Origin of the sequence: Curtobacterium sp. MCLR17_034, from assembly GCF_003234485.1 — a bacterium.
GTDB lineage: Bacteria > Actinomycetota > Actinomycetes > Actinomycetales > Microbacteriaceae > Curtobacterium > Curtobacterium flaccumfaciens.
Map to the genome: position 1 here is coordinate 1 of NZ_QKTH01000018.1, position 53,881 is coordinate 53,881.

The following is a 53,881-nucleotide window of genomic DNA, read 5'->3' on the forward strand; positions in this document are numbered from 1 at the left end:
GGGTGGGGGTGGTGTATGAGGGGCGGGGGCCGGGGGCGGGGGTCTGGTCGACGCGGAACGACACTGTCGATGTCGTACGACGTCGACAGTGTCGTTCCGGGTCAGCGGGCGGTGCCGTTCCGGGTCAGCGGCCGGTGTCCTTCCGGGTCAGCTGAGCGTGCTGGTCCGGCTGGTCCGGCCCCGCGCCGCGAGCAGCGCCACGACGGCCACCACGGCGGCGGCGAGCATCACGATCGCCAGCGGCGCCGCGGTGTCCGAGCCGCCGATGCTGACGAGCGGGGACACGAGCGCCGCGAGCCCGAACTGCAGGGCACCGAGCACGGCCGAGGCGCTGCCGGCGGCCGAGGGCACGGCACCGAGGGCGAGTGCCGTGGCGTTGCCGAGCACCAGGCCGAGCGAGCCCACCGCGGTGAACAGCGGCACGGCGAGCCAGATGACCGGCGCCCCGGACACGACGAGCAGCGCGAACGCCACGGTCGACGCGAGCACCAGCACGATGCCGAGCGACAGCACGCCCGTGACCGAACGGGTCGCGGTGAGCTTGGCGGACAGGATGCTGACGCCCATCAGCGCCAGGGCGTTCAGCCCGAAGGCCAGGCCGTAGCCGACCGTGCCGAAGCCGATCATGTCCTGGTACAGGAACGGCGACGCGGAGATGTAGGCCATCATCACGGCGAACGCGAAGCCGAACACCGCGGTGTAGCCGAGGAACGTGCGGGAGCGCAGGGCACGCAGGGCCGAGCCCGAGCCACGGCGTTCCTCGCGCAGGGCGTCGCGGTGTTCCTTCAGGTGGGTCTCGCGGATCACGGCGAGGACCGCGATGAGCATGACGACCGACAGGCCGAGCACGATCGAGAGCAGGCCGCGCCAGCCGATCGGACCGGTGAGCAGGCCGCCGAGCAGCGGTGCGACGACCGGGGCGACCCCGCCGACGATCATCATGAGGGAGAACGCGCGGGCGGCGGACTTGCCGGTCGCCAGGTCGGAGATGACCGCACGGCTGATCACCATGCCGGCCGCACCGCCGAGGCCCTGCAGCAGGCGGGCAGCGATGAGCACGCCGATGTTCGGCGCGAGCACCGCGGCGATGCTGGCGAGCACGCACACCGCGGCGCCGGCGATGAGCGGCGGCACGCGGCCGAACCGGTCGGACAGCGGGCCGAACACGAGCTGGCCCGCGGTCACGCCCACCAGGAACGCGGTCAGGGTGAGCTGGACGGCGGTGGCGCTCGCCCCGAGCTCGGTGGTCATCTGCGGGAACGCCGGCAGGTACAGGTCGGTGGCGAAGGGGGCGACGGCACTGAGCAGGCCGAGCACCAGGAGCAGCGCGGTCGTGATGCCCTGCTGCTTGGTCGTGGGTGTCGCGATCGTCGCGCGGATGGTTCCGGTGTCCGTGGTCATTGTTATGAAAGCATAACTCATCGCCCGAGATCGGTACAGTACGGTCATGCACTCCGCCGTGTCCGACCACGTCCTCGCCGAGTTCGCGGACGTCCTGCTCCGGATCGCGCGTGACATCGACCCGCACGGCTCGGAGACCCTCGACATCGTGCCGCTGACCGGCACCGAGGCGCTCGTGATGCGCTGGATCAACCGCAACCCCGGCACCTCGCCCAGTGCCACCGCCGAGGCGACCGCCCTGCAGCGCAGCAACCTCAGCGTCGCACTCCGGTCGCTCGTGGCGAAGGGCATGGTCGAGCGGCGCCAGGACCCGGCGGACGCCCGGACCGTGCAGCTGCACTCGACCGCCCTGGCCCAGGAGAGCGTGGACCGGCTCTACCGGCACTGGTCCGGCAAGCTCCGCACGGCCCTCGGTGGCGACGAGCGGGGTGCGGTCGAGGCGCTGGAGCTGCTGCAGCGGATCGACGACGGACTGCGCGCGGGCTAGGCGACGGCGTCCTCGGCGTCGGCGGCGGCATCGTCGGCCCCCTCGTCCTGGATCGGCAGCAGGCGACGCGCACCGTGCCCCTCGTCGCCCAGGGCATCACCGGGGTTCACGACCGAGCAGGCCCCGAGCGAGACGCACCCGCAGCCGATGCACTGCGTCATCTCCTGCTGCAGGCGTTCGAGCTCGAGCTGGCGGGCCCGCAGCCGTGCGCGCCACCGTTCGTTCAACCGGTTCCAGTCGCGCAGCGAGGGCATGCGGTCGGCGGGCAGGGCCTCGAACTGCTCGGCGACCTCGCTGAGCGGGATGCCGAGGCGTTTGGCCACCTGGATGATCGCGATCCGCCGTTCGACGTGCCGCGGGTACATCCGTGTGCCGCCGTCGGTGCGCTCCGGGTGGATCAGGCCCTTGCGCTCGTAGAAGTGCAGGGCCGAGGCTGCGACGCCGGTGCGGCGGACGATCTCGCCGATGGGCAGCAGGTCGGTCGGCCGCGGCGCCGGGATCTCGACCATGGTGGAGATCCTACTGCTGGAACGACTCCCACAGCAGGAACCCGGTGAACAGCACGAACGGCGTGCAGGCGACCACGTTGAGCCAGCGGTGCTCGACGATCACCGCGGCGAACTCCCGCAGGAACGCACTCGGGACGTAGTACGCCGCCGTGCGCGCGCCGACGACCTGAGCGGGCAGGTCGAGGCGGCGGGCCAAGGTCGCCGCCCGCAGCACGTGGTAGTTGTTCGTGACCACGACCATCTGGCCGTCCCGGCCGGCGGCCGTCTGCACGTCCCGCGAGAACCGCAGGTTCTCGCGGGTGTTCCGCGACGCGGTCTCCGCGACGACGTCGCCCGCGTCGGCACCGTGCGCCACCAGGTACTCGGCCATCGCGGTGCCCTCGGGGCGGGGTTCGTCGTCGCCCTGTCCGCCGGACGGCACGAGGAGCGGATGGCGTCCGGCGGCTCGTTCGGCCCGGTAGACGTCGAGCGCCCGGTCGAGCCGGCTTTGCAGCAGGGGCGGGACCTCGCCGTGCACCAGCCCGGAGCCGAGGACCACGATCGTGTCGGGGACGATGCCGTGCCGCGTCCGCCCGTAGACCACCGAGTACAGGGCGAACGCGACCAGCGACAGCGCGAAGTACCCGCAGACGAACACCATCAGCACGGCGATCGCGATCTTCGTGCCGTCCCACAGTGTGAAGCCCTCGCCGCTGCCCGAGACGAGCAGGGCGATGGCGACCGCAGGCAGCACGAACACCGCCACCCCTGCGGCGAGCGACAGCAGGTTGCCGACGCTGCGCCCCTCGGCCCGGAGCATCTGCAGACCGTTCGCGACCAGGGCGACCCCGAGCACCACGACGGCGAGCGGCACGAGCAGCAGCACCACGGCGACGAGCAGGCTGAACCCGGGGACCACCCTGGTCAGCACGGCCACGACCGTCGCGAGCCCGAACAGCACGGCCGCCGTCAGGAACACCCCGTTGCGGAGCATCCGCGGGTCCCGTCGCCGCCCCAGGACGTACAGCACCAGGAACAGCAGGGCGAAGACGGGAGCGGCGCCCAGCCCGAGCACCGTCAGCCGACCGCGCGACGGATCAGGTCGGCCACCCGTGCCTCGTCGGCCTCGGAGAACTCGGGGCTGATCGCCCACGACGTCGGCCAGAACGTGCCGTCGTCGAGCGCGGCCGAGTCCTGGAACCCGAGTGTCGCGTAGCGGGCCTTGAACTTGGCGGCGTCCTGGAAGAAGAACACCGCCTTGCCGTCCCGGGCGTAGGCGGGCATGCCGTACCAGAGCTTCGGCGCGAGCTCGGGCGCGACCTCGAGCGCGATGCGGTGGATGCGCTCCGCCAGCCCGCGGTCCGGCTGGGGCATCTCGGCTATCTTCGCCTCGACCGCAGCGGCGTCGGCCGCTGCCTTCTCGGCCCTGGTGCCCTTCGTGCCGCGGGCGCGCTTGACCTCCGCGGCGTGCTCCTGCATCGCCGCGCGCTCCTCGTCGGTGAAGGTGGTCTCGGTCTTCGTCGTCCGTGCCATCGTCGTCTCCTCGTGGTCTCGTGCACCCATCATGGGTCCGCGAAGCGAAGCATGCGAGGTCAGGGCCCGATCGAGTGCCAGGCTCGTCCCATGACCTACATCGCCAGTGACGACCGCTACGACTCGATGACGTACCGCCGGACCGGCCGCTCGGGCCTCGACCTGCCGCTGCTCTCCCTGGGGTACTGGCACAACTTCGGGGACGACATGCCCTTCGAGAACCAGCGCGCCATCAGCCGCCGGGCGTTCGACCTCGGGATCACCCACCACGACCTCGCGAACAACTACGGCCCGCCGTACGGTGCCGCCGAGGTGAACTTCGGCCGCCTGATGCGCGAGGACTTCCGGCCCTACCGCGACGAGATGGTCATCTCGACGAAGGCCGGCTGGGACATGTGGCCGGGGCCGTACGGGCAGGGCGGTGGTTCGCGCAAGTACGTGCTCGCCTCGCTCGACCAGTCGCTGCAGCGCACGGGCCTGGACTACGTCGACGTCTTCTACTCGCACCGTCTCGACGCTTCGACCCCGCTCGAGGAGACGATGGGCGCCCTGCACACCGCGGTCCAGCAGGGCAAGGCGCTGTACGTCGGGATCTCGTCGTACGACGCCGAGCGCAGCCGGCAGGCAGCCGAGATCCTCCGCGACCTCGGCACGCCGCTCCTGATCCACCAGCCCTCGTACTCGATGCTCAACCGCTGGATCGAGACCGAGGGGCTGCTCGACGCCGCGGGCGAGCTCGGCTTCGGCGTCATCGGCTTCACCGCGCTGGCGCAGGGGCTGCTGACCGGCAAGTACCTGAACGGTGTGCCCGAGGACTCCCGCGCGGCAGCGGGCAAGTCCCTCGACGCGTCGAGCATCACGCCCGAGGTCGTCGAGCACCTCCGCGCCCTGAACGACGTCGCGGCCGCCCGCGGACAGTCCCTCGCGCAGCTCGCCCTCGCCTGGGCGCTCCGTGACGAGCGGGTGACCTCACTCGTGATCGGCGCCTCGCGGGTGTCGCAGCTCGAGGACAACGTCGCCGCGCTGTCGAACACCTCGTTCACCGACGAGGAGCTCCGCGTCATCGACGAGCACTCGGTCGGCATCACCGACGTCGACCTGTGGGCGGGAGCCCGCGCGGGCGAGGTCTCCTGACCCGAGCACCACGCCGCAGCAGTCGCTCGGCTGGTCGCATCTCGTTGCTCGGCGGATCCCGCCGGCCGGTCACGACACGTCGCGGGTCGCCCGCCGACCGGTCACGAACTGTCGGACAGCGGCGCCGCAGGCGACGGTCTGCGACCGCACGGCGCACGGCCGACGGGGGGTCGTGACCGCTGCGGTGCCCTGGGCGCGCGGCGCGGCGGCCGGGAGGCGCGGGGCACGCCGCCACGCGCCTCCCGTCCGTCGTCCGGTCGCGTCGCGTCGCGTGGCCGGTCCGCGGGGGCCGGTCACAACACGTCGCGGGTCGCCCGCCGACCGGTCACGAACTGTGGACTGGCGGCGCCGCAGGCGACGGTCTGCGACCGCGCCGCGGCTGACCGCCGGGACGGCGCCCGGAGCGAACTCCTCCGGGGCGCGGCGGCCGGTTGGTACCATCGACAGCGTTCGACAACACGCAGTGTGTATCTACCGGCCGCCGGCATCCCGGCGGACAACGGCGGCACCCGATGGGTCCGCCGCCACCGAACCGGGCGGGCCGAGAAGGCACAACCCCGATGCTCCAGACCCGCTCAACCGACGCCCCGCCCGCTCCGGACCGCTCACTCGTCTCCCTCGCCGGCCGCTGGTACTTCCCCGTGGCGTTCATCGCCCGGCTCCCGTTCGCGATGATGGTGGTCGGCGTCCTGACCCTCGTCGTCGCCGCCCGTGACTCCGTCGCCCTCGGCGGCATCAACTCCGCCGCCGTCGGCATCGGCTCCGCGATCTTCGGCCCGATGGTCGGTGCCGCGGCGGACCGTTACGGCCAGCGGGCGGTGCTCGTCCCCGTCGGCCTGGTGAACGCGGCGCTGCTCGGGTTCTTCCCATTCGTCGTCAGCGGTACCGCGCCCGACCTCGCCGTCCTCGCGGTCGCGTTCTGCATCGGCGCCTCTGCCCCGCAGGTCGCCCCGATGTCCCGCACCCGGCTCGTCGCGATCATCCGGCAGCGGATGGCCCCGGCGCGGCGCGAGAAGACCCTCAGCGGCACCATGGCCTACGAGTCCGCCGCCGACGAGACCGTCTTCATCATCGGCCCGTTCCTGGTCGGCATCCTCGCCAGCGCGATCGCCCCGTGGGTGGCCGTCGCCGGCGCCTCGGTCCTGACGTTCGTGTTCGTCACGGCGTTCGCGCTGCACCCGACCGGCAAGCTCGTGGTCGGCCAGCACGCGGAGTCGACGCAGGCACCCGCGCGGCAGCTCCTGCGTCCGCGGCTCGTCGTCGTGGTCGTCGGCATCCTCGGCATCGGCCTGTTCTTCGGCTCGACGCTCACCTCGCTGACGGCCTTCATGGAGACCCACGGCGAGGCCTCGCAGGCCGGCCTCCTCTACGGCCTGATGGGCATCGGGTCCGCCGGACTCGCGCTCGGGTCCGCAGCGTTCCCGCGGTCGTTCGGCCTCGGCTGGCGCTGGCTCGTGTTCGGCGTCGTGCTCCTCGGCGGTGCGATCGCGTTCGCCAGCGCCGACTCGGTCGTCGCCGCGGGCGTCGTCCTCGCGGTCATGGGCATCGGGATCGGCCCGACCCTGGTCGCCCAGTACAGCCTCGGTTCGGAGCGCTCACCGGTCGGCCGGTCCGCGACCACGATGACGATCCTCGGGTCGGCCGTCATCGTCGGGCAGTCGATCGCCTCCGCGATCACCGGGGACGTCGCCGAGCACCACGGCACCGCCGCAGCGATGCTGCTGCCGGCGGTCTCCGCCGCGATCGTCGTGATCGCCGCGGTCCTCAACCTGCTGCTCCCGCGTCGGGGCGCGACCGCCTGACCGCGAACGTGAGCGTCTGACGGAGCGGAGGCCCGTGGCGACGCCGCCACGGGCCTCCGGTCCGTCAGGTCGGTGGTCAAGAACCGGTCCCGCGGCGTGGTCGCCGCCGCACCTCGGGGATGACGAGTTCCGGTACGGCCCGCAGCATGAACTGGTCGAAGTCCGGCACAGTGAAGGCGGCGAACCCGTGTTCCGGTGTGTACAGGAGGCCCATGTCGATGAGTTCCGCGCGCGTCGGCCCGAGTTGGGTGGATTCTCGGTGCAGCACTCTTGCGACGTCGGAGGCCTTGTGGGCGTCCGGCCCGAGCTCAGCCATCGCGCGGAGGTACGCGGTCTGCAGCCCCGTGGCCCGGTCGAGTCGCACACGGAAGAACGACCGATCGAGCTTCGTGAGGTAGCCCTCGCGGGCTGCATCGATGTCGTCGAGGGTGATGACGGGGCCGGCCGCGATCTCCCAGGCCTGGTACCCGAGCTCCTGGATGAAGTAGGGGTAGCCCTTGGTGATCTCCAGTGCAAGATGGACCGCGTCCGGATCGTAGGACGCGTGCTCGAGCTCCGCGGGGCGGATGAGCGCCTCTCGTGCGTCGTCGTCGCCGAGCGAATCGATCTCGGGGAACCGGAAGAGCCGCTCTGCGTAGGACTTCGCATCCCCTGCGAGTTCTGCGATCTGGGGGAGCCCGGCCCCGACGAAGGTGATCGGGAGTTTCCGCTGCACGGTCTTGTGCAGGGCTTGGATCAGCGCTTCGAGCTGCGCGGACCGCAGGAACTGCACCTCGTCGACGAGGATCGCGACCCCGCGTCCGTGCTCCTGTGCGGCTTCGCCCAGCGCGACGAGCACGTCGGTCAGGTCCAAGGCGAGATCGCCGTGGTCAGCGAGCCCTTCGGCTGGCTCGACGTCCCAGGTCATGGACCAGGTGCCGTCCGGGGCGACGGACATCCCGAACGCGGTGAGGACCTCGGCTGCTCGACGTGCACGGTCCGTCCACCGTTTCCGCGGAGAGATCTGGAGCAGGGCTGATCGGAGCAGTGAGGCGATCGTCTGCCGGAACTGGCCGTCGTCGTGTTTGCTTGCTTCCAGTTCCACGACCTCCCACTTCGCGGTCCGAGCAAGGTCGGCGAACTCGTTGAGGAGCACCGTCTTGCCGACCCCGCGGAGCCCGGTCATGATGAGCGACTGCTCGGTGCGTCCTCGGGAGAGACGTTGCAGGAGTACCTCGAAGGCCCGCGTGTGCTCGACGCGGCCGGCCACGATCTCCGGAGTAGCGCCGGCATTGGGCGTGTAGGGATTCCTGACGCTGTCCACGGCGAGAGCTTATCGATTTTACACCGCTTTAGTCATCGCACATAAAATGAGATAACGCTTGTAAACGATCAGGACTCGGTGTCGTCGACGAGCAGGTCCTCGTGCCGGTAGTCGTCGGCGCGCAGGCCGGCGCGGGCGATCATGTGCGTCGACACCGGCACCAGGAACAGCTGGAACACCATGATCGGCAGCACGACCCAGAACGCCGTCCACGTCCACACCGCGACGACGATGGCGGCCAGCGCGAGTGCGAGCCCGAGCACCTGCGGCTTCGCCATCGCGTGCAGGCGGACGAGCGGGTCCGGGAACCGGACGATGCCGACCCCGGCGCCGAGCGACAGCAGCGACCCGACGAGCAGCAGCCCGATGGCGATCCAGGCCCGGATGCCGGCGTCGTCGACGAACGACTCGATGATCTCGATCACGACTGGTCCTCCTCGGCGCGCTCGGGGGTGGTGACGGTCAGTCCCTCGTCGGACGGGTCGGCCGAGGGGGTGACGGCCCGGGCCACGGCGACCGTGGCGAAGACGCTCGTCGCCGAGATCACCACGAGCACGGGGATGCCGGTCAGGTCCTGGCGGATGACCATCGCGGCGGCGATCACCACGAGCACGGTGGTCAGCACCATGTCGGAGCCGATCATGCGGTCGAGGATGGTCGGACCGCGCACGATGCGGAACACCGCGAGGGCGAACGTCGCCCCGAGGAGCGCGAGCACGAGCGCGACTGCGATGCCCATCACGACGACGGCGGGGCTCATCGGGTCACCTCTGGCAGGGGCTCGGACAGCTCGGAGACGTCCTGCTTGGATCCGAGTGCGCGGATGACCATGGCCTCGATCCGGAGTGCGACGCGGCGTTCGTCGTCGACCTGCTCGAGGCGCTCGGTGTCGAGCACGTGGAGCAGCAGGCGACGGCGCCGCAGGTCCACGTCGGCGACGTACGAGCCGGGCACGAGCGAGATCGCGAGGGTGGCCAGGGTGAAGGTCATCTCTGACGTGGAGTGCAGCTGCACGAGCGTGATCGAGCTCCGCCGCACACCGCGGGGACGGAACGCGACCCAGGCGACCCGGAAGGACGCCACGACGACGAGCCCGGACCAGACCGCCAGGAACCGCAGCACGTGCACGATCGAGAACCGTGCGGACAGGGGGACCGGCGGGAGCGGCAGCGCCTGGGTGACGATGAGCGCCACGACGATGCCGCACAGCAGCGTCAGCGGGGTCCACGACCCCCAGAGCAGCGCCCACAGCACGGTGAGTCCCGCGACCAAGGGCACGTCGTAGCGCCACGCCAGCGCGATCCGCCTGGCGTTCGAGATGCGGCGGACGTCGGTCATCGCTCACCTCCGAGCACGGCCTGGACGTAGCGGTCGGGCGACTCCAGCGACTCCGCTGCGCGGGTCGCGTAGCCGTAGAGCGGGCCGGCGACGACCGTCAGGGCGACGGACCCGAGCACCGCGACGGTCGTCACGCCGACGAGCATGCGCGGCAGGCGCACCTTCTCGGGAGCCTCGCCGACCGCCTCGGTCGCGCCGGTGGTCGGACTGGAGGCGGTGGCCGCGTGCGGTGCGTCGGTGACCGTCACCGAGCCTCCCGGGTGGTACGCCTCACCCGTCTCCTCGGAGACGGTGAGCGGCGCCGGTTCCGGCGACCGCAGGTGGGCGTGCGGTTCGGCACTCGTCGCGTGCGGGGCGGCGGCCTCGGCCGCCGGCTTCGGCCGCCAGAAGGCGGCGTCCCAGACCCGCATGAGCGCGTACAGGGTGAGCAGCGAGGTGACGACGCCGGCCCCGATGGTGACGTACGCCATCGGGGAGCCGTCCTCGGCGGCGGCGCGGAACAGGCCGAGCTTGCCGATGAAGCCGGAGAACGGCGGGATCCCGCCCAGGTTGAACGCGGGGATCAGGTACAGGGCGGCCAGCAGCGGCGCGGCCTTCAGCAGTCCGCCGAGCGACCGGGTTGAGGTCGTCCCGCCGACGCGCTCCATCAGACCGGACACCAGGAACAGCGTGGTCTGCACGACGATGTGGTGCACCGTGTAGAACACCGCCGCCGCCGTCCCCGCGACGGTGCCGAGTCCGACGCCCATCACCATGAAGCCGATGTGGCTGATCAGCGTGAAGGACAGCAGCCGCTTCACGTCGGTCTGCGACACCGCGCCGAGCACCCCGACCACCATCGTCAGTGCGGCGACGACGAGCAGCACCTCGTTGAGTTGTGGTCGCGGGAAGATCACCGTCTCGAGCCGGATGATCGCGTAGATGCCGACCTTGGTCAGCAGGCCCGCGAAGACCGCGGTGACCGGCGCCGGGGCCGTCGGGTACGAGTCCGGCAGCCAGAACGCCAGCGGGAACACGGCCGCCTTGATGCCGAACCCGATCAGCAGCATCGTGTGCAGGAGCAGCTGGACGTGTTCCGGCAGGTCGGCGACGCGCTCGCTGATCTGGGCGATGTTCACCGTGCCGGTGGCGCCGTAGACCAGCCCGATGGCGGCGAGGAAGATCGCCGACGCGATCAGGCTCGTGACGATGTACGTCGTGCCGGCCCGGACGCGCTGTTCGCTGCCGCCCAGCGTGATGAGCACGTAGCTCGCCACCAGCAGCATCTCGAACGCGACGTACAGGTTGAACAGGTCACCGGCGATGAACGAGTCGAGCACACCGGCCGCGAGCACCAGGTACGTCGGGTAGAAGATCGTGACCGGGGCGTCCTCGTCGTCGGCGGCCAGGCCCTGTCCGATCGAGAAGAGCAGGACGAGCAGCAGGACGCTCGCACTGACGGTGAGCAGCAGTGCGCTGAGCCGGTCGACGACGAGCGAGATGCCGTAGGGGGCGTCCCAGCCGCCGACCTGCACCACGATCGTGCCGTGCCGGTCGACCAGGACCATGAGCGTGGCGGCGACGGCCAGGGCCACGACGAGCACCACGACGGTGATCGCGCGCTGGAGCTTCTGGTGGCGGAGGAGTCCGAGCGCGACCGCGGCACCGAGCAGCGGGACGAGGACGAGGAGCGGGACGAGCCAGGTCATCGGGTCGCCTCCTGTTCTGCGTCGGTGGTGGTCTCCGGGTCCTCGTCGGCCGCCTCGTCGCGGTCGCGGCCGATGGCGGCGTCGGCTTCGTCGACCTCGACCTCGTCGGCGCGGGACAGCTGCCACGACCGGTGGATCAGGGCCAGCAGGAACGCGCTGACGGCGAAGGTGATCACGATCGCGGTCAGGGCGAACGCCTGGGGGAGCGGGTCGGTGATGCCCTCGGCGCTCTTGCCGATCGGCGGGTCGCCCGCGGCCCCGGACATCACCAGCAACAGCAGGTTGAGCGAGTTGCCGAGCAGCAGGAAGCCGAGGAGCATCCGGGTCAGGGAACGTTCGAGCAGCAGGTAGACGCCGCACGAGAACAGCACCGCCATGGCGATCACGAGGACGAGGGTGACGGTCACGTGGCGCTCCCTTCCGGGGTGGGGGCATCGAGGGTGTCGCTGACGGACCCCTCGGTGGTGTCGCGGGTCGGGGTCGAGGCGTCCTCGAGGCGCTGCCGGTCGACCTCGGCACCGAGACTGCGGAGGACGTCGAGCACCAGGCCGACGACGACCAGGTAGACGCCGATGTCGAAGAACGTGGCGGTGACGAACTCAACGTGCCCGAGGATCGGGACGGTGGCCTCGAAGAACTCGGAGTACAGGGCTTCACGGCCGAAGAACAGCGGCACGATCGCCGTGATGGCTGCCGTCGCGACACCGAGCCCGAGCAGTCGACCAGCACGCACCGGGGCCGCGGCGCCCAGTTCGGCCGGGCCGCCGGCCAGGTAGCGGGCCGCGAGCGCGATGCCGGCGACCAGGCCACCGGCGAACCCGCCACCGGCCGAGTTGTGCCCGGCGAACAGCAGGTAGAGCGACAGCACGATGAGGCCGTGGAACAGCAGGCGGACGACCACGTCGAGCAGGGCGGAGCGGCCGGTCGGGATCGCGGCGCTCGTCGGCAGCCAGGCGCGGGGCTCGCCGTCGGTGCGCTCGCCGTTCGCGGTCAGGGTCTCCGGCAGGTCCCGCAGCCGGGGCAGGGTGTCCTCGCGTGAGTTCACGAAGATCAGGCTCGCGACGCCGGTGGCCGCGGCGACCACGACCGTGAGCTCACCGAGGGTGTCCCAGCCGCGCAGGTCGACGAGGGCGACGTTCACGACGTTCAGACCGTGCCCGAACGAGCTCGTCAGCGCGGGCAGGTCGGGCCACAGGGGGCGTGCCGTTCGGGCCGAGGCAGCAACGACGACGACGATCGCCAGCGTCAGCCCCGCCAGCCCGGCGAAGAGCGCCCGCACGACCCGGAACCGCGACGGGTTGGTCGTGGCGATGCGCGGGGGCAGCCGTCGGAGCACCAGGACGAAGGCGATCAGGGTGACCGTCTCGACCACGAGCTGCGTCAGGGCGAGGTCGACGGCGCCGTGCAGGACGAACAGCACCGAGAGGCCGTAGCCGGTGACGCCGACCAGGACCGCGGCGGCGAACCGGGTCTTCGCCGTGAGCACCGCGATGCCCGCGATCGACATCACGATCATCACCGGGATCTGGCCCCACGAGTCGGCGAACCGGACGTGGAACTCCCACGGCCCGCCGAGCACCAGGTTGGCGAGCGCCCCGGCGACGAAGACCGACAGGATCACCGTCAGGTAGTAGGGGAGCGAGCCGCGCTGCAGGCTCGCGGTGAGTCCGGTCGCTCCGCGGTCGAGCAGTCGCATGCCGTGGCGGTACGTGCCCGCAGCGCTCGGGAACCCCGCGAGCCGGTGCTGGAGCGCTTCGACCGGACGACGCAGGGCGAACAGCGCGAGGCCGCCGACCAGGGTGATCGCGGACAGGCCGAGCGCGGGTTCGAGGCCGTGCCAGAGCGCGAGGTGCGGGACCTCCTGTCCGCCGAGTGCGGCGGTCGTGGCAGCGGGCTCGATGCCGTGCGCGACCAACGGGGTGAGCAGGCCGAGTGCGAGCCCGGCCAGCGCGAGCACCGAGGGCACGACGGCGAGGCCGTGCAGGGCGTGCGGCTCCGTGGTCGCGACGCCGGGCTTGCGGGCGAAGGCGCCCCACAGGAACCGCAGCGAGTACGCCACGGTGAGCACCGATCCGACGGTCACGCCGATCAGGGCGAACCAGGCCCAGCCGGCGTCGGGGCCGTGCAGGGACTCGGTGAACCCGGTCAGCACGGCTTCCTTCGCGACGAACCCGATCGTCGGCGGGATCCCGGCCATCGACAGCAGCGCGAGCACCGCGACGACCGCCAGCCACGGGCGGGCACGGCCGAGCCCGCTGAGCCGACCGAGGTCACGCGTGCCGGTGACGTGGTCGATCGCGCCGACGACCAGGAAGAGCGTCGACTTGAAGGCGGCGTGTGCGACGAGCAGCGTGACCCCGCCCAGCGCGACCGCGGGGGCACCCCAGCCGGCGGCGAGCACGAGGAACCCGAGCTGGGCCACGGTGCCGTAGGCGAGCAGGAGCTTGAGGTCGGTCTGCCGCAGTGCCCGGTACCCGCCGACGAGCATCCCGGCGACGCCGAGCAGCGTGATCGTCTCGCGCCAGCCGTCGAGCAGCGCGAACGCGGGGGCGAGCCGGGCCACCAGGTAGATGCCGGCCTTCACCATCGCCGCGGCGTGCAGGTACGCGCTGACCGGTGTGGGTGCGGCCATGGCGGCGGGGAGCCAGAAGTGGAAGGGCACGATCGCCGACTTCGTGAGCGCCCCGAGCAGCACGAGGACCACCGACACCGAGACGACCGTGCCGCTCGGGGGATCGGCGACGATCGCGGACAGCGAGGTCGTGCCCGCCGTGACCGAGAGCATCACGAGGCCCGCGAGCATCGCCAGACCACCCGCGGTGGTGACCACGAGCGCCTGCATGGCGGCGGCGCGACTCGCACGCTTCGCGGCGTCGTGCCCGATGAGCAGGTAGGAGAAGACCGTCGTGGCCTCCCACAGGACGAACAGCACGATGACGTCGTCGGCGATCACGAGCCCGTACATCGAGCCGGCGAAGGCGGTCAGGACCCCGGCGAACCGACCGAGCCCGGGTTCGTCCCGCGCGAAGTACGAGGCGCAGTAGACCAGCACCAACGCGCCGACGATCGACACCACCAGTGCGAGCACCCACGACAGGGCGTCCATCCGCAGCGTGACGTCGAGGTCGAGCTGGGGGACCCACTGGTGCCGTTCGACGACGCTGCCGTGCAGGGCGGCGTCGGTCTGGGCGATCGTCAGCACCGCCGCCGCGGCGGGGGCGAGGGCCGCGACGTAGAACACGCGGCGGCCGAGGACGGGGGTCAGGGCGGGGACGATCAGGGCGACGATCGCGAACGCGACGAGGACGAGGACCATCGGGCACCTCCTCGGGGTCGGGCTGCAGTCCGGCTCACTGGGCTTTCACAGCCTACGGAGGAGGCCATGTGGAGAACCTGTGCGGCCGGACAGCAGTCCGCTCAGGTCCGGCCGTGTGCGCGAGCGGGGATCTGCGTCGCGAGCTTGCCCCCGGAGACGTCGAGCAGGGTGCCGGTGATGTAGCCCGAGGCGTCGCTCGCCACGAAGACGAGCAGGTCGGCGACGTCGTCCGGCGTCTCCCACCGGCGGAGCGACAGCGTGTCGAGCAGGCGGTCCTGGGCTTCGGTCGGCATCGTCGCGAAGCCGTTCATCGCCGTCGGCACCATGCCCGGTGCGTAGGCGTTCACGGTGATCCCCCACGGGCCGAGTTCCGACGCCAGGACCCGGGTGAACGAGACGACGGCGGCCTTCGACGCCGCGTAGGCCGCGCTCCCGACGCTGGGCACGATCGCCGCGAACGAGGCGGCGTTGATGATCCGACCGTGCCCGGCCGCCTGCATCACCGGAGCCACGGCCTGGCTCATCAGGAACGTGCCGCCGAGGTTGACGTCCATGCAGCGGCGCCAGGCGTCCCACTCCAGTTCGGCGACCGTGCCCGTGACGTTGATGCCGGCGTTGTTCACCAGCACGTCGATCGTGCCGTGCCGCCGGACGACCTCGTCCACGGCGTCGCGCACCGACCGCGGGTCGGCGACGTTGCACACGACGTGGTCGAGCGGGAAGTCCGGCTCGAAGGTCAGGTCGAGCGCGACGACGCGACACCCCTCGCTGACGAAGCGGTCGGCCAGTGTGCGGCCGATCCCGCGCGCTGCGCCGGTCACGACCACCACGCGGTCGGTCAGGTCGAGGTGCATCGTTGCTCCCGTCGTCGGTGCCTTGAATAGGCATACTATTCGAGCATGACGGATCAGCGTGTGCTCTGGGTCACGGGTGGGGGCAGCGGCATGGGGGCCGCGAGCGCCGAGGCAGCGGCGCGGGACGGTTGGACCGTGGTCCTCAGCGGGCGCCGTGCCGACCGGCTCGAGCAGGTCGCACGCACCATCCGCGGCGCCGGGGGAACCGCGGACGTCCTGCCCCTCGACGCGAACGACCCCGACGCCGTCGCAGCCGCGCGGGACACCGTGCTCGACCGGCACGGGCGGCTCGACGGGCTCGTGCTGGCGGCCGGGCTCAACGCCCCGAGGCGCCGGTGGGACGACCAGTCGCTGACCGACTTCCGCGCGATCGTGGACACGAACCTCACCGCCGTCGTCTCGCTGGTGGACGCCGCGCTGCCGGCACTCCGCGCGACCGGCGGCGTGGTCGTCGTCGTGTCGTCGTACGCCGGGTGGTCCTTCCAGCCGGGGGCGGGTGTCGCGTACTCGGCGAGCAAGTCCGCGCTGGCCTCGGTCGTCCGGACGCTCAATCAGCAGGAGGCCGAGCACGGCGTGCGTGCCACCCACCTGTGCCCGGGTGACGTCGCGACGGACTTCCTCGACCAACGGCCCGAGGTCCCCGACGCGGCCGCCCGGCAGCGCATGCTCCAACCGGAGGACATCGGGCGGACGGTCGCCTTCGTGCTCGGATCGCCGGCACACGTGCGCATCGACGAGCTCGTGCTGTCGCCGGTCTCGCAGCGGTGACGAGCACCTTCGAACGGGTCCTCGACCAGGTCGGTGCCGCCGTCGTCTCCGGCGCGGTCGCCGTGGGCAGCCGCCGGAGCGTCGACGACCTGGTGACCTGGACGGGCGCCAGTCGCAGCATCGTCCGCGAGGCCGTCCGCGTCCTCGTCGCGCTCGGCCTGCTCAGCGCACGTCGCCGGGTCGGCGTGACCGTCCTCGACGTGCGGGAGTGGGACGTCCTGGACCCGCGCGTGGTGCGGTGGCGCCTGCGGGGCCCCGACGGCGGGCGCGTGGCGGCCGAGCTCCGCGAGCTGCGCGCGGCGGTCGAACCCGCCGCCGCTGCCGCTGCCGCCCGGCGGGCAGCGCTCGACGAGTACGCGGACCGACGGGAGGCCCTCCGCACCACCGCGGACGAGCTCGCGGCCGCCGCGACCCGCGACGACCGCCTCGACTTCGTGGCCGCGGACGTGCGGTTCCACGCGCTCGTGCTCGACCTGTCCGGCAACGCCCTGTACCGACGACTGCACCAGGTGGTCGGCCAGGTGCTGCGCGAACGCGGGGGCATCCGCCCGGACCGGCGCGACGTCGGCCTCCACCTCGCACTCGCCGACGCCGTCCTCGACGGCCGCCCGGACGACGCGGCCGCGACGATGCGGGCGATCGTCGACCGCACGTGAGCGGAGCGCCCCGGACCTGCGAGGATGGACCCCGGTGTGCCCCTCGGCGCCCGTGGAGGGTGAGTCGTGGACGCAGCACAGGACCTGGTCGTCCAGCTCGTCGGTACCCCGTGGGCGTTCTTCGTGGTCGGCCTCGTGCTCGCCGTGGGCAGCGTCGCGGTCTTCCTGCCCAGCCAGGCACTCGTCGTCGCGATCGGCACGCTCCTGGTGGGCGGTGACGGCGGTCTCCTGCCGGTCCTCTTCCTCGTCGTCGCGGCGTCGATCGGGATGGTCCTCGGCGACCTCGGGCTCTACCACCTGGCGCGGTCGGTCGACCTCGGCTCGAGGTCGTGGTTCGCGCGTCCGAAGGTCCGCGCGGCCCGGGACGCCATCGACGGCCGCTACCGTGCCGCCCCCGGACGCATCGCGGTACTCGGACGCTTCATCCCGATGGGCCGGTTGACGACGAACCTGGTCGGCGCGGACAGTGGGCTCGACCTCCGGCGGTTCCTCCTCAGCTGTGTGCTCGCCGACGTCGTGTGGGCCGCGTACTGCGTCGGCATCGCCTCGGCCACCGGGCGCTGGAGCCGCGAGCAGCCCTTCCTCGTCACGACCCTCGCGGTCGTGGCGTCGATCCTGCTCGGCCTCGCGATCTCCGCGATCGAGAAGGCCGTCCGACGACGGAGCGAGGCTGCGGCCGCGGCCTGACGAACGTAGGCTGGGCAGCCCGTTCGAAGGAGAACCCGTGCTGCTCGACGACCTCGTACCGGACCCTGACGCGCTCGAGCGCATCGCCACCGGGAGCACCTGGGCCGAGGGGCCCTGCTGGGTCCCGTCGACGCGCACGCTGCGGTGGTCCGACATCCCCGGCGACCGGATCCTGCAGTGGCACGCCGACTCGGGGGAGACCTCGGTGTACGCGGACGGTGTCGAGTTCACCAACGGCCGCACGCTCGACCGGGACGGCAGCGTCGTGCAGTGCTCGCACGGGCTGCGTCGGGTCGAGCGTGACCGCGACGGCGTCGTCACGCCGATCGTCGACGTGTGGGACGGGGGCCGGTTCAACTCCCCGAACGACGTGGTGGTCGCGCGGGACGGCGGCGTCTGGTTCACCGACCCCGCCTACGGCATCACGCAGCCGCGTGAGGGACACCCGGGCGTGCGTGAGTACGGCGACCACTGGGTGTTCCGGTGCGGCCCGGCGGGTGAGGACCTGCGGCCCGTGGCGACCGACCTGGACGAGCCGAACGGCCTGGCGTTCGACCCGGACGAGCGGGTGCTGTACATCGCGAGCTCATCCGGTGACGAGCCGGTCATCCGCGCCTACGACCGTCGTGGCGACCTGCTGAAGAACGGTCGGGTGTTCGCGCGGCTCGAGCCCGGAGAGGGCGCGCCGGACGGCATCCGGGTCGACGTGCACGGCAACGTCTGGTCGTCCTCGCACCGCGGCGTCGTCGTGTTCGACCCGACGGGTGCCCGGATCGGTGCGGTCGCCGTGCCGGAGGTCACGTCGAACCTGTGCTTCGGCGGCGACGACGGCACGACGCTCTTCCTGACCGCGACGACGTCGGTGTACCGGATCGCCACGACGACGCGGGACGCTGCCGTATCCTGACTCGGCCATGCAGTGCGACTACTTCGACCGCGGGGTGTGCCGGTCGTGCACGCTCATGGGCCAGCCCTACACCGACCAGGTCCTCGACAAGGAACTCCGCACGCGTGAACTCCTGCACGCCGCGGTCGAGGCCGCCGGGGGCCCCGGAGCGGTCTCCTGGTCGCCCGCGATCACGAGCCCGGAGTCGGGGTACCGGAACAAGGCGAAGATGGTCGTGGGCGGGACCGTCCAGCACCCCACCGTCGGCATCCTCGACCACCGGCAGCGCGGGGTGGACCTGCGGCACTGCGGGATCTGCACGCCCGGCATCCGGCACGCGTTGCCCGTGCTGGCCGAGTTCGTCTCGACCGCCGGGCTGATCCCGTACGACGTCGCCGCGCGCCGGGGTGAGCTCAAGTACGTCCTGGTCACCGAGTCGCCCGACGGCGAGTTGATGATCCGGTTCGTGCTGCGTTCCGAGGGGCAGCTCCCGCGGCTCCGCCAGCACCTCGACGCCCTGCGTGCCGCACTGCCGAACGCGGTCGTGGTGACCGCCAACCTGCTGCCCGAGCACAAGGCCGTCACCGAGGGCGACCGCGAGATCGTGCTGACCGCGCAGGAGACCCTGCCGATGCGGCTCGGCGGGATCACGATGCACCTGCGGCCGCAGAGCTTCTTCCAGACGAACACCGGCGTCGCGACCGAGCTGTACGCGCAGGCGACGGCCTGGATCGACGAGCTCGACCCGGCGTCGATGTGGGACCTGTACTGCGGCGTCGGCGGGTTCGCGCTGCACGCTGCCCGTCCCGGCCGCGTGGTGACCGGCATCGAGACGAGCGCCGAGGCGATCCGCTCCGCCAAGCAGTCCGCTCGTGAGGCCGGCCTCGAGGGCCTCCGGTTCGCCGCCGACGACGCGACCGAGCACGCCCTCCGGGCCCGTCCGGACGCGGTGCCCGAGCTCGTCGTCGTGAACCCTCCGCGTCGCGGGATCGGGGAGCGGTTGTCGACCTGGCTCGAGGATTCGGACGTCCAGCACGTCGTCTACTCGAGCTGCAACCCGGTGACCCTGGCGAAGGACCTGGCGCGCATGCCGTCGTTCCGGCTGCGTCGGGCCAGGGTGCTCGACATGTTCCCGCAGACCGGTCACCTCGAGGCCGTGACCCTGCTCACGCGGGCCTGATCCCGACCACCGATCGGCATTGCCAGGGAATTGCCAAGGACACGTACCCGGGTACGCCTCGATCACCATGGCCATGGGCATCGAGCCGTTCAGGTTCTGGGGCGGGGTACATAGCATGCACAGGTAGAACCGTTTGTCTCGGTTTGATAACGGTCAAGAGTTTCCTATGGTTGCCGACCGAGGTGCCGCCGGCCCGATGACCACTGCCCCCGGTGGCGCACCCCCACAACTGACCGCGATCGGTCGGGGTGGGCAGTGGATCCCGCAACAGATGCGGCTCGTGACCCCGGTGGAGCAATCACATGAAGAAGCTTTCCCGTACCCGCACCATCGTCGGTGGCCTGGCGTTCGCCGGCATCGCCGCGACCGGTGTCGGCCTCGCGGCAGCCCCCGCGAACGCAGCGTCCGGTTCGACCTGGGACGCCCTCGCGCAGTGCGAGTCCGGCGGCAACTGGGCCATCAACACCGGCAACGGCTACTACGGCGGCCTGCAGTTCAACCTCGGTACCTGGCAGGCGAACGGTGGCGCGGGCAACCCCGCCTCCGCCAGCCGCGAAGCCCAGATCGCCGTCGCCGAGCGTGTCCTCGCCTCGCAGGGCTGGGGTGCGTGGCCCGCCTGCTCCGCCCAGCTCGGGCTGAGCGGCACCAGCGGTGCAGCGCCCGCCGCGGCGGCTCCGGCCCCCGCACCGGCTCCGGCTCCCGCACAGCAGGCCGCCCCGCAGCCCGCTGCACCGGCACCGGCTCCCGCCGAGCAGGCCGCCCCGCAGCCGGCCTCGCCGAGCGCGACCGAGTCCACGCCCGCCCCGGCAGCGACGACGCCGAGCAAGCCGGCCCCGGTCAAGACGAGCGGCAAGACGTACACGATCGCCTCGGGTGACACCCTCGACACGATCGCGACGAAGCTCGGGATCGACGGCGGCTGGAAGCAGCTCTGGGCCGCGAACACGTCGACCATCGACGACGCGAACCTGATCTACGCCGGCCAGGAGCTCCAGCTCCCCGCCTGATCTCTCCGCAGACCGAACACGACGACGCCCCACGACCTCGAGTCGTGGGGCGTCGTCGTGCGTGCGGTGCCGGGCTACTGCGGGTTGTCGCTGAGCCAGCCGGCGACGTCGTCGGACCGGAGCGCCTGGGACAGGGACCCGACCTCGAGCTGGTTCAGCGTCACGATCGACTGTCCGTCCGGTGACGTCCCGGAGCCCGCCGTCGGCACCGTGAAGGTCACCAGGTCGTCGGCCCGGACCGCGCGGAGCGACCACCCGAGTTCCGCCATCCGAGCGAACGTGAATCCCGCGTCGACCGACAGGTGCTCACTGGTCGCGGCGACGAAGTCCTGGATGCGCCCGGGGTTGGTGACCGTGCCGCGGGACAGCAGTCCCTCCACGACGCCGCGCATGAACGCCTGCTGGTTGCGGACCCGGGTGTGGTCGGCGTCGGCGAAGGCGTGACGCTCCCGCACGAAGGCGAGTGCGTCGGCGCCGTCGAGGCGGTTCGTCCCCGCCACGAAGTCGTGGTGGGCGGTCGAGAAGGCCTGCGGGGAGGACACGGTCACGCCGCCGAGGGCATCGGTCATGTCCTCGAACCCGGTGAAGTCGATCTCGGCGACGTGGTCGACCCGGACGTCCAGGAGATGCTCGACGGTCTGCACGGTCAGGGGTACCCCGCCCCAGGCGTACGCGGCGTTCATCTTGGCGCGCCCGTGCCCGGGGACCTCGACCCAGGAGTCCCGCATGATCGACATCAGGTAGACGTGCTGACGATCGGCGGGCACGTGCGCCAGCATCAGGGTGTCCGAACGCCCGCCGGACGTCGAAGGGCCACCATCGGGGGTGCCCTGCGCCCGGGAGTCGGAACCGATGAGCAGGACGTTCTCGCCGGTTGTCGGAGTCGGTCGGGTGCCGCTCGGGAACGGGTTCGTGATGGTCTCGCGCCCGGCGTCGAAGCTCCGAGCGAGACCGCCGACGAACGCACTCGCGACGACGGCGACGACCAGGGCGACGCCGACGAGCGAGCCGAGCGTCGTGATCAGCGCGACGAGGAACGGCCGCCGCCGCCGTCTGCTGCTGGCGGCGTGGTGAGCGTGTGCAACGGCCGCGCGGGCGGCTCGGCGTTCGGACATGCGGGGCTCCTGTGGTCAGATCGGCACGCACCGACCACAGGATCTTATCGCATGTGGTATTTCATGAACAGTGTTTCACTCGGACTGCGGCTTGCCGAGCAGTTCGCCCAGTGCCGATCGGAGCGCCGGGTCCTCCGGCAGGACCTCGCGCTCGATGTGCCGCGCGGTCTCCCAGGCGGACCGGCCGGCGTACGTCACGCTCACCACGCGGCGCCGGCGATCGGCAGGGTGCGGGGTGCGCTCGACCAGGCCGTCCCGCTCCATCCGCTCGAGCGTGCGGGACATCGTCTGCGGCTGGACCCGTGCGGTGCGGGCGATGGTGTCCGCGCCGGTCGGACCGGTCCGGATGAGGATGTCGATCGCGACGACCGCGGCGTGCGAGAGCCCGATGGCGCGGAGTCGTTCGTCCCAGTCCCGCTCGACGGACCGTGCAGCCGCGGACAGCAGGCGCCCGAGGGGCCACTGCTCGCTCGTGTCCTGCATGCCGTGATTCTATGGTCGTCAGCAGCGCTCGACGGTCAAGTAATCAGCATGCTGACGATCGGTGTACGCTCACCGACGTGTCCCGCTTCCTCCGCATCGTCCTCCCCGCGCTCGTCATCGTGGTCTGGCTCGGCATCGCCTCGGTCGGCGGTCCCTTCTTCGGCAAGATCTCCGAGGTCTCGACCAACGACCAGACCTCGTTCCTGCCCGCCTCGGCCGACGCCACGAAGGTGCAGGAGCGGTCCTCCGAGTTCCGCGACGAGTCCGGAGCGCCCGCGATCATCGTCCTCGAGCGCGACGGCGGCCTGACGTCGACCGACCTCGCCGACGCGAAGGCACTCACCACGACGCTGTCCGACCGCGCCGACGTCGATGCCGTCAGCCCGGTGATCCCGAGCGAGGACGGCGACGCGGTCGAGATCGTCGCCACGCTCACGCAGGACGCCGAGACCGGGGACGCGGTCGAGGCCATCCGGGCCGACGTCGACGACGCACTGCCGTCCGGGGTGAGCGGCTACGTCACCGGCCCGGCCGGGTTCACCGCGGACCTGACCGAGGCCTTCGCCGGCATCGACGGGCTGCTGCTCGGGGTGGCGCTCGCCGCGGTGTTCGTGATCCTGATCATCGTCTACCGATCACCCCTGCTGCCCGTGCTCGTGCTCGGGACCGCCACCTTCGCCCTGTGCGCCTCGATCCTCGTGGTCTGGTGGCTCGCCAAGGCCGACATCGTGACGGTCAACGGGCAGGTCCAGGGCATCCTGTCGATCCTGGTGATCGGCGCGGCGACGGACTACGCGCTCCTGTACACCTCGCGCTTCCGGGAGGCGCTGCGCGACCACCGCACCGGCTGGGACGCGACGAAGGCCGCCCTGCGGGGGAGCCTCGAGCCGATCCTGGCCTCGGGCGGCACCGTGATCGTCGGGGTGCTCTGCCTGCTGCTCTCCGACCTCAACTCGAACAAGGCGCTCGGCCCCGTCGCGGCCATCGGCATCGCGTTCAGCCTGCTCGCCGCCCTGACACTCCTGCCCGCGCTGCTGCTCGCGTTCCGCCGCGCGGCGTTCTGGCCGCTGCGTCCCGCGTTCGGCAGCGCCCACCCCGTGCTCACCGGTCCTGACGCCCGCGGCATCTGGGCGCGCGTCGGCCGGCTCGTCGCCCGTCGGTCCCGGGTGGTGTGGATCGTCTGCACGGTCGGCCTGCTCGCGATGGGTGCCGGCCTGTTCGGACTCAAGGCGGACGGGGTGCCGCAGAGCGACCTGATCATCGGGTCGTCGCAGGCCCGTGACGGCCAGGACGTGCTGGCCGACCACTTCCCGGGCGGCTCGGGCAGCCCCTCGCAGGTCATCGGCGCGGAGCGCGACCTCGACCAGCTCGTCGACGCGATCACCGCGGTGGACGGGGTCGACGGTGTCGTCGCCGCAGCGAAGGACAATCCCGCCGGGACCGTCCCGGTGACCGGGGACGCCGCCGGCAGCGGCACGCCGACCGTCTCCCGCGGTGACGTCCTGCTCGAGGCGACGCTGTCCGACGCCGCCGACTCGGACGCCGCCGAGCAGACCGTCCGCGACCTCCGCACCGCCGTCGAACGGGTCGACCCGGGAGCGATCGTCGGTGGCGTCACCGCGACGGCGGTCGACACGAACGACACCGGCATCCGTGACCGCACGCTGATCATCCCCGTGGTGCTCGTCGTGATCCTGCTGATCCTGATGCTCCTGCTCCGCAGCATCGTCGCGCCGCTCGTGCTGATCGGCAGCGTGATCGTGTCCTTCGCGGCGGCCCTCGGTGTCGGAGCGCTCGTCTTCGACCACGTGTTCCACTTCCCGGGCGCGGACCCGAGCGTGCCGCTGTACTCGTTCGTGTTCCTGGTGGCACTCGGCGTCGACTACAACATCTTCCTCATGACACGAGTGCGTGAGGAGGCGCTGCGGCACGGTCCACGCGAGGGTGTCCTGCGCGGACTCGGCGTGACCGGCGGGGTGATCACGTCGGCGGGCGTCGTGCTCGCCGCCACGTTCGCCGCCCTCGGCGTGATCCCGATCCTGTTCCTCGTGCAGATCGCGTTCGTCGTCGCGTTCGGTGTCCTGCTCGACACGATCGTGGTCCGTTCGCTGCTCGTGCCGGCGTTGGCCTACGACCTCGGGCACCGCGCCTGGTGGCCGTCGCGCCTCTCGCGCACGAACCCTGACATGTGACACGCTGGACCCATGCCAGTTCCCTCGACGCAGCCCGCTGCCGAGCGCAAGCTCCTCCGTGACACGGTGCAGGACAAGATCCGCGACGCCATCATGGACGGCACGCTCGAGCCCGGGGAACGGCTCAACGACGACGACCTGATCGCCTGGCTCGGGGTCTCCCGGACGCCGATCCGCGAAGCCCTCGCCGAACTCGCCCGGGCCGGCCTCATCGAGATGGCGCCGAACCGCTACACCCGGGTCGCGGCGCCGACGAAGGGGGAGCTCCTCGACGCGTACCGCACCCTCGGCGTGATCTACGGCGGCGTCGTGCGGCTCGCGGTGCCCCGGTTCACGGACGCGCAGCGCAAGAAGATCGTGAAGATGCTCGACGACGTGCACGCGCGGGTGAGCGCCGACGAGCAGGACCAGGTCGCGCGCGACGGAGCCGGCATCTACTCGATGTGGGCGGACGCGTGCGGCAACCCGTCGCTCGTGCAGCTCTGCAACTCGACCACGGACGGGCTCTCCTTCAAGCTCCGCGTGCCGGAGCTCGCCGAGCTCCTGCCGGCCGATGTGATCCTGCCCGAGCTGACGAAGCTCAAGGACGCCGTCGTCGCGAAGGACCCCATCGCTGCCGAACTCGCCATGGAGGCGATCCACCTGCTCCCGTCGCGCGACTAGCGCGACCAGGAGCCGGATTGGAGGCCCGTGGGACGCCGCCACGGGCCTCCAGCCCGTCACGGGGTGACGGCGAGTACGGGGTGACCTTCCAGGCGCATCCCATGTCCGTTCCCCGCGTGGCGGTTATGGTTTCCCGGTGAGCAACGAACCCGAGCAGACGACCGAGCCCGCACACCGCGGTGCTGCGACGCCGCGCCACGGGCGCCAGAAGCGACGCGCAGGCGTCGTGTTCCCGGCCGTCGCGGGGGTGCTCACGATGGCCCTGCTGCTGGGCGTCGGGTACGCCGGGTACGCGTACAACCAGCTGTCCGACGGTGTCACGATCGTCAACGCGATCACCGGCAAGAAGGACACGAAGGACGACGTCGACGGCAAGGCGCAGAACATCCTGCTCGTCGGGGACGACCACCGGCCGGAGAACGCCACCCCCGAGCAGATGGCGGAACTCAGCACGACGTCGGACGGTGGTGCGACGAACACCGACACGATGATCGTGCTGCACATCAACGCCGACGGCAGCCAGGCGACGATGATCTCGTTCCCCCGTGACTCGTACGTCGACATCCCGGACGTCGGCAAGGGCAAGCTCAACAGCGCCTTCTACTACGGCACGCTCAACGGCGGTGGCGACACCGGCGGTGCGAAGATGCTCATCAAGACGATCGAGAACCTGAGCGGCCTGCAGATCGACCACTACGTCCGCGTCTCGCTGCTCGGCTTCTACCAGGTCGTCAAGGAACTCGGCCCGGTGCAGGTCTGCCTCAACCAGGCGACCAGCGACCCGTACTCCGGCGTCGACCTGCCGGCGGGCAAGTCCTCGCTCAACGCGAAGGAGGCGCTGTCCTTCGTGCGACAGCGCCACGGCCTCCCGAACGGCGACCTCGACCGCAACGTCCGCCAGCAGTACTTCCTGTCGCAGGAGGCCCGGAAGGTCACGTCGGCGGGGACGCTGCTCAACCCGGTGAAGATGGGGAACATCCTCAAGGCGGTCGGCGGATCGATCCAGACCGACACCGACCTCATCGACCTGGCGTCACAGATGCGCAACCTGCGGCCCGGCAACATCCAGTCCGCCACGATCCCGACGCTCGGCACGCCGACGATCTACGTGAACGGCTCCGCCCTGTCGATCGTCGAGGTCGACACCGTCGGACTGCCCGCGTTCGTGCAGGGCCTGGTCGGCGAACCCGAGGCGTACACGAAGGCCGGCCGCGCACAGCCGGCGAACACCTCGGTCACGGTGCTGAACGGCAGCGGGGTCGAGGGCGCTGCGACGGCTGCGGGGCAGGTCCTGACCGCCCGCGGCTTCCAGGTCGCCCCGGCCGGCTCGTCCGCGACGACGAAGACCACCCAGGTGCAGTACCCCGCCGGTCAGGAGTCGCAGGCGAAGGCCATCGCGTCCGTGGTGCCCGGTGCCGTCGCCGTCCGCACCAGTGCGGTCACCGGTGTCACGCTCGTGCTCGGCACCGACGGCAAGACCGCGAAGCCGATCGCGACCGAGCCGAGCGCCGGGGCCTCGACGCCGTCGACCGGCGGTTCGAGCACCGGCTCGAAGCCGACGAAGAAGCCCGCGAAGGAGCCGACGGCCAAGTCGACCGACGTGCACAACTACGGCACCGAGGGCACCTGCATCAACTGATGGGAACCCGCCGGGCAACCGGTCGGTAGGTTCACGGTGTGACCAGCGCCGCACGCCCGATCGTCCTGATGACCTACAACATCAAGAACCCGGACCCCGCGCACGACTGGCCGGCCCGCCTGCCGGTCGTGCTCGACCTGATCCGCCGGCACGACCCCGACCTGCTGTGCGTGCAGGAGGCCTTCGCGCACCAGATGGACGACCTGCGTGCCGGCCTGCCGGACCACGCCGACGTCGGACAGGGGCGCGAGGGCGGTGACGCCGGCGAACACGCGGCCGTCTTCTACCGCCGCGACCGGTTCCGTCCGTCCGACGAGGGGTCGTTCTGGCTGTCGGACACCCCGGACGAGCCCGTCTCGAACACCTGGGGCAGCCTGTACCCGCGGATCGCGAACCACGCCCGGTTCCTCGACGCCGAGGGGCCCGCGTTCACGCTGCTCACCACGCACCTGGACCACGAGCCCGGTGCGCACGGAGACGAGGTCCGGGGCCGGAGTGCCGCGCTCATCGCCGAACGACTGGCGGGCACCACCGGCCCGGTCGTGTTCGCGGGGGACTGCAACGAACCCGCGGGCAGCGGGACGGCCTCGCGGGTGTTCGCCGAGGCCGGGTTCGCCGACGCCTGGCTCGCCGCGGGGGACCCCGCCGACCGCACAGCCACCTTCAACGACTGGCAGCCGCCGGTCGACTCGGGCGAGCGGATCGACTGGGTGCTCACCCGCGACGTCAGCGCGGTGGACCGCGTCGTGATCGACCACGACGGCCCCGAGACCTGGTTCGCCAGCGACCACTTCCCGGTGATCGCGACACTGCGGGTCTGAGTCGCTTCAGCAGCTGCGCTGCGCGTGGACGGGCATCGGTGAACCGAGCACCGTGACGGTCGTCTCGTTCGTCAGGGCGGAGACCCCGTTGGTGCCGGCGTCGTCGGAGTGCTCGCTCGACTCGTCGTCGTCGTCCTCGTCGTGCCGGTCGGCCCAGCCCTCGCGGAGCAGGAGCTGCCAGGCGCGCGAGTCGTCCGAGCCGTAGGACACCCGCTCCGAACCGGGAGCGTCGGCGATCTGGTCCGCGATGTCGTCGCCCACCCGGACACCGCCCGGGCCGGTCAGCTCGATCTGCCGGCCGAGCACGCTGCGGACCGAGTCGCGCAGCACCCGGATCTCGACGGCGTTGCCGGCCGCCGCGTCGGTCGTCAGGGCTGCGACGCGGATGGCGCCGCCCCAGGTGTAGGTGGTGCCGGCGGGGAAGCACGCCCCGCCGTCTCCCTCGGCCGTCTGCGTGCGGGACGGTGTGCCGAGCAGACGGTTCAGGACGCTCACGGTCAGACCGGAGTCGCGCATCGAGGACTCGACCACGGTGTCGTCGCCGTTCCGGAGCACGAGTGCCTCGGCGTCGAGCTCGATCGAGTCCACCCGGCGGAGTTCCGCCTTCGTCACATGCACCGGAGCGGCGTCGTGCGAGGTCTCGGCGGCCACGGCCACGTCGGCCCCGAGCCCGGCGGTGCCGTCGAACGCGAGCGCACTGGCCGAGAAGGCCAGCACGGCGGCGCCGAGCGCCAGCAGGGTCCGAGGAGTCACCGTTCGACGGTAGGGCCTCGATCGGAACAGAACGACAGGTGTTACCGAATCGGAGCCTGCCCGTCACCGGACCGTGACAAACGAGGATCACGCACCTGCGGCCCTGGAGTGGTGCGGCCGGCGGGTGCAGGCCGCTCCGCGCAACGGGGGACAGCCTCCTGGACGGCCCGCAGCGACCCCCTGCGTACCGTCGGCGGCATGACGGACCAGCAGAACGACCAGACCGGGCCTGACCAGTACGTGATGCAGGACCCCACGAAGATGTACGCCGACAAGAAGCCCGACGAGCAGTACCTCGAGGGTGCCGGCACCGACGCGGAGATGGCGCAGAACGTCCCCGCCGACCACGGTGAGGACACCTACCGCGGCTCGGGTCGTCTGACCGGCCGCAAGGCGCTCGTCACCGGTGGCGACTCCGGCATCGGTGCCGCCGTGGCGATCGCCTACGCCCGCGAGGGTGCGGACGTCGCGATCTCGTACCTGCCCGAGGAGCAGGAGGACGCCGACCGCATCGTCGGGCTCATCGAGGCCGCCGGACGCAAGGCCGTCGCACTGCCGGGCGACATCACCTCGCTCGAGGTCTGCGAGCAGCTCGTCGCCGACGCGGTCGAGCAGCTCGGTGGCCTCGACATCCTGGTGAACAACGCCGGCAAGCAGCAGAACGTCGACGACATCACGAAGATCTCCGACGAGGAGTTCGACGAGACCTTCAAGACGAACGCCTACGCGACGTTCCGGATCACGAAGGCGGCCGTGCCGCACCTGCAGCCCGGCTCCACGATCATCAACACGACGTCGATCCAGGCGTACGCCCCGTCGCCCCACCTGGTGCACTACGCGGCCACGAAGGCGACCGTGAACAACATGGCGAAGGGCCTGGCCGCGCAGCTCGCGCCGAAGGGGATCCGCGTCAACGCGGTCGCCCCTGGCCCGATCTGGACGCCGCTGCAGCCGGCCGGCGGTCAGCCGCCGGAGGCGCTGCCGAGCGCGGGCGAGCAGACCTACCTGGGCCGCTGGGGCCAGCCGGCCGAGCTCGCGCCGGCCTACGTGTTCCTGGCGAGCGGTGAGTCGTCGTACGTCGTGGGCGAGACGCTGCACGTCGACGGTGGGATGCCGACGCCGTAGGGCGCCTGTTCCTGACGGGGCTCTGACGGGAGGCGCGGTGCCGGTGGGTACCGCGCCTCCCGTCGTCCGTGTGGCCGGGCCTACGGCGCCTGGTCGCGTCAGCAGCTGACGGAGCGCGCCATCCGCTCGAGGAGCTCGCGCGCCGACATCGCGGCGGCCAGCTCGACCTCGACGGGGTTGATGCCGATCGCCTGCTCGAACGCGCGACGGCGGGCCTGGTCGGCGATCGGCACCTCGGGGCGCTGGGGCAGCACGGCGATGGCCCGGGCCGCCGCCTCGAACGCACCGACGGGCCGTCCGAGCTGCTCCCACATGGCCCGGACGTCGTGCGCCACCTGGTCGGGCTCGCCGCCGAACTCGAAGCCGGTCGAGGCCATGGTCGCGAGTCCCTGCGCTGTGGGGTCGTTCGGGGTCATGCCCGCATGGTCGCACGGACGACCGCGAACCGGCTCGACGTCGTGGTCTGTCCCCCCTTGTGCCGACACCCGTACCGGGGATTCTTATGTCCCCCGTTCTGCGTTTGGATGGAGGTACCCCGGATCCGGGGCGACACGGACAGGACGTCCGGGGACGACGGAGGGCACGATGCTCGAACACACCAGCGCCGACACGCAGGCCGCGGCGGCCGCGGCGGCCACGCTGCACCTGCGGATCACGATCGTGGGTGCCACCGTCGACCTGCTCCGGGACGTCCCCTTCCACGAGGCCCGGCCGGTGCAGGTCGCCGAGCGGATGGGCATCAGCGTCGCCGAGCTGGAGCAGCACTTCCCGTCGTGGGACGGCCTGGTCCTCGCCGCACTGGACCGCTGGAACGGTGCCCGGATGGACGAGGTCACGCACGAGGTCGGTGACGGCTCGACCGTGGACCTGCTGCGCGCCATCGTCGCCTCGAACGCCGAGGACCCGGCCCTGATGCGCCTGCTCGTCGCCCTGCTGTCCGTCGCGGGCAACCCGGCGCACCCGATGGCGACCTACCTGCGGTCGCGGTACCAGCTCTTCTTCGCGCAGATCAAGCGCGGCCTGGAGCACGACGTCGCGATCGGCCGCGCCCCGCACACGATGGACCCGCGCCGCGGTGCCGAGCAGCTCATCGCCCTGTACGAGGGGCTGCAGCTGCAGGCCCTGCTGCGCGCCGAGCTCGACCTGGTGGCGGCGTTCGACCGCGCGGTCGCCCGGCTCGAGCGCGGCTGGATGGAGCGGTACGAGCCGCAGGCCGCCCGCCGTCTGGCGATGTGGGACGACGACGACTCGGGCAGCTGGGAGATCTGACCGGCGGTTCGTCCGCGGAGCGCGTTCCTTGCGTCGTCGTGCAGCGCCCCGCGGGTACTCCGGGAGGCGCAACCTGACGGAAGGAACCGACATGGCAGCACCGAACCCCATCCAGGTCCAGAAGTACCTGAGCGGCATCGACTACCCGGCGTCCAAGGACGACGTGGTCTCGACGGCCGAGCAGGAGGGCGCCCCGGACGACGTCCTCGAGGCGCTCCGCGCGATCCCGGACGGCGAGTACGACGCCCCGACCGCGGTGTCGAGCGCGGTCTCCGACGCCGGCTGAGCGCGGTACGCCCACTCGGTGAGCAGAAGAGGTCGGGTGCGTGCGTCGCACCCGACCTCTTCTGCTCACGAAGCGCCTTACGGGGAGGTGCCGGCCGAGCGGCTCACGAAGCGCCGGCCGAGCGCGACCCGCGCGGCACCGAACCGTCGCCGGGGTCGTACCCGGTGTCACGGATGACGCGGAGCGCCGTGGTGTCGTTGTGGACCGAGTGCACGACGACCCGACGCGTCCGGCGGAGCGCTCGACGGGCACCGGGCGTCGCGAAGAGCCCGCCGAGCACCAGGCCAGCGCCGATCCCGAGCGCCACGGACACCGCCGCCACGAAGTCGAGCGCGGCGCTCGACGACCCGGACATGAAGTTCAGCAGGGCGTTCGACACGGCGACACCGGGCAGCAGCGCCCCGCAGAACGCCGGCACCGCGATCGCCGCCACGGCCGTGCGCATCCGGACGGCTGCGTAGGTCGAGAGCACCCCGAGCAGCACCGCCGCCAGGAACGTCGCCCCGAGGAGCGGCAGCCCGGCCTGCCGCAGCGCCCACAGCGCGGCACCGGCGGCGACCGAGAACACCACGGCGACCGGGATCACGCGGGCGCTCGCCTGCTGCACGAAGCAGTTCGCGCCCGCCGACACCACGGTCAGCGACAGCGATGCCCAGAGCGGCAGGGTCTGCGTCACGATGCCGGACGGGTCGACCTCGATCCGCAGCCAGTGCGTCATCGCGATCCCGGCCGGCACCCCGACCACGATCGCCGCGATGACCAGCCCGATGTAGAACGCCCGGGCCACGGCCATCGCCCGGAACCCCGAGATGGCGTCCTGCGCCCAGGTCACCAGGGACGGGTGCGGCAGCAGGAGCACCACGAGTGCCGCGACCATCGTCGCGGCGCCGTTCGCGTTCAGTACGCCGGCCCAGATGGCCAGCGTGCCGATCGCCGACGCCACCGCGCCCTGCGCCCCGGACACGAAGAACTGCGGGTACCCCCGGTCGGTCAGCCAGCGCCCGGAGACGATGATCCCGAGCATCAGCACGAACGCCCCGAGTCCGGCCCGCCACCCGCCTCCGGCCTGCACGGCGATCGAGATGCCGAGGATCGACAGGCCGACGTCGGACAGCCACATCGGCCACCGCGGCGGGAGTCGCAGGACGGCGACCAGGGCGCTCACCGCCGAGGTCATGTCGCGGTCGTCGTGGATCAGGTCGTCGACGATCTGGTTCGCCCGCGCGAGCTTGTCGAGGTCGGAGCCGTCCGACCGCACGGTGCGGACCTTGACGAGCGGCGGGACGTCGGCCGGGGCGTACTGGATGGTCACCGAACTGCCGGAGAAGTCGAGGTCGAGCGGCGCGAGGTTCCACTTCGTCGAGACCGCGACGACCGCCGTCTCGACGCTACGGGTGTCGGCACCCGAGGCGAGCATGACCTCGGCCAGGTCGAGGCAGAAGTCGACGATCTGGGTCGCCGTGTACTGGTCGCGCCCCTTGGCGTCGGGCTCGACGTGCTCGTAGATCGTCCCGCGCAGGCGGGCTCGTGCGTCGCGCAGGTCGTGCTGCGCGAGGCTGCGGCGTCGTGGCCGGGGTGGGCGGCCCGGCTTGTGCGGGCCCGGGGGGTGCTGCTCGGCCATCACGCCATGGTGCCAGTCGACGGCGGCCGAGTCCGGACGTCCGCTGGACGCCTTCGGATCAGCCCCGGCGGCGCGTGCTCAGACGACCGAGGGCGAACGCCGCGACGACCGCGCCCACCAGCACGAGGACCGGTCCCACCGTCGCTTGCCATGGGCGGCTCCCCGCGACGAACGCGTAGTCGGACAGCGGGGCGAAGGCTGCGAAGCCGAATGTGAAGGTCGGAGTCGTCAGCACGAACACGATCCCGAGGACGACGGCCAGCAGGCCGAGCCAGAGGGCGACGAGGGTCGGGGTGGCGAGGAAGCGGGGCACGGCACCCAGCGTAGGTGGACGACGGACGGGAGGCCCGTGGCGGGGTCGCCACGGGCCTCCCGTCCGTCAGGTGGTGACGCTCCTACGTCCCGCGCCTACTGCTCGAAGGTCGCGTGCAGCGTGATCTCGACGCCGGTCAGCGCCTTGCTGACGGGGCAGGTCGCCTTGGCGTCCTCGGCGGCCTTGAGGAAGGCGGTCTCGTCGATGCCGGAGACCTCGCCGCTGACGGTCAGGACGATGCCGGTGAGGCGGAAGCCGCCGGCCGGGTCCGGGCCGAGCGAGACGTCGGCCTTGACGTCGAGGGCCTCGACCGTGCCGCCGGCCTCGCCGAGGACCGCGGAGAACTGCATGGCGTAGCAGGCGGAGTGTGCGGCGGCGATGAGCTCCTCGGGGCTCGTGGTGCCCCCGGCGTCCTCGGCGGTGCGCTTCGGGAACGAGACGTCGTACGTGCCGACCTTCGAGCTCGAGAGTTCGACCTGGCCGGAACCGTCCTCGAGGCCGCCGTTCCAGGCGGTGCGTGCGGTGCGAGTGGGCATGCCCGCTCCTTTCGTGTGGGGGAGCGGCCCCGAACGGGACCACCGCTCCTGAGTCAATCGGAGAACGACCGTTCTCGCAATGGGCTCACGGCGAAGACGCAGGTCTGCCCTACGATCTGGCACATGGGGGACAGCAGCGTGACGGGTTTCCGCGAGTCCGTGCTCGAGCAGGGTCCGGCCGACGTGGCGAACCCGGTGGTCGCCTGGCTCCGGTTCTGGACGCAGGGGTGGCGGTTCCACGGGCGGGCGAGTCGCTCGGAGTTCTGGTGGGTGATCGCGCTCGAGCTCGCGCTGGTCGGGGTTGCCCTCTGGGTCGTCGGCGCGCACGGGACCGGAGGGCGATGGGAGATGTACGTGGACCCGTTCGGGGTCGTCCCGTCACCGCGGGTCTCGTTCCACCTGATCGACCGCGGGCGGGACGGGTGGTTCGGCTGGGGCAGCGGTGGGCGGGACGTCTGGCCGGACGCGTGGGACCTGGCGATCCTCGTCCCGACGATCCTGACCATCGTGCCCCGGTGGTCGCTGCTCGTGCGGCGACTGCACGACCGGGACCACAGCGGTCTGTGGATCCTGCTCCTCGTCTTCACCGGACCGCTCGGCGCGGTCGTGCTGGGTGTCATGGTGGCGCGGTCGTCGCGCCCTGGTGGGGCACGGTTCGACCGCGGATTGTTCGCGGGAGGGCGGGGGTCCGACGCAACTGGGCGACACATGTCGTCCTCGGCGACAGGTGTAGCGTGAAGGGCGATCAAAGGAGAACCCCATGCGCGCCGTCGTGTTCGAGCAGTACCAGACCTTCCCGTCCCTGACCGAGGTCCCGAAGCCCGCACCCGGTCCGGGTGAGGTCCTGCTCAAGGTCGCCGGCGCCGGTGCCTGCCACTCGGACGTCGCCGTGTACCGCGAGTTCCAGCAGGGGCAGCCGGGAGCCCAGGCGCCCGCGTTCGTGCTCGGCCACGAGAACTCCGGTTGGGTCGAGGCCGTCGGTGACGGGGTCACCGGCTTCGCCGAGGGCGACGCCTACCTGGTCTACGGGCCGGTCGGCTGTGGGCACTGCTCGTACTGCTCGAAGGGGCAGGACACCTACTGCGAGAACGCCGCGACGAACCCCTACATGGGGATCGGCCTCGGGCGCGACGGTGGCATGGCGGAGTACGTGAGCGTCCCGGCGCGGAACCTCGTGCCGCTCGGCGACGCCGACCCGATCGCCGCCGCACCGCTGAGCGACGCCGCGCTCACGCCGTACCACGCGATCAAGAACTCCCTGCCGAACCTGGCTGGTGGCGGTCGCTTCGCGCTCGTCGTCGGGCTCGGTGGCCTCGGGCAGATCGCCGTGCAGATCCTCACGGCGCTCACCGGCGCCACGGTCATCGCGACCGACATGAAGCAGGACGCGATGGACCGCGCCGCAGCCCGGGGCGCGATCACCGTCCCCGGCGGCCCGGACCAGGCCGAGCGCATCCGCGAGATCACCGGCGGACGTGGCGTCGACGCGGCCTTCGACTTCGTCGGAGCCACCTCCACGATCAAGGTCGCGCAGGCCTCGATGGCGGTCGGCGGGCGGTTCACCGTCGTCGGGATCGCGGGCGGCACCACCGAGTGGAACTTCTTCGCGACGCCGTACGAGTCGACGATCACGAACACCTACTGGGGCACCATCGAGGACCTGCACGAGGTCGTCGCGATGTACCGCGCGGGGCAGATCGTCCCCGACGTCGAGCGCTACGCGCTGTCCGACGCGCTCGAGGCGTACCGGAAGCTCGAGGCCGGCGAACTCTCGGGTCGCGCGGTGGTCGTCCCGACGCTCTGAACCGGGCGTACCCGGTCGATTCGGGCGTGCCTGATGGGTTCGGTGTACCTGACGGAATCGGGCGTACCCGGTCGGAAGTTCTGACCAGGTACGCCCGATTCCACTTTCCAGTGCGGGTGTTCTGGGAAGGAACGGGCGCCGGTCAGCGTCCCGCGGCGTAGCCCTGCGCGCCGCGCGGGTTCGCGGCAGCGCCCAGGATCCCGGTGTCCGGGTCGCGGGTGACGCACGACAGCCGGCCCAGGCTCCAGTCACCGCCGCGGGTCACGACGTGTCCGCGGGCCTCGAGCGCCGCGATGACCTCGTCGCCCAGGCGGTCCTCGACGACCAGTCCGGCGGGCTCCCACGTGCGCGGCCAGAACGACCCCGGGAACGACGTGGTGTGCAGCGCCGGTGCGTCGATGGCCTGCTGCGGGGAGTAGCCGCCGACGATCCAGCGCAGCAGGAACAGCAGCTGCCACTGGTCCTGCTGGTCACCGCCGGGGGAACCGAGCGCGGCGACCGGCTGCCCGTCGTGGAGCACCAGGGTCGGGGTCAGCGTCGTGCGGGGGCGCTCGCCGGGCCGCAGGGTCGAGGCCGTGCCCGGTTCGAGCCACGTCATCTGCAGTCGGGTGCCGAGGCAGAACCCGAGCTCGGGGATCGTCGGCGACGACTGCAGCCACCCGCCGGACGGGGTCGCGCTGACGATGTTGCCCCAGCGGTCCACGACGTCGATGTGGCACGTGTCGCCGCGGGTCTCGCCGTCGGGGGTGACGAACGGCTCGCCGCGGTCCTCGAGCGGAGCGGCGGGCGGGACCTCGGTGTCGGCTTCGGCCGCGCGGGCGACCTGCACGGTCGGCTCGCCCACCCCGACCGACCCGGCGGAGTCGTACGAGGTCCGGACCGGCGGCAGCGCGTGCTCGACCCCGGCGATCGTGCCGGGTCGGAGCTCGGCCGAAGCACGCTCGCCGATCAACGTACGACGTTCGTCGGCGTAGGCGTCGGAGAGCAGGACGTCCATCGGGACCTCGCCGTCGCCGTAGAACGCCTCGCGGTCGGCGAGGCCGAGCTTCTGCGCCTCGACGATCGTGTGCGCGCCGAGCTCGGTCGACGGGTCGAGCAGGGCGTCGTCGAGCGGTTCGAGCAGCCGCAGCGTCTGGAGGAGCGCCGGACCCTGGCCCCACGGTCCGGTCTTGGCGATCGTGCAGCCACGGAACTCGGCGGTCGTCGCGGGTTCGTACGACGCGCGGAACGCCGCCAGGTCGGACGCCCGGATGACCCCGGCGTGGTCGGTGCCCGACGCGTGCCGGTGCGGTTCGCGGACGAACCGGTCGATCGCCTCGGCGACGAACCCCTCCGCCCATTCGGACCGGGCCGCATCGATGCGGCCGGTCCGGCTGCCGGCACCGGCGCCGGCCTCGATCAGCCGGTCGAGCACTGCGGCGAGTGCGTCGTTGCGCACCAGGTCCCCGGGGACCGGCACCGTGCCTCCCGGCAGCCACTGCGTGGCGGAGGTGGGCCAGTGCTGCTCGAACAGGCCGCGCACGGCGGTGATCGTCCGGACCACCGCAGGTGCGACCGGGTGGCCGTCGCGGGCGTACCCGATCGCGGGGGCGAGGACGTCGGCCAGTTCCCACGTGCCGTGGTCGCGGAGCAGGAGCAGCCAGGCGTCGACCGCGCCGGGGACGGTCGCGGCCAGCGCGCCGGAGCCGGGGACCAGGTCGAGGCCCTCGGCGCGGTAGTGCTCCGGGGTCGCGCCCTCGGGCGCGGGACCCTGACCGACCAGCACCGTCGGCACGGGGTTGACCGCCGTCGCGAAGACCGCCGTCAGGTCGCCCCCGGGGCCGTTCAGGTGGGGCTCCACGACCTGCAGGACGAAGGCCCCGGCCACGGCCGCGTCGAACGCGTTGCCTCCGCGCTCGAGCACCGACTGGGCGGTCGCCGTCGCGATCCAGTGCGTCGACGCCGCCATCCCGAACGTGCCCCGCAGGTCCGGACGGGTGGTCTGCGCAGCGGGCGGGACGAAGGCGGGGTTCGGCGTCGACATGGTCCCATCCTGTCCCGCGGCGATCGGCTCCGTGCTGTACACCCCCCCGTCCAAGGGGTTGTGCACCCCGCGCAGAAAAGCGAACATCGTTCGGCGACTCGTGCAGGGCGAGCGCCGAACGACCGCGCGCTCGCACGGTCGGTTCCAGGGCAGGGGATCCATGACCACCACTCCGTCGACCGTCGCACGTGCGCGCCGACTCCCACGCATCGCCGGCGCCGTGACGGCACTGGCCCTGGCGGCCGGGGCGCTCGTGGCGACAGCCGAACCGGCAGCGGCCTCTGCGGTCTGGGTCGGCTCGGCCCCGGCCGGCACGAAGATCCTGCCCGGCGACCAGGTCACGTCGCCGAACGGCCAGTTCAAGCTCATCATGCAGGGCGACGGCAACCTGGTCGAGTACGGCATCGGCAACCGTGTGCTGTGGGCATCGAACACCGCCGGCAACTCCGGCGCGATCGCCGTGGTCGGCAAGAACCGCGCGCTCGACATCACCAAGAACGGCAAGCGTGTGGCCCGATGGGCCTCGGCCGGCACCGTGAACTCGACGGCGCTGAAGGTGCGCGCCGACGGCACGATGGCGCTGCTCGCCGGCAAGACCGTCGTCGTGAGCTGGAACGGCTACCAGGACCGCGTCCCGTCGGGGAACACCATCCTGGGCGGCACCGTGCTGCGATCCGACACCTCGAACACACGCATCCTCAACATGCGCACCGACGGCAACCTGGTGCAGAAGGTCAGTGGTCGCGTCGTCTGGCAGTCGCGCACCGGCGGACACCCGGGCGCCTGGGGCGAGCTGCAGGCCAAGGGCAACTTCGTCATCTGGACCCGTGACGCGTCGCGCAAGAAGGTCGCGCTCTGGAGCTCGCGCACCAGCACCGCAGGGTCGGGCAACCTGCTCGTGCAGGTCGACGGCAACGTCGTGCTCTACGGCGCGAAGGACACCCGGGTCTGGTCGAGCCGACCGGTCACCGGCCTGGCCTGGCCCGTCAACGGCACGAAGATCACCGGCCGGTACGGCGACGACCGCGGCGCCGGGCACGTCCCGCGCTACCACCAGGGCACCGACGCCCCGGTGCCGGTGGGGACGGCCGTGTACGGCTCCGGGACCGGGACGGTCACCAAGACCATCGCGAACGACGCGGCCTACGGCAACTACATCGTCGTGACGTACGGCATGACGGCGGTGCTGACGGCGCACCTCAGCAAGATCGAGGTGAAGCAGGGACAGATCGTGAAGCTCGGCACCGAGATCGCGAAGTCCGGCAACACCGGGCAGTCGACGGGGCCGCACGTGCACGTCGAGACGCGGCGGAACGGCACCCTCGTCGACCCGCTGAAGAACATGCACTTCCGCTGAGGCGGGCGGGGCGGGGTCGCGGGGTCGCGGGGCGGTTCGTCGTTCGCTTCGTGAGCAGAAATGGTCGGGTCGTCTTCGGGCACCCGACCATTTCTGCACTCCAAGTGCGGGCCACCTCGCACGGTGCGAGAGGGACGGTATCCCGTCTTGTCTATGTCGCTTGCCTTGATGTATCAAGGGCAGTAGACATACGCTGTGAAACGTCAAGCCGTGCTCAAGCGCATCAGGATCGCGGCGCGTGCGGCCGGCCTCGAGTACCGGGAAGTGGAACTCACGAACCACACCGGCATCGTCGTCGGGTCGACACGGAGCACCGTCGGGCGGCACTCCGAGATCGCCGACGGCACCGCTCGGGCGTTCTTCAAGCAGTTCGAGCAAGAGCTCGGGAAGGGGTGGTGGCGATGACCTACACGTCACGTGCGCATCGCGAGGGCAACTGGTGGATCGTGCAGAACGACCAGTTCCCCGGCGCGATCTCGCAGGTCCGTCGGCTCGACCTCGCTGCCGATGCCCAGCGTGAAGCGATCGCCTTCGTCGCCGAGGTCGATCAGGACGACGTCACCGTGGTCATCCGCGCTGAGCTCGAACCAGCCCTGGCGCGCTCGCTCGAAGAGGCCGCCGCACTGCGGGCCGAGGCTGAGGCGAAGGAAGCCCGAGCCCTTTCGCTGCGGCGAGCGATCGCCGTTTCGCTGAAGGACGATGGCCTCACCTTGCGGGACATCGCGGTCGTCCTCGGTGTCTCCTACCAGCGGGTGCACCAGCTCGTGCACGAGGGCGAGCCGGCCCTGGCTGTGTCCTAGCGTTCGCACCCTCCTTGCGCGCCCCGTACGAGCGGTTCGTGGTAGCCCACGAACGGGGGCGGGACAATCGGCCCATCGTTGACAGGTCTTCAACTAGCGTTGCAGCGACCACAGGGGAGGAACAATGGAGTTCGAAGAGCGTCTCGCTGCGCTGGCGACGAAGGTGCAGAACCAGCGCGAGGCCATACAGACCGAAGAAGCGACGAAGAACGCGTTCGTCATGCCGTTCATCTCGACGATCCTGGGTTACGACGTGTTCAACCCGCTCGAGGTCGTGCCCGAGTTCACGGCGGACGTGGGCGTGAAGCGCGGCGAGAAGGTCGACTACGCGATCATGCGCGACGGCGAGGTGCAGATCCTCATCGAGTGCAAGAAGTCGACCGAGCCCCTGAAGATCGAGCACGCGTCGCAGCTGTTCCGGTACTTCTCCGTCACGAACGCCCGCATCGCGGTGCTCACGAACGGCGAGGTCTACAACTTCTACACGGACCTCGATGCGCCGAACAAGATGGACGACCGCCCCTTCCTCGTCCTCGATCTCGCCGACATCGACGAGACCCTGCTGCCGGAGCTCAGCAAGCTGACCAAGGACGTCTTCGATCTGGACTCGGTCATCAGTGCCGCCGAGGAACTCAAGTACGTCGGTTCCATCAAGCGAGCCATCGCCGCACAGTTCCGTGAGCCGGAAGAGGACTTCGTTCGCCTCTTCACGACGCGCGTCTACGACGGTCGCTTCACCCAGGAGGCCCGTACCCAGTTCACGACGCTGGTTGCGAAGGCGTCGAAGCAGTTCCTGAACGAGCAGGTGAACGACCGGCTCAAGACGGCACTCGGCGCTTCGTACAGTGCCCCTGTCGGAGCCGAAGCCCCCGCCGAAGCGATGACGAGCGCGGCCGTGGCTGAGGATGACCTCGACCGCGACACCGAGATCGAGACCACGCTCGAGGAACTCGAGGGCTACCAGATCGTCAAGGCGATTGCCTGCAGCGAGGTCAAGCCCGATCGCATCGCGCACCGGGACCAGAAGTCGTACTTCGCCGTCCTGCTCGACGACAACAACCGCAAGCCCATCGCGCGCCTCTGGTTCAACGGCAAGAAGCAGAAGTACCTCGGGCTGTTCGACGAAAACAAGGCGGAGACGAAGCACCCGATCGAGAACCTCGACGACATCTACCTGCACGCTGCAGCGATTCGGGAAGCTACTCAGCGATTCGCGAGCTGACGTTCGCTTCGTGAGCAGAAATGGTCGGGTCGCCCTCGGGGACCCGACCATTTCTGCACTCCAAGTGCGGGCAGCCTCGCACGGTGCGAGGGCGCGCCCGCGGCGCGGATAGCCTGGGCGGGATGAGGAAGCGCGGCGGAACGGTGCTCGTGTTGGTGGCGATCGGGGTCCTGGCGGGCGTCCTGTCCGGGCTGTTCGGCGTCGGTGGTGGGGTCATCGTGGTGCCGGCGCTCATGGCCTTCGCACAGATGGACCAGCGTCGGGCCTCGGCCACCTCGCTCGTGGCGATCGCCCCCGCGGCCGTCGTCGGCGCGGTCACCTACGCCGTGCAGGGCGAGGTGCACTGGCTCGCGGCCCTGACCCTGGCGGTCGGGAGCGTCATCGGCGCCCCGATCGGTGCCCGGCTGCTCCGTGCCCTGCCGCTCCGCGCGCTGCCGTGGATCTTCGTCGGGTTCATCGCCGTCGTGCTCGTGTCGCTGTTCACCACGGTGCCGACCCGCGGTGGCGAGGTGCACTTCGGCGTCGTCGAGGCGATCGTCCTGCTGCTGCTCGGGCTGCTGTCGGGCGTGTTGTCCGGGCTCGTCGGCGTCGGCGGCGGGGTCGTCATCGTGCCGGGGCTCGAGGTCGTGCTCGGTGCCGGTGACCTGCTGGCGAAGGGCACGTCGCTGCTCACGATGGTGCCGACGTCGGTGTCCGGGACGGTCGCGAACCTCCGGCGTCGCGCGGTCGACCTGCGGGTCGGCCTGACGGTCGGCATCACCGCCGCCGTGTGCTCGCCGGGTGGTGCCGTGCTGGCGCGGCTGGTCGACCCGCAGGTCGGCACCTGGCTGTTCGCGGCGTTCCTGGTGGTCGTCGCGGTCATCGTGCTCAGCCGCGGACGTCGGAGGGCACCACAGAACGACGCGAGCGAGGGGGAGGTCGCGTGACGGGCCTCCAGGCGGGGCGCGACGCTGAGGCCGTGCTGGCGGCGTTCGCCCGCACCACCGGTGACGTCGCCGCGGCCCGGAGGGTCGCGCGGCAGTTCCACGACCTCGACGAGGGCGAGCGTTCGGCGCTGCTCTGGAGCGAGGACGACGGCGCGAAGCTCGTCGCCGTCCTGCTGCTCGTGCAGGCGATGCGGGCGCACCCCGACCCGGAGCTCACCGACGAGTACCTGTCGGCGGCGAAGGCCGAGCGGTTCGAGGACCCGGTGCTCGTCGACCTGGCGGCCGAGGAACTCGTCGGCGCACCGTTGCTGGGCGCTTCGACCGGCCCGCTGTTCGCGCTGGCGAAGTCCGACGTGGCGATGGTCCGCCGGATCGCGGTCGTCGCGACCCTGGCGTTCGTGAAGCAGGGCGACGCCGAGGTGCCACTCGGGATCGCCGGTCGCCTGGTGCGGGAGCGCAGCGAGACGGTGCAGTCGGCGCTCGGGTTGGTCCTGCGCGAGACGGGGAAGCGGGCGTCCGAGGCGGCGCTCGTGGCGTTCCTCGAGCAGAGTGGCCGGTTCCTCAGCCCGGCCGCCCGCCGGACGGCGACCGAGCACCTGCCGCCGGGGGAGCGTGACCGGCTGCGGGGCTGACAGCGCTCGCGGTCGTGCGGGAGGCGTTGCTCGCCCTGGCAGAACCCGCCTGAGGCGGCGGCCGGGAGGCCCGGTGCGGGTCCGACCCGCCGCTGGCCGCCGTCGCGCGCCGGCCCCACCGCCGTGCCGGGTCCGACGCCTAGGCTGCGGGCATGCACACCGAGGTGCCCCGGATCGACGCCGGACTCGTCGAACGACTCGTCGCGGAGCAGTTCCCCGACTGGGCCGACCTGCCCGTGCGCGAGGTCGACCACCAGGGCTGGGACAACCGCACCTACCGGCTCGGGGACGCCCTGTCGGTCCGACTGCCGAGCGCGGCCGGCTACGTGCCCGCGGTCGAGAAGGAGCAGGACGTCCTGCCGTACCTCGCCCGGCGGCTGGACGTCGCCGTCCCGGAGCCCGTGGCGCTCGGGGAACCAGGCCAGGGGTACCCGTTCCCGTGGTCGGTGCGGCGGTGGCTCGACGGGGTGCCCGCCGTGCAGCTCGACGACCTCGACCACGAGCGCTTCGCTGCCGAGGTCGGTGCCGTGCTCCGGCAGCTCCGGAGCGTCCCGGCGACGGGCGGCCCCACCGCCGGCGCGCACTCGTTCCACCGGGGGGAGCACCCGTCCGTGTACGACGCCGAGGTGCGGACGGCGCTCGACACGCTCGGCGGCGGCGGCGGCGGCGGCGGCAGCAGCAGCGGCAGGACCGGCGGCGCCGTCGTCGACCGCGGCGCGTGCGAAGCGGTCTGGGCCGAGGCCCTCGCCAGCCGCTGGGACGGGCCGGCCGTCTGGTTCCACGGAGACGTCGCCCCGGGCAACCTGCTCGTCGACGACACCGGGGGGCTGTGCGCGGTGATCGACTTCGGCACGTGCGGCGTGGGCGACCCGGCGTGCGACCTCGTGCTCGCGTGGACGATGCTGGACGGCCCGGCGCGACGGGTGTTCTGGCAGGCGGTCGACCTGGACGACGACACGTGGGCGCGCGCCCGGGGCTGGGCGCTGTGGAAGGCGCTCATCATGCTCGCCGGCAGTGCCGGACCGGGTGGTCGCGACGAACACGAGCGGGTCCTCGCAGCCGTCCTCGCATGAGGTCGCGACCACCGCTGCCCACCCGCGCCGACGTGCGCGAGGGGGACGCGGGGCTGGGAGCGTCCACGGGGCGGGCGCGTACCGAGGAGGGGAACGCGAGTCGTGCCTCCAGGCAGGCTCGAAGCGACCACGAGAGGAACGCAACGTGCGCGCACTGACCTACCAGGGCACCGAGAAGGTGTCCGTCGAGACCGTCCCCGACCCGACCATCCAGGAGCCGACCGACGCGATCGTGCGGATCACCTCCACGGCGATCTGCGGCTCCGACCTGCACCTGTACCGCGTGCTCGGCCCGTACATCGACCGCGGCGACGTCCTCGGCCACGAGCCGATGGGCATCGTGGAAGAGATCGGATCCGGCGTCACGAACCTGAAGGTCGGCGACCGGGTCGTCATCCCCTTCAACATCTCCTGCGGCCACTGCTGGATGTGCCAGCACGGCCTGCAGTCGCAGTGCGAGACCACCCAGGTGACCGAGTACGGCACCGGTGCCTCGCTGTTCGGCTACACGAAGATGTACGGCCAGGTCCCGGGTGGCCAGGCGGAGTACCTGCGCGTGCCGCACGCCGACTACGGCCCCATCGTCGTGCCGGACGACGGCACCCCCGACGACCGCTGGCTGTTCCTGAGCGACATCCTGCCGACCGCGTGGCAGGCCGTGCAGTACGCACAGGTGCCCGAGGGCGGCACGCTCGCCGTGCTCGGCCTCGGCCCGGTCGGCCAGTTCGCCGCCCGCATCGGCAAGCACCTCGGCTACCGCGTGCTCGCCGTCGACCCCGAGCAGGTCCGCCGTGACCTCGGGGCGAAGCACGGTGCCGAGGTGTTCGACCTGACGAAGGACCTGGTGCCCGAGCTCGTCGACCTGACCGACGGCCGTGGCCCCGACGGGGTCGTCGACGCCGTCGGCATGGAGGCCCACGGCAACCCGATGGCGGGCTTCGCCCAGCGCGCCGCCGGCCTGCTGCCCGACAAGCTCGCGCAGAAGGCGATCGAGACCGCCGGCGTCGACCGGCTGGCCGCCGTGCACGCGGCGATCGACCTGGTCCGTCGCGGCGGCACCGTCTCGCTGAGCGGTGTCTACGGCGGCATGGCCGACCCGATGCCGATGATGACGCTGTTCGACAAGCAGATCACCATCCGCGAGGGCCAGTGCAACGTGAAGCGCTGGATCGACGACATCATGCCGCTCGTCTCCGACCCGTCGGACCCGCTCGGCACGCTCGACCTGACCACCCACCGCGTCTCGCTCGAGGATGCCCCGCACATGTACGAGGTCTTCCAGAAGAAGCAGGACGACTGCGTCAAGGTCGTGCTCGACCCCGCGATGGCCGCGGCCTGATGCGCATCGTCGTCGTCGGTGCGACCGGCAACGTGGGGACGGCGGTGCTCCGCCGGCTCGCGGCTGTGCGCGCTGACGGCGACGGGGACACCGGCCGTCACGCCGCCGGTGACGTCGCGCGTGACGCTGCTGGCGTCCAGATCGTCGGCGTCGCCCGGCGGCTGCCGGACCTGCGCGCGGAGCCGTACGCCGCCGCCGTCTGGCACGCCGTGGACGTCGGCGCCGCGGACGCCGTGGACCAGCTCACGGCCGTGTTCCAGGGCGCCGATGCCGTCATCCACCTGGCGTGGGCGCTCCAGCCGACGCACGACATCCCCGCGCAGCACCGCACGAACGTGACCGGGACGGCGAACGTCCTGGCGGCCGTCGCGCGCGCCGAGGTGCCCCAGGTCGTCGTCGCGTCGTCGGTCGGTGCCTACCGCGGAGTGGACGTCGACGGCAAGCGCACCCCTGTGGACGAGAGCTGGCCCGCCGACGGCATCCCGACGGCGACGTACTCGATCCACAAGGCCGCCAACGAAGCGGCCATGGGCGCGTTCGAGGCCGAACACCCCTCCGTGACCGTCACCCGGCTGCGCCCGGGACTGATCTTCCAGCGGGACGCCGCCGCCGAGATCCGAGGGCTGTTCCTCGGACACCTCGTCCCGATGTCGATCGTGCGGTGGATCCGCTGGCTCGTGTTGCCGCTGCCGTACCCGTTCGTGTTCCAGGCCGTGCACGCCGACGACGTCGCCGACGCCTACTGGCGCGCGGTCGACCGACGGGCCGCGGGGGCGTTCAACATCGCCGCGTCGCCCGTGCTCAACCCGCCGAGACTGGCCCGGGCCTTCGGCATGCTCGGTGCCGTCCGGATCCCGCTGCGGCTGCTGCGCGGGATCGTGACGGTGACGTGGCGGCTGCGGTTGCAGCCGACGGACGCCGGGTGGATCGACATCGCGGCCGGCGTGCCGATCATGCGGACCGACCGTGCCCGGTCGGTGCTCGGATGGGAGGCCCGACACACCTCCGAAGAAGCGTTGCGTGCACTCGTGGCCGGGTTCGCGGACGGTGCGAACGTTCCGGGGTCGGGGCCGCTGCGCGGCTGAGCGGGTTGGGGCTGGCAGGGGTGGTGCGTGGCGCGCTGGCTGGTGGGGCTCGCGCTGCCTGGTGGGGCTGGCGCTGCCTGGTCGAATCGGGCGTACCGGGTGATTTCGGGCGTACCTGGTCAGAAGTTCCGACCAGGTACGCCCGTTTCCACGTTCCATCGCGGGCGTTCTGGGAAGGAACGCCCGCTCGTGTTCCCCGTGTCGCGCTACGCTTCGCTCGTCGTTGTGAGAAGGGGGAGTGCGATGGTGCTCAGTTGGTCCGCGTTCAGTGAGCTCGAGGGTCCGGGGGAGTCGGGGATGCCCGACCTGTTCGACGGCTGGTTCGGCATCGCGTTCGGGGTCGTCGCCGCGTTGGCGATCCTCACGACCCTGACGATCGTCATCCTGTCGCTCTACCGCGGCAAGCGGATGGCCGACCGTGGTCAGAACCCGCTCACCATGCAGGAGGACATCGCGTACCAGGCGATGCAGAGCCGCACGTTCGCACCGGACAAGCCACTCGAACAGCGGCTCGCCGAACTCGACGACCTGCACGCCCGCGGCGTGATCTCCGACGAGGAGCACCGCAGCGCCCGAGCCGAAGCGCTGCGCGGACGATGATGGCCTCCGAAGAAGTGCAGAACCCCCTGATCCCGCCGGTCTACGACCTCGTCTGGACCCTGCTGATGGCACTCATCGTCATCGCGGTCATCGTCGCCGTGTGCATCGCGGTCGTCCGCAGTCGGCGCCCGCACGGTGCCCGTCGGAGCTCGCCGGAACAGCGGCTCCTCGAACTCGACGAGCTGCACGCCCGCGGGGTCATCACCGACGACGAGCGCCGAGCCGCGCGGGCCGAGGCCCTGCGCGGTTAGCCTGGTCGGGTGCTGCTGCCGACGGACCTGCTCGGGGTGTGGGACCTGCACCGCACCGTGCACGACCACTGCGCCGGTGCCACGGGGACCGTCACCGGGAAGACCACCCTGACGCGGGTCGGTGACGACGAGGTGCGCTGGGACGAGTCGGGCGTGATGACCTTCGACGGTCGGACGACGCCCGTGTCCCGGACCCTTGTCCTGCGGCGGACGAGTACCGGCGTGGCGCATCGCGCCGCCGGCGGCTGGACCGTGCACTTCTCCGACGGTCGAGTGTTCCACGACTGGGTCTGGGGCACGAGCGTCGCCCACGCCTGCACCCCGGACGACTACACGGGTGCCTTCGACGGCGACGAAGACCGCTGGACGGTGCGGTGGGAAGCGCGCGGCCCGGCGAAGGACTACCGGCTGGACAGCGTCCTCACCCGACCCCGGTCGTGACCCGGGGTCGGCGGTCACCGCCAGACTGGGGGCATGGCACGCTCCTCCGGCACCGACGCCCCGCGCATCACCCTGACCGAACCGACGAACCTCGAGGACTGGGCGCCAGCACCCGGTGACGTCCTGACGGGTGACCGCATCGAGGGCAAGCGCATCGACGTCCTCGACCTGGCCGGCGAGCGACTGCCCGACCTGGAGATCGAGGAGTGCGTCATCGACACGTTCCGAGGCGACGACGCGGACTTCCGTGGGCTCCGGGTCCGTGACTCGATCATCGACTCGCTCGACGCCCCGATCCTGCGGGCATCGAGCAGCACGTGGCGCGAGGTCCGGGTCTCCGGCGGTCGCGTCGGCTCGGCGGAGCTGTACGACTCCGGGCTGAACGGCGTCGAGTTCGTCGGCATGAAGTTCGGGTTCGTGAACCTGCGGGGCTCGACGATCACCGACGTGGTGTTCCGTGACTGCGTCATCGACGAGCTCGACATCGCCGACGCGAAGCTGCTGCGGGTGTCGTTCGACGGCAGCAGCATCCGCGCCGCCGAGGGGTCGAACACCCGCATCGACCACGTGGACCTGCGTGGAGCGGACCTCGATCGGGTCGAGCGGCTCGAGGGGTTCCGCGGGGCCACGATCGGCGCCGACCAGCTGTACACGCTCGCACCGCTCCTGGCTGCGCAGGCCGGCTACCGCGTCGACTGACCGAGCCCGGGTTTCGCGCTCACCGACACTCCACGCCCACCCGGCCCCGCGAACTGTCGCTCAGCGCGAAACTTCGGCCGCGCCGATGGCCGCACCGGCGCCCGCGCCCACCCCGGCCAGCGCCGCCACCAGGTCGGCCTGCACCAGGTCGCCGTGCACCGCCGCGCCCGTCTGGGTGCCGGCCGCCGCCGACGCGATGACCGTCGCCATCGGGGCCGTCACGTTGCCGGCTGCGTAGACCCCGCGCACGGCGGTCTGCCCGGCGGCGTCCACGGTCAGCGCCGTCGCGAACCGGTGGTCGCCCATGAACTGGTCGGTGGCGGCGAGTCCGAGCCCGGACAGGAACCCCACCCGCGCCTCGGGCCGGCTCGCCGTGGCCAGGGCATCGAGCTCGACGAACGACCCGTCGCCGAGCCGGACCCCGGTCAGCCGGTCACCCTCGGAGACCACGGCGGCGACGGGGCCCTCGATGACCGAGATGCCGCGGGCGGCCAAACCAGCCAGGGCGGTGTCGTCCATCAGGGCCCGATCGGTCAGGAACGCGGTCACCCGATCGCTCAGCGCCCGGAACATGAGCGCGTGGTGCGCGGCGTTCGGTGTCGTGACGAGGACCCCGATCCGCTGGTCGCGGATCTCCCACCCGTGGCAGAACGGGCAGTGCACGACCCCGCGCCCCCACTGCTCGGCCAGGCCCGGGACCTCCGGCAGGACGTCCACGGCGCCGGAGGCGACGACCAGCCTGCGCGCCGTGACGACCTCGCCCGAGTCCAGCGTGACCGAGAAGCCGACCGGGTCGTGACCGTCACCGGTCGTGGCGGACGTGGCCACGATCCTCCCGGCCGTGACCTGGACGCCGTAGGCGGCGACCTCGTCGCGACCGATGCGGACCAGCTCGGCGGGCGCGACGCCCTCGTGGCCGAGGTAGTTGTGCGCGCCGGCCGCCGGGGCGTTGCGGGGCTCGCCGGAGTCGACGACGAGCACTGAGCGCCGCGAACGGCCGAGGATGAGGGCGGCGGAGAGGCCGGCGGCCGAGCCGCCGATGACGATGACGTCGAAGTGTGCAGGCATTCGCTGATCATGCGGCGGTTCGAGCGTGAACAGCAACGAAGTTTGCCGGTGTGGCAACATGGCGGACATGGGACACGGCAACCAGGACACGACCGCCCCGCGCACGACGGCCGACGTCGTCGACGGGGTCGGCCCCCGCCTGCGCGCGCTGCGCGCCCACCGCGACGTGACGCTCGCGGCACTGTCCGAGCAGACGGGGGTCTCGGTGAGCACCCTGTCGCGGCTCGAGTCCGGCCAGCGGAAGCCCACGCTGGAACTGCTGCTGCCCCTCGCGCGGGCGTACCAGGTGCCCCTCGACGACCTGGTCGGCGCACCGCAGACCGGCGACCCGCGCGTGCACATGAAGCCCGAGGTGCACGGCGGCCGCGTCGTCGTGCCGCTGACGAAGCGGACCGGCGGGGTGCGCTCCTTCAAGCAGCTGTTCCCGCCGAACACCCCGGGTGGGGAGCCGTCGCTCAAGACGCACGAGGGCTACGAGTGGCTCTACGTGCTGTCCGGACGGCTCCGGTTGGTGCTGGGGGAGCACGACCTCGACCTGGGCCCCGGAGAGGTCGCCGAGTTCGACACCCACACCCCCCACTGGATGGGCAACGTGACCGACTCCGTCACCGAGGTGCTGTGCCTGTACGGGCCGCAGGGTGAGCGGGCGCACGTGCGGTCCCGCCCCGCCCGGTGACCCCCTGCGTCAGTCCGTGAAGACGTTCGCCACGACGTCGTCGAGCAGATCGGTCGTCTCGATGTTCGACTGCTGGATGTGGATGCCGAGGTCACCCCGCGTGAAGTACGTGTCGCCGTCCGTGACCGGGTACTGCGAGTTCTTCGAGACCTTCTGGCACAGGTACCCGTCGGACTCGTCGCCGCAGTCGTAGCCCTTCGCGCTGAGCTGCTCGAGCGCCTCACGGGCTGCGGTCGGATCGACGGCGTCGACCGCGATGGACAGGTACGAGATGTCGGCCTGCGGCTCCCGCCACACGCAGTACAGGCGCTTGCCGTCGCCCTGCAGCGCCGGGGTGAACGAGCTCTTCGGGATCGCGATCGGGTCGCCGACGACCGACGGGTCGTTGAGCGGTGCCGATGCGAACGCCTTGTCCCACTTGCCAGGGGTGATCAGGTCGGTGCAGCTGGCCGGGACGGTGACGGTCTCGTCGCTCGGGGCCCCGGTGTCGGTGGGGCTCGGAGCGGTCGTGGTGTCGGTGGGGCTCGGTGCCGTCGTCGGGTCGGCTGCGGTGGTCGCGGTGTCGCTCGCCGGTCCGGCCGGTCCGGCCTGGGCGCAGCCGGTCAGGGCGAGGCCCGCCGCCAGCAGGGCAGCGAGCGTGATCGTGTGGCGCATGGTTCCCCTTCGTCCGGTCGCGTCAGGTCGTGACCGTCGCTCACGAACGTATCGACCGGGGGCCGCGGTGGCTGAGACCGTCACCGATTCGTTGTCCCCCGACCCCGTCGGTCAGCGGCTGCGCCACCACCGCCGCGACCGCGACTGCGATCGCAGCCGTCGCGCCCACCGGCGCACCGGGTTCGCCCGCCGGCCGTTCACGCGGAACGTGTGGAGGGCGCGTCGCGTCCGCACCCAGACGGACGGGAGGCCCGCCAACGGTCGCGCGGACACCTGCACGGTGAGCACGGGGTCGGCCACCACCCGCCAGGCCGGGTCGAGCTGCATGCTCAGGTCGACGTCGTCGTGCACCTCGGCGTCGTCGCGGTGCGCTCGCCCACCGACCGCGGCCCAGGTCGACCGGCGCATCGCCATGGCGGACCCGAACAGCGGCGGACGCCCGAGCGCGCTCCACATCAGGACGAAGTACGGGCCCATGTACACGGCGTTCCACAGTCGGCGCACCACGGCGCCACCGTTCCGCGGCCGGCCCGGACCGGTGACCGCGACGACCTCGGGGTCGGCCAACAACCGGACCGCGTCGGCGATCCAGGACGGCGGCGGGACGGAGTCGGCGTCGAGCCGCACGACGACGTCGCCGGACGCCCGGTCGTAGCCGCGCGCCGAGGCCCGGGCGATCCCGCGCACCGGCTCCGTGAGCACGACCGCACCGGCGTCCCGGGCGACCGCCGCGCTGTCGTCAGAGCTGCCGTTGTCGACCACGACGACCTCGTCGGCCGGGCGGGTCTGAGCTGCGAGGGCGGCGAGGCACCGGCGCAGGTGCACGGCGTCGTCCCGCACGGGGATCACGACCGAGACACGGGGCATCCGTCGATCCAACCGGCTTCCACCTGTGCGGATTGCCGGACCGCGTTTCCCGGCATTCCTGGGTCCTGGCCCAGAGGGCAGCGCGCACGTTCGATGGCGAAACGCCCCCGGTGCACGCCGGGGACGACGACAACCGGAAGGCCGACCATGACCACGAACCCACCCGGGAACGACTCCGGGACGCCCATCCACGACCGCACCGCAGCCTCCGAGGGCCACGAGGTCGCCCCCGGCGTGACCGTGCCGTCGTACGCCAGCGGTACCCCCGCCGCGCGGCCCACCGACCCCGGTGCACCCCAGACCTACGACCCGTACGGCGACAGCGCCGCCGAGATGCCGTTCGACGCACCCCTCGACGCCGTCCCGGCCGACGAGCAGCTCCCCGCCGTCCCGTCCGCGGCATCCGCCGGCAGCGTTGGTGGCTCCGGCAGCACCGGCAGCGGCTCCGGCTCCGGCAGTGACTCGGGCAGCGGCTCCGGCAAGGCCGACGCGGCCAAGGGTGCCGCGCAGGACGTCGCCGGCGACGCCAAGGAGAAGGCCGCGAACGTCGCGGGCACCGCCAAGGAGCAGGCGTCGAAGGTTGCCTCCGAGGCGACCGACCACGCCAAGCAGCTCTACGGCCAGGCGTCCGAGAACCTCAAGCAGCAGGCCGGCGAGCAGCAGCAGCGCGCTGCCGGCGGACTCCGCTCCCTCGGCGAGCAGCTCGGTCGCATGGCCGAGAACGACGACGAGCAGGGCGTCGCCTCGAAGGTCGTCCGCGACCTGTCGGGCCGCGCGACCTCGGCCGCCGGGTTCCTCGAAAACCGCGACCCGGGCTCGCTGCTCGACGAGGTGAAGACCTTCGCCGCGAAGCGCCCCGGCACGTTCATCGCGATCGCCGCCGGTGCTGGCCTGCTCGCCGGACGCCTGACCAAGGCGCTCGCGACCGAGGTCAAGCACGAGAAGGAGGCCGGCGACGGCACCACCGGATCGGGGAGTGGCGTATGAGCCAGTCCGTCCCCGGCGCGACACCCCTGGGTGAACCGACGCCCGAGGAGCGCGCCGCGACCACACCGCTCGGTGAGCTGCTGTCCGACGTGTCGCGTGACCTCTCCAGCCTGTTCCGGCAGGAGGTCGCCCTCGCGAAGGCCGAGCTGACCGACTCTGCGAAGAAGGCCGGCAAGGCGGGCGGGATGTTCGGCGGCGCTGGACTCACCGCCGTGTTCGCCCTGCTGTTCCTGTCGATCGCCGCGTGGTGGGGCCTCGGTTACCTGATCGGCAACGCCTGGTCCGCCCTGATCATCGCGGTCGTCTACGCGATCGTCGCCGCGATCCTGGCCGTCCGCGGGCGCAAGGAGATCAAGGAGATCAAGGGCGCCCCGCAGACGGTCGAGACCGCCAAGGAAGTCCCCGAGACACTCAAGCCCAACACCGGGAGGAAGCCATGAGCACCCCAGACGAGATCCGCGCCGACATCGAGCGCACCCGCGGCGAACTCGGCTCCGACGTCGACGCCCTCGCCGACAAGGTCAGCCCGTCGTCCATCGCCCACCGCCAGAGCGAGAAGGTGAAGGGCCGGTTCCAGGACGTCCGTGAGTCCGTGATGGGCGCGGCCCAGTCGGCCCGCTCGAGCGCCTCCGGTTCCGCCTCGGGCGCGACCGGCCAGGCGAAGGACGTCGCGCAGAAGGGCGTCGAGAAGGCGAAGGGCAACCCCCTGGCCGTCGGCCTCATCGCGTTCGGTGCCGGTTGGCTCGTGTCGTCGCTCCTGCCGACCACCGAGAAGGAAGAAGAGCTCGCCGGTGAGCTGAAGGACAAGGCTGCACCGCTCGTCGACGAGGTCAAGGAGCAGGCGAAGGACGTCGGCTCGCAGCTCGGCGACGTAGCGAAGGAGCACGCGCAGGACCTCAAGGGGACCGCGCAGGACGCCGCGCAGGCGGTCAAGGGCGAGGCGCAGGGGGCCGCGTCCGACGTCAAGGACAACGCGCAGGGTGCGGCGGACGACGTCCGCAGCAGCTGAGCAGAACCCCGTGACGGACAGGAGGCGCGGTGCCAGCTGGCACCGCGCCTCCTGTCCGTGACGCGGTAGCGTTCCGGGCATGGACCCGATCGACGAGCTCGCTGCGGAGCTCCGACAGTCCATCGGCCGGGTCGTGCGTGCCGCACGACGCGAGGCGGACGCGCTGCCGGCCACGCACACCACCACCCTCGGGTTCCTGCACCGCGAGGGCCCGATGACGATCGCGGAACTCGCGCGCCGCCGCGGGGTGAAGCACCAGGGGCAGTCCCGCACGGTCGGCGAACTGGCCGAACTCGGGTACGTCGACCGGACGGCGTCGGACACCGACCGCCGAGCGTCGGTCATCCGGATCACGGACGCCGGCCGGGCCGCACTGCAGCGGGACATGGACGCCCGCACGGACTGGCTGGCCGACGCGATCCGCGAGGAGACCGACGCCGAGGAGCGTGCGCTGCTCCGCCGTCTGCCCGAGCTGTTCGAGCGGGTCGCGCGCCGGGCCGACTGAACGACTCCTCACCTCCTGGGCGACCGCAGAAGTACAACACGGCTGTACAGTTGTGCGCATGGAGTTGACGAAGTACAACCACGCCACCGTCGTCCTCGAGCAGGACGGCGTCACCCTCGTCATCGACCCCGGGGTGTTCACGCCCGAGGCCGTCGACCTCGTCCGGGGAGCAGCGGGCGTCCTCGTCACGCACGACCACCCCGACCACTTCGACATCGACGCCCTGCGCGCGGGACTCGCCGCGAACCCGGACCTCGTCGTCCGCGGTCCGGAGACCGTCGTGGAGCAGCTCGGCGAACACCACGGCCGGGTCGCAGCGGTGCGCGCCGGCGACACGATCACCGTCGGACCGTTCTCCGTCCGGGTCTTCGGCGAGCAGCACGCGGTCATCCACCCCGACATCCCGTCCACCGCGAACGTCGGCTACCTGGTGGACGACGCGGTGTTCCACCCGGGCGACGCGTACCTCGAGCCCGGCGTCCCGGTGCCGACCCTGCTGCTGCCGACGAGCGGGCCGTG

General features: G+C 71.6%; 60 protein-coding genes (1 of these 60 cut by a window edge). 37 read left to right on the forward strand and 23 right to left on the reverse strand.

Annotation, left to right across the window (positions count from 1 at the left end; genetic code table 11):
• Window positions 1-147: 147 nt before the first annotated feature.
• Window positions 148-1,401: a multidrug effflux MFS transporter gene (locus tag DEI98_RS15265; RefSeq protein WP_111054800.1), complete on the reverse strand. Its 1,254-nt coding sequence runs from the start codon at window positions 1,399-1,401 to the stop codon at window positions 148-150.
• A 46-nt stretch (window positions 1,402-1,447) separates the two neighbouring features.
• On the opposite strand from DEI98_RS15265, the gene DEI98_RS15270 reads away from it, so the two are divergent.
• The gene (locus DEI98_RS15270) at window positions 1,448-1,888 is read left to right on the forward strand and encodes a MarR family winged helix-turn-helix transcriptional regulator (RefSeq protein WP_216852147.1); all 441 of its coding nucleotides are present in this window, start codon (window positions 1,448-1,450) and stop codon (window positions 1,886-1,888) included.
• On the opposite strand, the gene soxR is transcribed toward DEI98_RS15270, so the two are convergent.
• The 3 genes from soxR to DEI98_RS15285 are packed head-to-tail and all read right to left on the reverse strand — an operon-like array spanning window position 1,885 to window position 3,909.
• A complete protein-coding gene (gene soxR, locus DEI98_RS15275) occupies window positions 1,885-2,397 on the reverse strand; it encodes a redox-sensitive transcriptional activator SoxR (protein WP_111101205.1) in 513 nt (170 codons plus the stop codon). The genes DEI98_RS15270 and soxR overlap by 4 nt on opposite strands.
• Window positions 2,398-2,407: 10 nt before the next feature.
• Window positions 2,408-3,451: a YdcF family protein gene (locus DEI98_RS15280; protein WP_258370887.1), complete on the reverse strand. Its 1,044-nt coding sequence runs from the start codon at window positions 3,449-3,451 to the stop codon at window positions 2,408-2,410.
• Between the two features lie 2 nt (window positions 3,452-3,453).
• A complete protein-coding gene (locus tag DEI98_RS15285; RefSeq protein ID WP_220037086.1) occupies window positions 3,454-3,909 on the reverse strand; it encodes an iron chaperone in 456 nt (151 codons plus the stop codon).
• Between the two features lie 90 nt (window positions 3,910-3,999).
• Between DEI98_RS15285 and mgrA the strand changes: the two genes are divergently transcribed.
• Entirely contained in the window at window positions 4,000-5,043 is a 1,044-nt protein-coding gene (mgrA, locus tag DEI98_RS15290) for an L-glyceraldehyde 3-phosphate reductase (protein ID WP_071245810.1), read from the forward strand.
• A 560-nt stretch (window positions 5,044-5,603) separates the two neighbouring features.
• Entirely contained in the window at window positions 5,604-6,845 is a 1,242-nt protein-coding gene (locus tag DEI98_RS15295) for an MFS transporter (RefSeq protein ID WP_111101206.1), read from the forward strand.
• 76 nt (window positions 6,846-6,921) lie between these two features.
• Here the strand turns inward: DEI98_RS15295 and DEI98_RS15300 are convergent, their stop codons facing one another.
• From DEI98_RS15300 to DEI98_RS15335, 8 genes are all read right to left on the reverse strand, one after another.
• On the reverse strand, window positions 6,922-8,148 hold the full coding sequence (locus tag DEI98_RS15300) for an ATP-binding protein (RefSeq protein WP_111101207.1): 1,227 nt from the start codon (window positions 8,146-8,148) through the stop codon (window positions 6,922-6,924).
• A gap of 68 nt (window positions 8,149-8,216) precedes the next feature.
• Entirely contained in the window at window positions 8,217-8,573 is a 357-nt protein-coding gene (gene mnhG, locus DEI98_RS15305) for a monovalent cation/H(+) antiporter subunit G (protein WP_071245814.1), read from the reverse strand.
• On the reverse strand, window positions 8,570-8,908 hold the full coding sequence (locus DEI98_RS15310) for a hypothetical protein (protein WP_051597118.1): 339 nt from the start codon (window positions 8,906-8,908) through the stop codon (window positions 8,570-8,572). The genes mnhG and DEI98_RS15310 overlap by 4 nt, the downstream gene beginning before the upstream one ends.
• Window positions 8,905-9,486, reverse strand: a complete 582-nt coding sequence (locus tag DEI98_RS15315) for a Na+/H+ antiporter subunit E (protein ID WP_111101208.1) — start codon at window positions 9,484-9,486, stop codon at window positions 8,905-8,907. Before DEI98_RS15315 ends, DEI98_RS15310 begins: the two co-directional genes overlap by 4 nt.
• The gene (locus DEI98_RS15320; protein WP_017887554.1) at window positions 9,483-11,174 is read right to left on the reverse strand and encodes a Na+/H+ antiporter subunit D; all 1,692 of its coding nucleotides are present in this window, start codon (window positions 11,172-11,174) and stop codon (window positions 9,483-9,485) included. Before DEI98_RS15320 ends, DEI98_RS15315 begins: the two co-directional genes overlap by 4 nt.
• Window positions 11,171-11,581 (reverse strand): Na(+)/H(+) antiporter subunit C, encoded by a 411-nt coding sequence (locus DEI98_RS15325; RefSeq protein WP_110865552.1) that lies wholly within the window; start codon window positions 11,579-11,581, stop codon window positions 11,171-11,173. Before DEI98_RS15325 ends, DEI98_RS15320 begins: the two co-directional genes overlap by 4 nt.
• Window positions 11,578-14,490 carry a Na+/H+ antiporter subunit A gene (locus DEI98_RS15330; RefSeq protein WP_111101209.1) on the reverse strand — a complete coding sequence of 971 codons (2,913 nt, stop codon included), beginning with the start codon at window positions 14,488-14,490 and terminating at the stop codon, window positions 11,578-11,580. The genes DEI98_RS15325 and DEI98_RS15330 overlap by 4 nt, the downstream gene beginning before the upstream one ends.
• A gap of 101 nt (window positions 14,491-14,591) precedes the next feature.
• The gene (locus tag DEI98_RS15335; protein WP_111101210.1) at window positions 14,592-15,344 is read right to left on the reverse strand and encodes an SDR family NAD(P)-dependent oxidoreductase; all 753 of its coding nucleotides are present in this window, start codon (window positions 15,342-15,344) and stop codon (window positions 14,592-14,594) included.
• 45 nt (window positions 15,345-15,389) lie between these two features.
• Here DEI98_RS15335 and DEI98_RS15340 point away from each other — a divergent pair, with 45 nt between their 5' ends.
• From DEI98_RS15340 to DEI98_RS19010, 6 genes are all read left to right on the forward strand, one after another.
• Window positions 15,390-16,112, forward strand: coding sequence for an SDR family oxidoreductase (locus DEI98_RS15340; RefSeq protein WP_181438058.1), 723 nt, complete (start codon window positions 15,390-15,392; stop codon window positions 16,110-16,112).
• Window positions 16,109-16,768, forward strand: coding sequence for a FadR/GntR family transcriptional regulator (locus DEI98_RS15345; RefSeq protein WP_111101212.1), 660 nt, complete (start codon window positions 16,109-16,111; stop codon window positions 16,766-16,768). Before DEI98_RS15340 ends, DEI98_RS15345 begins: the two co-directional genes overlap by 4 nt.
• Before the next feature lie 66 nt (window positions 16,769-16,834).
• The gene (locus DEI98_RS15350; RefSeq protein WP_071404822.1) at window positions 16,835-17,455 is read left to right on the forward strand and encodes a DedA family protein; all 621 of its coding nucleotides are present in this window, start codon (window positions 16,835-16,837) and stop codon (window positions 17,453-17,455) included.
• Window positions 17,456-17,495: 40 nt separating this feature from the next.
• A complete protein-coding gene (locus tag DEI98_RS15355; RefSeq protein ID WP_375334819.1) occupies window positions 17,496-18,362 on the forward strand; it encodes an SMP-30/gluconolactonase/LRE family protein in 867 nt (288 codons plus the stop codon).
• Window positions 18,363-18,369: 7 nt separating this feature from the next.
• Window positions 18,370-19,521, forward strand: coding sequence for a 23S rRNA (uracil(747)-C(5))-methyltransferase RlmC (gene rlmC / locus DEI98_RS15360; RefSeq protein WP_111101213.1), 1,152 nt, complete (start codon window positions 18,370-18,372; stop codon window positions 19,519-19,521).
• A gap of 302 nt (window positions 19,522-19,823) precedes the next feature.
• Window positions 19,824-20,528: a transglycosylase family protein gene (locus DEI98_RS19010; protein WP_111101214.1), complete on the forward strand. Its 705-nt coding sequence runs from the start codon at window positions 19,824-19,826 to the stop codon at window positions 20,526-20,528.
• 74 nt (window positions 20,529-20,602) lie between these two features.
• Here DEI98_RS19010 and DEI98_RS15370 read toward each other — a convergent pair whose 3' ends face one another.
• A complete protein-coding gene (locus DEI98_RS15370) occupies window positions 20,603-21,643 on the reverse strand; it encodes an LCP family protein (RefSeq protein ID WP_111101215.1) in 1,041 nt (346 codons plus the stop codon).
• A 75-nt stretch (window positions 21,644-21,718) separates the two neighbouring features.
• Window positions 21,719-22,126 carry a MarR family winged helix-turn-helix transcriptional regulator gene (locus tag DEI98_RS15375; protein ID WP_111101216.1) on the reverse strand — a complete coding sequence of 136 codons (408 nt, stop codon included), beginning with the start codon at window positions 22,124-22,126 and terminating at the stop codon, window positions 21,719-21,721.
• A 77-nt stretch (window positions 22,127-22,203) separates the two neighbouring features.
• On the opposite strand from DEI98_RS15375, the gene DEI98_RS15380 reads away from it, so the two are divergent.
• The 4 genes from DEI98_RS15380 to DEI98_RS15395 all read left to right on the forward strand — a co-directional run bounded on the left by DEI98_RS15380 (window position 22,204) and on the right by DEI98_RS15395 (window position 27,441).
• The gene (locus tag DEI98_RS15380) at window positions 22,204-24,318 is read left to right on the forward strand and encodes an efflux RND transporter permease subunit (protein WP_111101217.1); all 2,115 of its coding nucleotides are present in this window, start codon (window positions 22,204-22,206) and stop codon (window positions 24,316-24,318) included.
• Window positions 24,319-24,330: 12 nt separating this feature from the next.
• Window positions 24,331-24,981 (forward strand): GntR family transcriptional regulator, encoded by a 651-nt coding sequence (locus tag DEI98_RS15385; protein ID WP_111028645.1) that lies wholly within the window; start codon window positions 24,331-24,333, stop codon window positions 24,979-24,981.
• A 136-nt stretch (window positions 24,982-25,117) separates the two neighbouring features.
• A complete protein-coding gene (locus tag DEI98_RS15390) occupies window positions 25,118-26,620 on the forward strand; it encodes an LCP family protein (protein ID WP_071404828.1) in 1,503 nt (500 codons plus the stop codon).
• A 38-nt stretch (window positions 26,621-26,658) separates the two neighbouring features.
• Window positions 26,659-27,441 (forward strand): endonuclease/exonuclease/phosphatase family protein, encoded by a 783-nt coding sequence (locus DEI98_RS15395; protein WP_111101218.1) that lies wholly within the window; start codon window positions 26,659-26,661, stop codon window positions 27,439-27,441.
• A gap of 6 nt (window positions 27,442-27,447) precedes the next feature.
• Here the strand turns inward: DEI98_RS15395 and DEI98_RS15400 are convergent, their stop codons facing one another.
• Window positions 27,448-28,194, reverse strand: coding sequence for a hypothetical protein (locus DEI98_RS15400; protein WP_111101219.1), 747 nt, complete (start codon window positions 28,192-28,194; stop codon window positions 27,448-27,450).
• A gap of 198 nt (window positions 28,195-28,392) precedes the next feature.
• Here DEI98_RS15400 and DEI98_RS15405 point away from each other — a divergent pair, with 198 nt between their 5' ends.
• Entirely contained in the window at window positions 28,393-29,319 is a 927-nt protein-coding gene (locus DEI98_RS15405) for an SDR family oxidoreductase (RefSeq protein WP_110858602.1), read from the forward strand.
• Window positions 29,320-29,417: 98 nt separating this feature from the next.
• Here DEI98_RS15405 and DEI98_RS15410 read toward each other — a convergent pair whose 3' ends face one another.
• Complete coding sequence (locus tag DEI98_RS15410; protein ID WP_111101220.1) at window positions 29,418-29,735, reverse strand: hypothetical protein; 318 nt, start codon at window positions 29,733-29,735, stop codon at window positions 29,418-29,420.
• Between the two features lie 169 nt (window positions 29,736-29,904).
• On the opposite strand from DEI98_RS15410, the gene DEI98_RS15415 reads away from it, so the two are divergent.
• Together DEI98_RS15415 and DEI98_RS15420 are read left to right on the forward strand one after the other, a co-directional pair.
• Window positions 29,905-30,588, forward strand: a complete 684-nt coding sequence (locus DEI98_RS15415) for a TetR/AcrR family transcriptional regulator (RefSeq protein ID WP_027467173.1) — start codon at window positions 29,905-29,907, stop codon at window positions 30,586-30,588.
• 91 nt (window positions 30,589-30,679) lie between these two features.
• Entirely contained in the window at window positions 30,680-30,874 is a 195-nt protein-coding gene (locus DEI98_RS15420; protein ID WP_027467172.1) for a DUF2795 domain-containing protein, read from the forward strand.
• Between the two features lie 103 nt (window positions 30,875-30,977).
• Here the strand turns inward: DEI98_RS15420 and DEI98_RS15425 are convergent, their stop codons facing one another.
• The 3 genes from DEI98_RS15425 to DEI98_RS15435 all read right to left on the reverse strand — a co-directional run bounded on the left by DEI98_RS15425 (window position 30,978) and on the right by DEI98_RS15435 (window position 33,344).
• The gene (locus tag DEI98_RS15425; RefSeq protein ID WP_111101221.1) at window positions 30,978-32,495 is read right to left on the reverse strand and encodes a threonine/serine exporter ThrE family protein; all 1,518 of its coding nucleotides are present in this window, start codon (window positions 32,493-32,495) and stop codon (window positions 30,978-30,980) included.
• A gap of 58 nt (window positions 32,496-32,553) precedes the next feature.
• Window positions 32,554-32,808, reverse strand: coding sequence for a hypothetical protein (locus DEI98_RS15430; protein ID WP_111094351.1), 255 nt, complete (start codon window positions 32,806-32,808; stop codon window positions 32,554-32,556).
• 95 nt (window positions 32,809-32,903) lie between these two features.
• Complete coding sequence (locus tag DEI98_RS15435; RefSeq protein WP_111094350.1) at window positions 32,904-33,344, reverse strand: OsmC family peroxiredoxin; 441 nt, start codon at window positions 33,342-33,344, stop codon at window positions 32,904-32,906.
• A gap of 123 nt (window positions 33,345-33,467) precedes the next feature.
• Between DEI98_RS15435 and DEI98_RS15440 the strand changes: the two genes are divergently transcribed.
• Window positions 33,468-34,082 (forward strand): DUF805 domain-containing protein, encoded by a 615-nt coding sequence (locus DEI98_RS15440; RefSeq protein ID WP_111101222.1) that lies wholly within the window; start codon window positions 33,468-33,470, stop codon window positions 34,080-34,082.
• Window positions 34,083-34,104: 22 nt separating this feature from the next.
• Window positions 34,105-35,148, forward strand: a complete 1,044-nt coding sequence (locus DEI98_RS15445) for an NAD(P)-dependent alcohol dehydrogenase (RefSeq protein WP_111101223.1) — start codon at window positions 34,105-34,107, stop codon at window positions 35,146-35,148.
• A 142-nt stretch (window positions 35,149-35,290) separates the two neighbouring features.
• Here the strand turns inward: DEI98_RS15445 and DEI98_RS15450 are convergent, their stop codons facing one another.
• On the reverse strand, window positions 35,291-37,171 hold the full coding sequence (locus DEI98_RS15450) for a gamma-glutamyltransferase family protein (protein WP_111101224.1): 1,881 nt from the start codon (window positions 37,169-37,171) through the stop codon (window positions 35,291-35,293).
• A 160-nt stretch (window positions 37,172-37,331) separates the two neighbouring features.
• On the opposite strand from DEI98_RS15450, the gene DEI98_RS19015 reads away from it, so the two are divergent.
• The 13 genes from DEI98_RS19015 (at window position 37,332) to DEI98_RS15515 (ending at window position 47,596) form a co-directional block, all read left to right on the forward strand.
• Window positions 37,332-38,528 carry a peptidoglycan DD-metalloendopeptidase family protein gene (locus tag DEI98_RS19015; protein WP_111101225.1) on the forward strand — a complete coding sequence of 399 codons (1,197 nt, stop codon included), beginning with the start codon at window positions 37,332-37,334 and terminating at the stop codon, window positions 38,526-38,528.
• A 195-nt stretch (window positions 38,529-38,723) separates the two neighbouring features.
• Window positions 38,724-38,933 (forward strand): ribonuclease PH, encoded by a 210-nt coding sequence (locus tag DEI98_RS15460; RefSeq protein ID WP_217499911.1) that lies wholly within the window; start codon window positions 38,724-38,726, stop codon window positions 38,931-38,933.
• Window positions 38,930-39,328, forward strand: coding sequence for a sigma factor-like helix-turn-helix DNA-binding protein (locus tag DEI98_RS15465; RefSeq protein WP_146243539.1), 399 nt, complete (start codon window positions 38,930-38,932; stop codon window positions 39,326-39,328). The genes DEI98_RS15460 and DEI98_RS15465 overlap by 4 nt, the downstream gene beginning before the upstream one ends.
• A 124-nt stretch (window positions 39,329-39,452) precedes the next feature.
• The gene (locus tag DEI98_RS15470) at window positions 39,453-40,550 is read left to right on the forward strand and encodes a type I restriction endonuclease (RefSeq protein ID WP_111101227.1); all 1,098 of its coding nucleotides are present in this window, start codon (window positions 39,453-39,455) and stop codon (window positions 40,548-40,550) included.
• Between the two features lie 122 nt (window positions 40,551-40,672).
• Window positions 40,673-41,476 (forward strand): sulfite exporter TauE/SafE family protein, encoded by an 804-nt coding sequence (locus DEI98_RS15475; protein WP_111101228.1) that lies wholly within the window; start codon window positions 40,673-40,675, stop codon window positions 41,474-41,476.
• On the forward strand, window positions 41,473-42,108 hold the full coding sequence (locus DEI98_RS15480) for a DNA alkylation repair protein (protein WP_181438059.1): 636 nt from the start codon (window positions 41,473-41,475) through the stop codon (window positions 42,106-42,108). Before DEI98_RS15475 ends, DEI98_RS15480 begins: the two co-directional genes overlap by 4 nt.
• Before the next feature lie 152 nt (window positions 42,109-42,260).
• The gene (locus DEI98_RS15485) at window positions 42,261-43,181 is read left to right on the forward strand and encodes an aminoglycoside phosphotransferase family protein (protein WP_111101230.1); all 921 of its coding nucleotides are present in this window, start codon (window positions 42,261-42,263) and stop codon (window positions 43,179-43,181) included.
• A 145-nt stretch (window positions 43,182-43,326) separates the two neighbouring features.
• Window positions 43,327-44,520 (forward strand): zinc-dependent alcohol dehydrogenase, encoded by a 1,194-nt coding sequence (locus DEI98_RS15490; protein WP_110865531.1) that lies wholly within the window; start codon window positions 43,327-43,329, stop codon window positions 44,518-44,520.
• Window positions 44,520-45,605: an NAD-dependent epimerase/dehydratase family protein gene (locus tag DEI98_RS15495; RefSeq protein WP_111101231.1), complete on the forward strand. Its 1,086-nt coding sequence runs from the start codon at window positions 44,520-44,522 to the stop codon at window positions 45,603-45,605. The genes DEI98_RS15490 and DEI98_RS15495 overlap by 1 nt, the downstream gene beginning before the upstream one ends.
• Window positions 45,606-45,848: 243 nt before the next feature.
• Window positions 45,849-46,205: an SHOCT domain-containing protein gene (locus DEI98_RS15500; protein ID WP_111101232.1), complete on the forward strand. Its 357-nt coding sequence runs from the start codon at window positions 45,849-45,851 to the stop codon at window positions 46,203-46,205.
• Window positions 46,205-46,456: a hypothetical protein gene (locus DEI98_RS15505; RefSeq protein WP_111024922.1), complete on the forward strand. Its 252-nt coding sequence runs from the start codon at window positions 46,205-46,207 to the stop codon at window positions 46,454-46,456. The genes DEI98_RS15500 and DEI98_RS15505 overlap by 1 nt, the downstream gene beginning before the upstream one ends.
• Before the next feature lie 9 nt (window positions 46,457-46,465).
• Window positions 46,466-46,897 (forward strand): DUF6314 family protein, encoded by a 432-nt coding sequence (locus tag DEI98_RS15510; protein WP_111101233.1) that lies wholly within the window; start codon window positions 46,466-46,468, stop codon window positions 46,895-46,897.
• 33 nt (window positions 46,898-46,930) lie between these two features.
• Window positions 46,931-47,596: a pentapeptide repeat-containing protein gene (locus DEI98_RS15515; RefSeq protein WP_111024920.1), complete on the forward strand. Its 666-nt coding sequence runs from the start codon at window positions 46,931-46,933 to the stop codon at window positions 47,594-47,596.
• A 60-nt stretch (window positions 47,597-47,656) separates the two neighbouring features.
• Here the strand turns inward: DEI98_RS15515 and DEI98_RS15520 are convergent, their stop codons facing one another.
• Entirely contained in the window at window positions 47,657-48,664 is a 1,008-nt protein-coding gene (locus DEI98_RS15520; protein WP_111101234.1) for an NAD(P)/FAD-dependent oxidoreductase, read from the reverse strand.
• 58 nt (window positions 48,665-48,722) lie between these two features.
• Here DEI98_RS15520 and DEI98_RS15525 point away from each other — a divergent pair, with 58 nt between their 5' ends.
• Window positions 48,723-49,340, forward strand: a complete 618-nt coding sequence (locus tag DEI98_RS15525) for a helix-turn-helix domain-containing protein (protein ID WP_111101235.1) — start codon at window positions 48,723-48,725, stop codon at window positions 49,338-49,340.
• A gap of 9 nt (window positions 49,341-49,349) precedes the next feature.
• Here the strand turns inward: DEI98_RS15525 and DEI98_RS15530 are convergent, their stop codons facing one another.
• Entirely contained in the window at window positions 49,350-49,994 is a 645-nt protein-coding gene (locus DEI98_RS15530) for a hypothetical protein (protein ID WP_111101236.1), read from the reverse strand.
• Between the two features lie 111 nt (window positions 49,995-50,105).
• Window positions 50,106-50,861 carry a glycosyltransferase family 2 protein gene (locus DEI98_RS15535; RefSeq protein ID WP_111101237.1) on the reverse strand — a complete coding sequence of 252 codons (756 nt, stop codon included), beginning with the start codon at window positions 50,859-50,861 and terminating at the stop codon, window positions 50,106-50,108.
• 147 nt (window positions 50,862-51,008) lie between these two features.
• On the opposite strand from DEI98_RS15535, the gene DEI98_RS15540 reads away from it, so the two are divergent.
• The 5 genes from DEI98_RS15540 to DEI98_RS15560 form a co-directional block, all read left to right on the forward strand.
• Entirely contained in the window at window positions 51,009-51,848 is an 840-nt protein-coding gene (locus DEI98_RS15540; RefSeq protein WP_111101238.1) for a hypothetical protein, read from the forward strand.
• The gene (locus DEI98_RS15545; protein WP_051597109.1) at window positions 51,845-52,288 is read left to right on the forward strand and encodes a phage holin family protein; all 444 of its coding nucleotides are present in this window, start codon (window positions 51,845-51,847) and stop codon (window positions 52,286-52,288) included. Before DEI98_RS15540 ends, DEI98_RS15545 begins: the two co-directional genes overlap by 4 nt.
• On the forward strand, window positions 52,285-52,857 hold the full coding sequence (locus tag DEI98_RS15550; protein WP_027467152.1) for a DUF3618 domain-containing protein: 573 nt from the start codon (window positions 52,285-52,287) through the stop codon (window positions 52,855-52,857). The genes DEI98_RS15545 and DEI98_RS15550 overlap by 4 nt, the downstream gene beginning before the upstream one ends.
• A gap of 79 nt (window positions 52,858-52,936) precedes the next feature.
• On the forward strand, window positions 52,937-53,362 hold the full coding sequence (locus DEI98_RS15555) for a MarR family winged helix-turn-helix transcriptional regulator (RefSeq protein ID WP_071245883.1): 426 nt from the start codon (window positions 52,937-52,939) through the stop codon (window positions 53,360-53,362).
• 58 nt (window positions 53,363-53,420) lie between these two features.
• Window positions 53,421-53,881 carry the 5' portion of an MBL fold metallo-hydrolase gene (locus DEI98_RS15560; RefSeq protein ID WP_071404855.1) on the forward strand. Its footprint extends 181 nt past the window's final position, so the window shows 461 of its 642 coding nt (coding positions 1-461); it begins with the start codon at window positions 53,421-53,423; its stop codon lies off the right edge, out of view.

Excerpts from the sequence above, each read along its gene's own strand:
- DEI98_RS15265 (WP_111054800.1), bottom strand. The coding sequence starts at position 1,401 with ATGACCACGGACACCGGAACCATCCGCGCGACGATCGCGACACCCACG.
- DEI98_RS15270 (WP_216852147.1), top strand. The coding sequence starts at position 1,448 with ATGCACTCCGCCGTGTCCGACCACGTCCTCGCCGAGTTCGCGGACGTC.
- soxR (WP_111101205.1), bottom strand. The coding sequence starts at position 2,397 with ATGGTCGAGATCCCGGCGCCGCGGCCGACCGACCTGCTGCCCATCGGC.
- DEI98_RS15285 (WP_220037086.1), bottom strand. The coding sequence starts at position 3,909 with ATGGCACGGACGACGAAGACCGAGACCACCTTCACCGACGAGGAGCGC.
- mgrA (WP_071245810.1), top strand. The coding sequence starts at position 4,000 with ATGACCTACATCGCCAGTGACGACCGCTACGACTCGATGACGTACCGC.
- DEI98_RS15295 (WP_111101206.1), top strand. The coding sequence starts at position 5,604 with ATGCTCCAGACCCGCTCAACCGACGCCCCGCCCGCTCCGGACCGCTCA.
- DEI98_RS15310 (WP_051597118.1), bottom strand. The coding sequence starts at position 8,908 with ATGAGCCCCGCCGTCGTCGTGATGGGCATCGCAGTCGCGCTCGTGCTC.
- DEI98_RS15315 (WP_111101208.1), bottom strand. The coding sequence starts at position 9,486 with ATGACCGACGTCCGCCGCATCTCGAACGCCAGGCGGATCGCGCTGGCG.
- DEI98_RS15320 (WP_017887554.1), bottom strand. The coding sequence starts at position 11,174 with ATGACCTGGCTCGTCCCGCTCCTCGTCCTCGTCCCGCTGCTCGGTGCC.
- DEI98_RS15330 (WP_111101209.1), bottom strand. The coding sequence starts at position 14,490 with ATGGTCCTCGTCCTCGTCGCGTTCGCGATCGTCGCCCTGATCGTCCCC.
- DEI98_RS15335 (WP_111101210.1), bottom strand. The coding sequence starts at position 15,344 with ATGCACCTCGACCTGACCGACCGCGTGGTGGTCGTGACCGGCGCAGCG.
- DEI98_RS15340 (WP_181438058.1), top strand. The coding sequence starts at position 15,390 with ATGACGGATCAGCGTGTGCTCTGGGTCACGGGTGGGGGCAGCGGCATG.
- rlmC (WP_111101213.1), top strand. The coding sequence starts at position 18,370 with ATGCAGTGCGACTACTTCGACCGCGGGGTGTGCCGGTCGTGCACGCTC.
- DEI98_RS19010 (WP_111101214.1), top strand. The coding sequence starts at position 19,824 with ATGAAGAAGCTTTCCCGTACCCGCACCATCGTCGGTGGCCTGGCGTTC.
- DEI98_RS15370 (WP_111101215.1), bottom strand. The coding sequence starts at position 21,643 with ATGTCCGAACGCCGAGCCGCCCGCGCGGCCGTTGCACACGCTCACCAC.
- DEI98_RS15375 (WP_111101216.1), bottom strand. The coding sequence starts at position 22,126 with ATGCAGGACACGAGCGAGCAGTGGCCCCTCGGGCGCCTGCTGTCCGCG.
- DEI98_RS15385 (WP_111028645.1), top strand. The coding sequence starts at position 24,331 with ATGCCAGTTCCCTCGACGCAGCCCGCTGCCGAGCGCAAGCTCCTCCGT.
- DEI98_RS15405 (WP_110858602.1), top strand. The coding sequence starts at position 28,393 with ATGACGGACCAGCAGAACGACCAGACCGGGCCTGACCAGTACGTGATG.
- DEI98_RS15410 (WP_111101220.1), bottom strand. The coding sequence starts at position 29,735 with ATGACCCCGAACGACCCCACAGCGCAGGGACTCGCGACCATGGCCTCG.
- DEI98_RS15415 (WP_027467173.1), top strand. The coding sequence starts at position 29,905 with ATGCTCGAACACACCAGCGCCGACACGCAGGCCGCGGCGGCCGCGGCG.
- DEI98_RS15420 (WP_027467172.1), top strand. The coding sequence starts at position 30,680 with ATGGCAGCACCGAACCCCATCCAGGTCCAGAAGTACCTGAGCGGCATC.
- DEI98_RS15425 (WP_111101221.1), bottom strand. The coding sequence starts at position 32,495 with ATGGCCGAGCAGCACCCCCCGGGCCCGCACAAGCCGGGCCGCCCACCC.
- DEI98_RS15435 (WP_111094350.1), bottom strand. The coding sequence starts at position 33,344 with ATGCCCACTCGCACCGCACGCACCGCCTGGAACGGCGGCCTCGAGGAC.
- DEI98_RS15440 (WP_111101222.1), top strand. The coding sequence starts at position 33,468 with ATGGGGGACAGCAGCGTGACGGGTTTCCGCGAGTCCGTGCTCGAGCAG.
- DEI98_RS15445 (WP_111101223.1), top strand. The coding sequence starts at position 34,105 with ATGCGCGCCGTCGTGTTCGAGCAGTACCAGACCTTCCCGTCCCTGACC.
- DEI98_RS15450 (WP_111101224.1), bottom strand. The coding sequence starts at position 37,171 with ATGTCGACGCCGAACCCCGCCTTCGTCCCGCCCGCTGCGCAGACCACC.
- DEI98_RS19015 (WP_111101225.1), top strand. The coding sequence starts at position 37,332 with ATGACCACCACTCCGTCGACCGTCGCACGTGCGCGCCGACTCCCACGC.
- DEI98_RS15465 (WP_146243539.1), top strand. The coding sequence starts at position 38,930 with ATGACCTACACGTCACGTGCGCATCGCGAGGGCAACTGGTGGATCGTG.
- DEI98_RS15470 (WP_111101227.1), top strand. The coding sequence starts at position 39,453 with ATGGAGTTCGAAGAGCGTCTCGCTGCGCTGGCGACGAAGGTGCAGAAC.
- DEI98_RS15475 (WP_111101228.1), top strand. The coding sequence starts at position 40,673 with ATGAGGAAGCGCGGCGGAACGGTGCTCGTGTTGGTGGCGATCGGGGTC.
- DEI98_RS15485 (WP_111101230.1), top strand. The coding sequence starts at position 42,261 with ATGCACACCGAGGTGCCCCGGATCGACGCCGGACTCGTCGAACGACTC.
- DEI98_RS15495 (WP_111101231.1), top strand. The coding sequence starts at position 44,520 with ATGCGCATCGTCGTCGTCGGTGCGACCGGCAACGTGGGGACGGCGGTG.
- DEI98_RS15500 (WP_111101232.1), top strand. The coding sequence starts at position 45,849 with ATGGTGCTCAGTTGGTCCGCGTTCAGTGAGCTCGAGGGTCCGGGGGAG.
- DEI98_RS15505 (WP_111024922.1), top strand. The coding sequence starts at position 46,205 with ATGGCCTCCGAAGAAGTGCAGAACCCCCTGATCCCGCCGGTCTACGAC.
- DEI98_RS15515 (WP_111024920.1), top strand. The coding sequence starts at position 46,931 with ATGGCACGCTCCTCCGGCACCGACGCCCCGCGCATCACCCTGACCGAA.
- DEI98_RS15520 (WP_111101234.1), bottom strand. The coding sequence starts at position 48,664 with ATGCCTGCACACTTCGACGTCATCGTCATCGGCGGCTCGGCCGCCGGC.
- DEI98_RS15525 (WP_111101235.1), top strand. The coding sequence starts at position 48,723 with ATGGCGGACATGGGACACGGCAACCAGGACACGACCGCCCCGCGCACG.
- DEI98_RS15530 (WP_111101236.1), bottom strand. The coding sequence starts at position 49,994 with ATGCGCCACACGATCACGCTCGCTGCCCTGCTGGCGGCGGGCCTCGCC.
- DEI98_RS15535 (WP_111101237.1), bottom strand. The coding sequence starts at position 50,861 with ATGCCCCGTGTCTCGGTCGTGATCCCCGTGCGGGACGACGCCGTGCAC.
- DEI98_RS15540 (WP_111101238.1), top strand. The coding sequence starts at position 51,009 with ATGACCACGAACCCACCCGGGAACGACTCCGGGACGCCCATCCACGAC.
- DEI98_RS15545 (WP_051597109.1), top strand. The coding sequence starts at position 51,845 with ATGAGCCAGTCCGTCCCCGGCGCGACACCCCTGGGTGAACCGACGCCC.
- DEI98_RS15550 (WP_027467152.1), top strand. The coding sequence starts at position 52,285 with ATGAGCACCCCAGACGAGATCCGCGCCGACATCGAGCGCACCCGCGGC.
- DEI98_RS15555 (WP_071245883.1), top strand. The coding sequence starts at position 52,937 with ATGGACCCGATCGACGAGCTCGCTGCGGAGCTCCGACAGTCCATCGGC.